The organism is Ruegeria sp. CJ3, from assembly GCF_056536725.1.
The window spans coordinates 110,993-167,933 of sequence record NZ_JBQFQE010000004.1; the positions used below are offsets into that span (position 1 = coordinate 110,993).

A 56,941-nucleotide genomic window follows, 5' to 3' on the forward strand; every position below is an offset into this window, starting at 1 on the left:
CCCAGCGCCTCGCGGATCAGGCTGGCAAAGCTGTCATCTGCAGGGTTCAGTTCCATGCCCCATCCCTGCCAAAGGCGATACGCTGCGACAAGCCCTATTCCAGATCGATCAGATATTGAGGCTCCAGCACCACCACCGTGGGCCGGTCCGGCAGAGTCCGCAACGAGACGACAATCTCAGACACCCCATCACGTTCGACCGGGAAGGTGTCGCGGATATCCATCAGAAACCGCTCCAGCGAAAAGCTTGAGAACCAGTGCATCGGAATAATGACCGAGCTTTTCAACCGCTTCAGCACCTCAATCATCTCGGGCAAAGGCATCGTCGTGCCGCCATCGACCGCAGCCATCACCACATCGAGCCGCCCCAGCGCGGCAAATTGCTCATCCGAGGGGATATGATGCAGATGGCCCAGATGGCCGATGCACAGGCCTTCGACCTCAAACACAAAGATCGAATTGCCGCGCTCCTCGACCCCGCCATAAACCGACCGGATGTCAGTCGAAACATTGCGCACCAGCAGCTCACCCAAATCGAGGTAGTGATCGATCCCCTGTCCGAACTCTCCCCACCCCGGCAGCACATGCGGAATGGCTGGATCAGGATAGGCCGTCCAATGGGTGTCATGCGCATGGTTCATGGTCACCACATCGGGGATCAGGTCAGCGCCGCCAATGAACCCGGTAAAATCTGTGACCGCATTCAATCCGCCCTGCGTTTGGATCAGAAACGAGGCATGGGCAACATAGCTGATCCGCACCGAAAACTCCGGCACCGGATCCTGCCAGGCCGCCTTGTGCAGATACTCAATCCCGGGTGCCGCATCCGCGATGGCAATGCAATGGCTCGGCCGCCGCTCCTGCGCCACGGCCCCGCCTGCAATCATCATCAGCCCAACAACACTCCACCGCATGACTCAATTCTAGCGCAGAATGCCGCCAAGTCATGCTCTTTGATGAGACGCACAAAACCGCCCCACCTTTGTGCGACAGATCCCCTGCTTCATCTGGCCAAAAATATCCCGGGGGAGTCGCGGCCTGCCGCGACGGGGGCAGAGCCCCCTATCCCGCGTCGGTCTTGCCCCGCCGGTCCGACCGCAAGGACGCATATAGAACATGCGTCCGCCACCGCCCGTTGATCTGCAAATACGACTGCGCCACGCCTTCGTATTTGAACCCCGAACTTTCCAACAACCCGCGCGACGGTTCGTTTTCCGGCAAACAAGCGGCCTCGATCCGGCTTAGATCCAGCCGGGTGAAGGCATAATGTACCACCGCTCCGATCGCCTCGCGCATGAAACCCTGTCGCGCAAAGCTCTGCCCGGTCCAGTATCCCAGCGTCCCCGCCTGCGCCGGGCCACGGCGCACGTTGTCCAGCGTGATCGCCCCCAGCAGCACATCATCGCTGCGCCGAAACAAGAACAGTGGGATCGCGGTCCCGCTGGCCACAGAACGCTGTGCCCAGTAGACACGGTTGGTAAACGACTTGCGGCTCAGATGGTCCTTGGCCCAGATCGGCTCCCATGGAACAAGATAGTCCTTGGACGCCCGCCGCAGCGCGGTCCAGTCGTTGAAATCGGAATGCACGGGCGGGCGCAGGCTCAGCCGCTCAGTTTCGAGTTTCAGCTTGCGTCGGCCCAGCAACATCACGCCGCACGCCTCGCCTGCAACTCCTCCAGCGATGGCGCGCCCGAGACGGGACCATAAAGCGCCAGCGCCGCAGGGGTCTGAACCGCCATAGTTTCGGCAAAAGCGCGTACATCCTCGGTGCTGACCGCATCAATCTTTGCCACCGTGTCTTCAAGCGAGGGCACACGTCCCCAAATCTGCACCAGCCGCGCCAGACGTTCGGCCCGGTTCGAGGGGCTTTCCAGCCCCATCAGCATCCCTGCCTTCATCTGGGCCCGGGCGCGGGCAACCTCTTCTGGGCTCATGTCCTCTGCAGCGCGCTTCATCTCGTCGATGGTGATCGTCGCCAGTTCACCCACCTGATCGGCAGACGTTCCAGCGTAGATCGTGGTCGTGCCGGTATCGGCATAAGCACCGGTCTGCGCGAATATCGTGTAGCACAGCCCGCGAGTCTCACGCACTTCCTGAAACAGGCGCGAGGACATGCCGCCGCCCAGCGCTGTCGAGTAAATCTGCGCCGTATAAATCGCATCATCGCGATAGCCGGGGCTTTCCAGCGCCAGTGCGAAATGCGCTTGTTCCAGCTCTTTCTCCTGCCGCGCCTCGCCACCGGTGAAGCGCGCGGTCTCGGGGATCAATCCCTTGCGCGGTTGCAGATGGCCAAACATCTCTTCGGCCATTTTCATCAGCGCATCATGATCCACCGCGCCTGCGGCCGACAGGATCATCTGCTCGGGCCCGTAATGCTCGGAGACAAAGCCCGACAGGTCTTCGCGCGAAAACGCGCTGACCCGCTCGGTTGGCCCCAGAATGGTCCGACCCAAGGGTTGGTCGTGATAGCTCTGCTCTTGCAGCCAATCGAAGATCACATCGTCGGGCGTGTCATAGGCCTGACCGATTTCCTGCAGGATCACGCCGCGCTCGACCTCAATCTCACGCGGGTCGAAGATTGGGTTCAGAACGATGTCCCCGATCACATCCATCGCCAGCGCCACGTCGTCCTTCAGAACGCGCGCGTAATAGGCCGTCACCTCGCGCGAGGTATAGGCGTTTATGTACCCACCCACATCCTCGATTGCCTCGGCGATTTGCAAAGCCGAACGGCGCTCGGTTCCCTTGAAGGCCATATGCTCAAGGAAATGCGCGATACCGTTCTGCTCGATCCGCTCGTTCCGCGCACCGGCGGTCACCCAGATACCGATGGCCGCCGATTGCAGCCCCGGCATATGTTCACTGACGATACGAAATCCGTTCTTCAGCTGGTCTTGTCTGACTGTCACTCAGCGATATGCCTTCTGATATGATCCTCAAGGGCACCCAGATCGTTGGCAATGCGGGTCACCCGTTCGGGACGTTCATACAGATCAGACATGCGGGATGGAAGAGGCGGATGTTCCCCGCTGGCCTTCTCGACCGCCGCCGGGAATTTCGCCGGGTGCGCGGTGGCCAGTGTGACCATCGGAACGTCTGAGCGATGTTCTTCCGCGACCTTGATCCCGATGGCCGTATGCGGACAGACCAGTTCGGCGCTATGGGCCAGCGTGTGCTTGATCGTCTCCAGCGTCTCATCCTCGGACACGCGGCCCGAGTCGAAGCTTTCGCGCAGGGCCTCCATCGCACCTTGACTGACGTTGAAGCCACCGTTTTTGAGCTCATCCATCAACTGCGCCACGGCACTGCCATCCTCTCCATAGGCATAATAGAGCGCGCGTTCAAAGTTCGAGCTGACCTGAATGTCCATCGACGGGCTGATCGAGGGGATGGTATCGCCCTTGAAATACCCCTCACCCGACAGGCAGCGGTGCAGAATGTCGTTCTGGTTGGTCGCCACCACCAGACGGTCAATCGGCAACCCCATGCGCTTAGCCAGATAGCCCGCGAAGATGTCCCCGAAATTGCCGGTGGGCACAGTAAAGCTGACCTTGCAATGCGGTGCGCCGAGGCTGACGGCAGCCGAGAAGTAATAAACGATCTGAGCCAGAACCCGCGCAAAGTTGATCGAGTTCACCCCGGCCAGTTTCACCCCGTCGCGGAAGTCGAAATCGTTGAACATATCCTTTAGCGCGGCCTGACAATCATCAAAATCGCCATCCACGGCCAGCGCATGCACGTTACTGTCCGCAGGCGTCGTCATCTGACGGCGCTGTACCTCGGACACGCGGCCATGCGGGAACAGGATGAACACATCCACTGCGTCCAGCCCGCGAAACGCCTCAATCGCGGCCGAGCCGGTATCTCCGCTGGTCGCGCCCACGATGGTCACACGGTCATTGCGGCGCTTCAGGGCCACCTGGAACAGCTGACCGATCAACTGCATGGCGAAGTCCTTGAAGGCCAGCGTTGGCCCGTGGAACAGCTCCAGCAGGAAATGGTTCTCGTTCAGTTGCTTCAAAGGCGCGCGGGCGTCGTGCCCAAAGCCTTCATAGGCACGCGCTATGATGTCTTTGAACTCATCTTCCGAGAACGAACCGCTGACATAAGGCCACATGACACGGAATGCGATTTCTTCATAGGGCAGACCGACCAAAGCGGCGATGTCGTCATGGCTCATCACCGGAATTTCAGCAGGCAGGTACAGGCCGCCATCACGGGCCAGTCCGGTCAGCATCGCTTCTTCAAATGTCAGTTCGGGCGCTTGCCCGCGGGTCGAGATGTACTTCATGTTGCTTCACTCTCAGACGGGGCGCGGCTGCGCCACAGGAAATATGCGGTCATCGCGGCCCAGACCAAGGCCAGACCAAACCATGTGATTGCGTATTGCAGATGATCGTTCGGGATACCCGCGGTATCCACCGGCAGAGGCGTCATGCCCGGATCGGTTTCAGATCGGGCGATCAGCAGAATGGGCTCGGCCCCCAAAGCTGCGGCCAGATTGGGCACATCGCGGGCGAACCAGATATTGGCATCAATATCGGGTTCGGGCGTGTAACTGTCGATCTCATCGGGCCAGTGCAGGTTGCCGGTCACCTCCATCGGCCCGGTCAGGCGAATAGCGTCTTTCGCGGTGACCGGAACAAAGCCCCGATCCACCAGAATGGTCCGACCCTCAGTGCTGAAAGACTGGATGATCCGATACCCCGCACCGACCTGCTTGACCGAGACCAGAACGTGGATTTCTCCCGGTTCCATCTCGCCCGAAACCGTGACTGGAAGGTATCTGTCAGTGCCAGCCGCGACCTGATCCGGCAGAGCCGCAGGATCGGCGGAAATCCGACTTTCGATATCGGACAGAACGCCCAGCTTCCATGCCAGTCGCTGAACCTGCCACATCCCCAGCGACAGCAGGATTGCCAGACCGGCAATACCAAATATCAGCGGAAACAGGATGCGGCGCATGACGGGACCATGTCTGGTTGCTTCGGGGGCGTTTCAACGGCGTCTTGTTAAGGGCGGCACGTACTGGAATGCAACCACGCAATTGTATGGGGCGCAATCTTGCGCCCCGGATAGAGAAAAAGCCGCCCCAAGGGGCGGCTTTTGCAATTGGATCATCTGAGGCCGATCAGAATAGCGGAGCCTGACCCCAAATGTAGACGGCGAAGAACAGGAACAGCCAGACAACGTCCACGAAGTGCCAGTACCAGGCGGCCGCTTCAAACCCGACGTGTTTCTCGGGCGTGAAATCCCCTTTCAGCGCCCGGATCAAGCAGACCGTCAGGAAGATTGTACCGATAATCACATGCGCGCCGTGGAAACCGGTCGCCATGAAGAAATTCGAATAGAACTGGTCGCCACCAAATTCCCAGCCTTCATGGGCCAGCAACTCATAGTATTCAAAAGCCTGCAGCGCGGTAAACGCAATGCCCAGGGCGATCCCGATGGCCAGTCCCTGCACCAGCGCTTTGCGGTCGTTGTTGTGCACCAGCGCGTGGTGGGCCCATGTGATCGCGCAGCCTGACAGCAGCAGGACCAGCGTGTTGATCAACGGCAGGTGGAACGGGTCAACCGCATGGATATCCGGCTGGATGTATTCGGTGCCAGCATAGTCGTACATCGGGTACATGCGATGTTTGAAGAACGACCAGAACCAGGCAAAGAAGAACATCACCTCGGACATCACGAACAGGATGAAGCCATAGCGCAACCCGATGCGAACCACCGGCGTGTGGTCGCCCTGACGGCTTTCGACCACCACCTCGGACCACCAGGCAAACATGGTGTAGAGAACACCCACCAGCCCCATCCAGAAGATCCAGGCGGTGATGCCGTGCATCCACAGGACGGCTCCGAACAGCATCACAAACCCACTGACGGCGCCAATCAGCGGCCAGATCGAGGGGTTCAGAATGTGGTAGTCATGGTCTTTAGCGTGTGCCATCAGCGTCCCTCACCTACAGGCGTTAGTTCTTGTTTGTCTCAGCCTGCACGTCAAGGGCGGCATAGCCCTCGGGCAGGTCGATTTCGTAGAATGTATACGACAGAGTGATCGTATGCACATACTTGGCTTCCAGATCCTCGACCATTTCGGGGTCGACGAAAAAGCTGACGGGCATCTCGACCCGCTCACCCGGTTGCAAAACCTGCTCTTCAAAGCAGAAACAGGCGATTTTCTCAAAATACCCACCGGCGGAATAGGGCGTCACATTGTAGGATGCCTGCCCCGCAATGGGTCGGTCGGTCGGGTTATAGGCCTCATAAAAGGCCAGCCCGGTTTCGCCGATGCGCACCTGCATCTCACGTTCGACCGGTTTGAATTCCCAGGCCATGCCTTTGGCCTTCGAGGCATCGAAGCGCACGGTCACAACGCGATCCAGCACATCTTCGGGCGCGGCTTCGGCCACGCCGGTGGTGCCGCCAAATCCGGTGACTCGGCAGAACCAGTCGTAAAACGGCACCGCCGCCCAGGCGAGGCTGCCCATCAGGACAACCACACCCACGGTCTGCGCAACCGTTTTCTGCGGGCCCGACAACGCCATCAGTTCTGCACCTCTTGCGTGGCCATGTTGAAATCGGTGCCTGACACCTTGACGATGGTCAGACCAAAAATGATCACAATGAACGCCGCCAGCGTCAGGCCCACGCCCAGATTGCGGCTGAACCGGCGCTGATGCAGCTCGTGGCTTTTACGCAGGCTCATGACCAGCCTCCCAACCCATAGGGCTTCAGCAACGCCTCAGCCAGAATCGCGCCGAAATGCAGGAAGAGATAGAGAAGCGACAGCTTAAAAAAGCCGCGCTCGACTTTGAAATTGTCTGCCTCGGCATCATCCTCGGTCCGGCGCGAGATCGCCCACGCCCCCCGCAAGAACAGCGCGTTCAGCACCAGTGCAACCACCAGATAAATCGGGCCGCCAATTCCGGAAAACGCCGTGCCCACCGCCAGAATAGCCAGCAGGGCCGTATAGATCAGAATATGCCAGCGTGTTGCCGGACGGCCATGGGTGACGGTCAGCATCGGCACGCCTGCGTCGTCATAATCTGACCGCATGAACAGCGCCAGCGCCCAGAAATGCGGCGGGGTCCACATGAAGGTCAGGGCGAACATCAGCCACGGCTCCAGCGTCATCGAACCCGTTGCCGCAACCCAACCGATCACGGGCGGGAAAGCTCCTGCGGCACCGCCGATCACAATGTTCTGCGGTGTCGAGCGTTTCAGCCACATCGTGTAAACAACGACATAGAAGAAAATGGTGAAGCCCAGAAACGCGCCTGCAAACCAGTTGGTCGCGAGCCCCAGCATGATCACCGACAGGCCGGACAGAGCCAGACCCAGCGCCAGCGCCTCGCCCTCTTCGACCTTGCCCGAGGGGATGGGGCGGCCCTTGGTGCGCTTCATCACCCGGTCGATATCCGCGTCCCACCACATATTCAAAGCGCCTGATGCGCCACCGCCAATGGCTATGAACAGGATGGCGCAGAAGCCCACAAACGGATGCACGGGAACCGGCGCGGCCAGCAGACCGACCAAAGCGGTAAACACCACCAGCGACATCACGCGCGGCTTCAGCAGGGCGAAATAATCGCCAAAGCTGGCCTCGTCCGCGCGGGGCTGCGCGGTGACGGTGCTGGCATTGAAGCTTGCGTCGCTCATGTCCGGTCCTTTTCGGGGCAAAAGCTGCGCGAAACCCGCGCAGCCCGCATGTGTTTAGCTAGGCCGCAAAGGGCTTAGTTCGAGGCCACCTGATACGCGACAGGCTGACCCGCATACTCTTCCAAGGCACCCTGCAGCCATTCCTCATACGCCGCTTCGCTGACCACTTTAACGGTGATCGGCATATAGGCGTGGTCCTTGCCGCACAGCTCCGAGCACTGGCCGAAATAGATGCCTTCCTTGTCCGCCTGGAACCACAGTTCCGCCAAGCGGCCCGGGACACCGTCCTGCTTCACACCGAAGGACGGGATGGTCCAGGAATGGATCACGTCCGAAGCGGTGACCTGCATAACGATAACCTTGCCCACGGGCACGACAACGGCGGTGTCGGTGGCCAATAGCCACTCGTCTTCGCCATAGCCCGCATCCGCCAGCTTGGCGCGCATCGCATCGTCCAGAACAAACGGGGTTACGTCTGCGTCTGCCGGGCGCGCGCCCTCGTCCAGAGTGGCCGGGTGGCCCAGAAGATAGCTGTCGAAGGCGAAATCGTGATCGACATATTCATAGGTCCAGTACCACTGGTTGCCCACAACCTTGATGACCACGTCCCCTTCGGGAATTTCCTGCTGCTTGAACAGCACCGGCAATGAGAATGCACCGATGAAGACCAGAATCAGGATCGGGCCAAGGGTCCACGCAATTTCAACCGGGGTGTAATGCGAGAACCGCGCAGGCGTCGGGTTGACGCGCTGGTTGTAGCGCACGATGCAATAGACCAGCAGGCCCGCGACGAATACGCAGATCGCTGTGATGATCACCAGAATCATGCTGTCCAGCGACTGGATTCCTTCGGCCAGACTGGTGGCGGCGGGCTGAAAGCCTATACCGCCATCGACCGGCTTACCAATAATCTCAAGCTCCTGAGCCATGGCGGGAAGGCTGGAGAGGGCTGTCACAAGCCCCGAAAGCATCAAAGCATTCTTCATATTCTGTCCTGATCGTTTGATCTTTGCGTCCCTGGCGAAAAGGTGTGAATCGGTCGCACCTCACCCGTTGTCTTTAGCCGCGTTAAAAACCATATTCCTGCGGGTAGATAAAGCAAAATGCTTGCGTCAAACAGACGCTATTTTTGATCTGGATCAAACCCGAAAGGTCGCTAGTGATGACTCAGGCCCCGTTTCGCCCCTTTGAAAGCACTCTTCCGCAGGATGAGGCGCTTGCGGTTCTGCAATCGGCCACTGCCGGGGCCGAGGACGGAGAGCTGTTTGTCGAGCGCCGAAAATCCGAGTCTCTGGTCTTTGATGATGGCCGTTTGCGCACAGCATCTTATGACGCGTCCGAGGGGTTTGGTCTACGCGCGGTGCAGGGAGAAGTGGCCGGGTACGCACATTCGACCGATGTGTCGATCCCGGCGTTGAAGCGTGCGGCTGAGACGGCGCGCCTTGCGGTGGGCGACGGCGGCGGCACTCTGTCCGCGGCCCCTCGTCCCACGAATATTCGCCTGTACAGCGACGAAGACCCCATCGAATCCGCCGATTTCCCGGTCAAGATCGAAACCCTGCGCGCCATCGACGCTTTTGCCCGCGATCTGGACCCACGGGTTGTGCAAGTCAGCGCCACCATCGCCGCCGCCGTGCAAGAGGTCGAGATTCTGCGCCCCGACGGCGTTTTGGTGCGCGACGTGCGTCCGATGACCCGCCTGAATGTCTCGGTCATCGTGGAACAGAACGGACGGCGCGAAAGCGGCTCAGCCGGAGGGGGCGGTCGCGTCGGGCTGGACGGGCTGATTGATCCGACCGATTGGCAGGAGAAAGCGCGCGAGGCGCTGCGTATCGCCCTGGTCAATCTGGACGCGGTGCCCGCCCCTGCAGGTGTGATGGAGGTCGCGCTCGGCCCCGGCTGGCCCGGCATCCTGCTGCATGAAGCCATCGGTCACGGGCTTGAAGGCGACTTCAACCGCAAAGGTAGTTCGGCCTTTGCTGGTCTGATGGGGCAGCAGATTGCGTCAAAGGGCGTGACCGTAGTGGATGACGGAACGATTGCGGATCGCCGCGGCTCGATCACTGTGGATGACGAAGGCACGCCCAGTTCGCGGACGGTGCTGATCGAAGACGGCATCCTGACAGGATATATGCAGGACCGTCAGAACGCGCGTCTGATGGGCGTTGCGCCCACCGGTAACGGGCGGCGTCAGAGTTATGCGCATAAACCGATGCCGCGCATGACCAATACAATTATGCTGGGCGGTGACGCGGACCCGGCGGCTCTAGTCGCTGATATCAAGGATGGAATCTGGGCCGTTGGCTTCGGCGGCGGTCAGGTCGACATCACCAACGGCAAGTTCGTCTTCTCCTGCACCGAGGCCTACCGCGTCAAAAACGGCAAGATCGGCGCGCCGGTCAAAGGGGCCACCCTGATCGGAGACGGGCCATCGGCGCTAAGGCGCATCCGTGGTCTGGGCAATGACATGGCGCTGGACCCAGGGATGGGCACCTGCGGCAAGGATGGCCAGTGGGTCCCGGTCGGCGTCGGGCAACCGACCGTTCTGATGGACGGGCTGACCGTGGGCGGCTCGGCGGCCTGAGGTAGAATCAGTAAAAGGCCGGGGCGCAAGGTTAACGCCGTGCGCCCCTTAAAGACGCGACCATCGCGATCCGCGCCAAGAAAATTCGTACGAATTTTCTCCACTATCTCAAAGACATAAGAAATCCCTCAAAGGCGAAACCCGAATGAATCGCATCTAATTTTCTTCGATTTACAAGCTGTTAACTCCAAACCCCGTAAACCAGTTCTGCAATCAGGCGGAGCATCGGATGACCGAAGAGCAGCTTTCTTCCAATCACCCCCCACTCCCACCCACCACGGAAGAGGACCGGTTTTCCTGGCTCCGTCTGTTGCGCTCGCGCAAGGTAGGCCCGGCGACGTTTCGCCGGCTGCTACGCGAACATGGCTCGGCGCAGAATGCGCTGGCCGCGCTGCCCGAAATGGCACGTACTGCCGGGATAGAAGGCTATGAAATCTGCCCCCCCGGCGTGATTGAGGCGGAACTCAAGGCCGCAAAAGCCGCCAATGCGCGCCTTTTGTGCCTTGGGGCCGCCGATTTTCCCAAAGCCCTGAATGACCTATCAGACGCACCGCCTCTGATATGGGCGATTGGCGATGTCTCGATCTTGCAGAAACCTGTGATCGCCATGGTCGGTGCGCGAAACTGCTCGTCCCTCGGGGCGCGAATGGCGCGCGGGCTGGCCACCGATCTGGGGAAACACGGACACATTATCGTCTCGGGGCTGGCCCGGGGCATTGATACATCAGCCCATCTTGCGGCACTCGACACCGGCACCATTGCTGTGATGGCGGGCGGCGTGGACGTGATTTACCCCGCCGAGAATACGGATCTTGCGCGGCAGATCGCCTCGAAAGGTCTGCGCCTGTCCGAGCAACCGATGGGCATCACACCCCAGGCCCGGCATTTTCCGCGACGCAATCGGATTATCTCGGGCCTTGCGCAGGCGGTTGTGGTGGTCGAAGCGGCAGCCAAATCCGGCAGCCTGATCACCGCGCGCGATGCGCTGGACCAGGGCCGAGAGGTTCTGGCCGTGCCCGGCCACCCCTTCGACGCACGTGCTGCCGGATGCAATCTGTTGATTCGCGACGGGGCCACGCTGGTGCGTTCGGCAGAGGACGTGATCGAGGCCCTGCCCACGCAGGAAGACCTGTTCCGCGACCACGCCGAACCACCGCGCCCCTCAGCCTCCGTCCCTACCGCGGCGCTGCAGGCTCAGATTTTGGCGCGGCTTGGCCCCTCGCCCATCGCCGAAGATCAGTTGCTGCGCGATATCGCGGCCTCGGCTGGAGATCTCGGCCCGGCATTGGTCGATCTGGAACTCGACGGCCGAATCCAGCGTCAACCAGGCGGGCTTTTGTCACTGGCTGGCTGATGGCCTCGTGGTGGCCGCGGCAACGTGCGGAATGCCGCACAGCATCGGATAGCGTGCTGGAAACACGCCACTTTTCCGGCTGCAAAAGGAACGCATTGACAATCCCGCCTTGCCCCACACATTTTGCACCACCATAGAAGGCGCCCATATCGTCGAGCGAGGTTTCCCCTTAAATGCCCGTAGTTGTTGTAGAATCTCCGGCCAAAGCAAAAACAATCAATAAGTATCTCGGCCCCGACTACACCGTTCTGGCCTCATACGGCCATGTGCGGGACCTGCCGCCCAAGGACGGATCGGTCGATACCGACGACGAATTCGCAATGAAATGGGAGGTCGGCAATGACAGCCGCAAGCATGTCAAAGCCATCGCCGATGCGCTGAAAGAAGACAACGCCCTGATCCTCGCCACTGACCCCGATCGCGAGGGTGAGGCGATCAGCTGGCACTTGCAGGAGGCACTGACCAAGCGGCGTTCGATCAAGAAGGACACACCGGTTAGTCGTGTAACCTTCAACGCCATTACAAAAGACGCCGTGACCGAGGCGATGCAGAACCCGCGTCAGGTCGACATGCCGCTGGTCGAGGCCTATCTGGCCCGCCGGGCGCTGGACTATCTTGTGGGGTTCAACCTGTCGCCGGTTTTGTGGCGCAAGCTTCCGGGTGCGAAATCCGCTGGCCGGGTGCAATCGGTCTGCCTGCGTCTGATCGTTGAGCGCGAGATGGAGATCGAGGCATTCAAACCGGTCGAATACTGGTCGGTCCGGGCGTTGTTCGAAACTCCACGCGGGCAAACCTATGAGGCCCGCCTTGTTACTTATGCTGGCAAGAAGCTGGACAAGCACGACCTCAAAGACGCTACGCAGGCGGAATTGGCGGTACAGGCGATCACCAGCCGCGCGCTGAGCGTGACGTCGGTCGAGGCCAAACCCGCGGCGCGCAACCCCTCTGCCCCGTTCATGACCTCGACCCTGCAGCAAGAGGCCAGCCGCAAGTTCGGCATGGGCGCGCGCCACGCGATGCAGGTGGCGCAGCGTCTGTATGAGGCCGGATACATTACTTATATGCGGACCGACGGCATCGACATGGCCCCCGAGGCCGTGGCCGCGACCCGCGATGCAATCACCGACCGCTATGGTGCCGAATACGTACCGGACAGCCCGCGTATCTATAAGAACAAGGCCAAGAACGCACAGGAAGCTCACGAATGTATCCGCCCGACGGATATGACGCGCGATGCCAAGGCGCTGAAGGTAACGGATGAAGATCAGCGCAAGCTGTATGATCTGATCTGGAAACGCACCATCGCGTGCCAGATGGCCGCCGCGCGGTTGGAGCGCACGACGGTCGAGATCGGCAGCGACGACGGTCAGGTCGGATTGCGTGCCACCGGACAGGTGGTGATGTTTGACGGGTTCATGCGCGTTTACGAAGAAGGTCGCGACGACGTCTCTGATGACGATGAAAAGCGCCTGCCGCAGATCACGCAGGGCGACCCGGCGCGGTTTGCCAAGACATCCCTCAAGGATCAATTCGCGAAGGCCGAAGAAAAGGCGGCGGTCCTGTCCGACAACGAAGCCGTTCTGGCCTTGCAGCACCACACCCAGCCCCCGCCGCGCTATACTGAGGCCACATTGGTCAAGCGGATGGAGGAGTTGGGGATCGGGCGCCCCTCGACTTATGCAAGCATCGTGACCACGATTCAGGACCGCGAGTATGTGCGCAAGGACAAGAACCGGCTGATCCCCGAGGAGAAGGGACGGATCGTCACGATCTTTCTGCTGAACTTTTTCCGTCAGTATGTGGGCTATGAGTTCACCGCCAATCTGGAAGAAGAGCTGGACGATGTCAGCGCGGGCGAGCGCGACTATAAGGACCTGCTGGGCAAGTTCTGGCGCGATTTCTCGGCTGCGATTGGCGAGACATCCCAACTGCGCATCTCGGAAGTGCTGGACAAGTTGGACGAAGCGCTGGCTCCGCAGCTTTACCCGCCGCGCGAGGATGGGTCTGATCCGCGTGTCTGTCCGAAATGCGGTGTCGGGCAACTGCACCTGAAAACCTCGCGCACGGGCGGGTTTGTCGGGTGCGGCAACTATCCCGAATGCACCTATACCCGCCCCATCGCAGGTGAAGGCGCCGAGGGCGACGAACGGTTGCTGGGTGAGGATGCCGGAGATGAGATCTGGCTGAAATCCGGCCGGTTCGGGCCTTATGTGCAGCGTGGCGAGCCCACGCCCGAGAACAAGAAGCCCCCCCGCGCCTCGCTGCCCCGTGGCTGGAGCAAGGATGACATGGATTTGGAGAAGGCGCTGACGCTCTTGTCCCTGCCCCGCCAGATCGGTGAACACCCCGAGGGCGGCATGATCACCTCGAATTTCGGGCGCTTTGGTCCTTATCTGATGCATCAGCTGGCCGACGAGGCCAAGCCGGTCTACGCCAACCTCAAAGACCCCAACGATGTGTTCGAAATCGGTATGAACCGTGCCGTGGAACTGCTGGCCGAAAAACGCGCCAACCCCGGTCGCGGGCGGCGGGCAGCCGCGAAACCGCTGAAAGAGCTGGGCGAACACCCTGATGGCGGGGCGATGCAGGTTCTGGACGGGCGGTATGGACCTTATGTGAAATGGGAGAAGGTCAACGCGACTCTGCCCAAGGACATCAAGCCCGAGGACGTGACGCTGGAAATGGCGGTCGAGCTGGCCAACGAGAAGGCGGCCAAGAAGGGCACAAAACGAAAAGCGGCCCCCAAAAAGAAGGCCGCCGCGAAGAAGACCACCAAGAAAGCGGCCAGTTAGGTAGAAATACCACTGACCCTCTGGTTTCATTGACTTCCCCGTGACGTGGCGGCACAAATCGGCCCAACACCATGTCATTGGGGGAGTTTTCCATGAAAAAAGTCTATGCCAATGCCACCGAAGCGCTGGATGGCGTGCTGTCGGATGGCATGTTGATCGCCGCAGGCGGGTTCGGCCTGTGCGGCATCCCTGAACTGCTGCTCGAGGCGATCCGGGAATCGGGTGTGCAGGACCTGACCTTTGCGTCGAACAACGCGGGTGTGGATGATTTCGGTATCGGCATCCTGCTGCAGACCAAACAGGTCAAGAAGATGATCAGCTCATATGTCGGCGAGAACGCGGAATTCATGCGCCAGTACCTGAGCGGCGAGCTTGAGCTGGAATTCACCCCGCAAGGCACGCTGGCCGAACGGATGCGGGCCGGTGGTGCGGGCATCCCGGGCTTCTATACCAAGACCGGAGTCGGCACCGTGATCGCCGAAGGCAAAGAGCACAAGGATTTCAACGGCGAGACCCATATCATGGAAGAAGGCATTTTCGCCGATCTCGCCATCGTCAAGGCGTGGAAGGCCGATGACACTGGCAACCTGATCTTCCGCAAGACCGCGCGCAACTTCAATGCTCCGGCGGCCACCTGCGGCAAGCTCTGCATCGCCGAGGTTGAAGAGATCGTGCCCCGCGGTTCACTGGACCCCGACAGCATCCATCTGCCCGGCATCTACGTGCATCGCCTGATTCAAGGCAGCCACGAAAAGCGCATCGAACAGCGCACCACCCGCAAGAAGGAGGACGCATAATGCCCTGGGATCGTAATCAGATGGCCGCGCGCGCGGCGCAAGAGCTGGAAGACGGCATGTATGTGAACCTCGGCATCGGCATCCCGACGCTGGTGGCGAACTATGTGGGCGACAAGGACATCACCCTGCAGTCCGAGAATGGAATGCTGGGTATGGGCCCCTTCCCTTTCGAGGGTGAAGAGGACCCTGACCTGATCAATGCCGGCAAGCAGACGATCACCGAACTGCCCCGCACCTCGTATTTCGACAGCGCGACGTCCTTTGCCATGATCCGGGGCGGCAAGATCGCCGCCGCTGTGCTGGGCGCGATGGAGGTCGACGAAGAGGGCGATCTGGCCAACTGGATGATCCCCGGCGTTCTGGTCAAGGGCATGGGCGGTGCGATGGATCTGGTTGCGGGTGTGGGCCGCGTGATCGTGGTGATGGATCACACCAACAAGCACGGCAAATCCAAGCTGCTGAAGAAATGCACCCTACCGCTGACCGGTAAGCAAGTGGTGAACCGCATTATCACCAATCTTGGCGTGCTGGACGTGGTCGAGGGTGGCCTGAAGATCGTCGAACTGGCCGAAGGCGTCACCGAGGACGAGATTCGCGCCGCGACCGAGGCTACTCTGGTCAACTGACCTGTGCCCTACGACTTTGAAAGGCCCGCGCAGGACGCGGGCCTTTTTCAGTTTACGGTCTGAAAGACGCAAGCGTCCGAGATGAACTCGGGCGGGTTGGTGCACAGCGCGCGCGCCACCTGAAAAGCGGCCAGCACCTTGGGCACATAGTCCCGGGTCTCGGCATATGGGGGCACGCCGCTGTGTTTGCGCACCGCCCCTTCGCCTGCATTATATCCGGCCAGCACAAGAATCGGGTCCTCACCGAACTCTTCCATCAACCAGTGCAGGTATTTCACGCCGCCCTCGATGTTCTGTTCGGGTTTGAAGCTATCCTTGACCCCGAAACGCGCTGCCGTGGCTGGCATCAGTTGCATCAGTCCCTGCGCCCCGGCTGAACTGACCGCCTCCGACCGTCCTGCCGATTCCACCGAGATCACCGCCAAAACCAGAGCGGGAGACACATTGGTTCCAACTGTCGCGCGCAGAATGTCGACGCCGCGCTGATCGGCGATATCCTGAATGGTCTGCAGGCGCGGCGCAGCGACGTTGGTCACCGACAGGGCCTGTATGGCCTCTCGCAACCGGCCCGCGCTGGCCTGCGCCAATTCGGGCGACACCCGGCTCCAGAATGCTTTGTAGGACCCGACCGGTTTTTCCGTACCCGCGATCTTTGGCGGGATCGACGGCGGAACCTTCGCGCGCGCAATGATGTCAGGCACGATCAGTTCGGCACCGGTACTGGGGGCCGAAGGCGACGCCGCATGCTGCTCGGGCGTGATCTGGATCGTCACCCGCGCGCGCGTTCCGGGTTTAGGAGCCTTGATACGCTTATAGACTCCACGCGGTTCGGGATCGCCCGCGGATACCGGAAGCGCCCCACCAGTAAGCCATGCCGCCATACCGGCGCATATAAGTGCGTTCCGGAGATACATTTGCCTGCCTCGATTTTTCTCTTTTTCAGTAGTTTGAACCCGATAACCGCTGCCAACACCAGAAAAACAAAGCGAAATGGGGCAATTTCGCCTCATTTGCCGCTATTTTGCATCGCTCGCGGCCTGGGTCGGGAAAAAAGATTGAATTTTTAACTAATGTTTTCAGCGTGTTGCGGAATTTATAACCAAAAAATTAAGCTTTGAGTGAAAAATTTTGGGTTTGGCCCAATTCCTGCCACGCACAAGGGGCAAACATATATCCATACCGAGACGATCGGGAGCGGACTGAGAGAGAAAGCTCTGAAAGACGCCGAGGTTTAGATTACTTTTGATCCTTTAGGAGGGACGTAACATGATCAAGTTCTTCAAGAACTTCCGCAAGACCGAAGACGGTGCCGTCACCGTAGACTGGGTCGTTCTGACCGCAGCCGTTGTTGCGCTGGCCGCAGTTGCATATAACCAAGTTCGCAACGGTGCCGACGATCTGGCGGGCAATGTTGAGGACGCGCTGAGCGATGTAACCATCAACACGCCGAACTTCGGTGACGGCGGTGACGGCGGCGACGGCGGCGACGGCGGCGACGGTGGCGACGGTGGCGACGGCGGTCAGGGCTAAGAAAGCCTCGCCTGACAAGTCGACATAAAATCGATTGTGGGGGTCATGTCTTTTCGAAAGGCATGACCCTTATTTTTTCACTCGCAAACTGGTGTATTCATGCTGAGCCAATTGGTAAGATTTGGAGAGCGCGAAGATGGTGCCATCACGGTTGATTGGGTCGTCTTGACCGCCGCCGTCGTGGCCCTGGGTACGATTGTATATGTTAATTTCCTTGGCCCCTTACAGCACGTCGACTCGGAATCGGGTCAGGCGCTCGCGGGCATAGAAATCGACGACCTGTCTTTCGACTGAATAGTCGTCAAGCAGCAATAGTGCTCTGGGCAAAAAAAAACCAAATCGCGCACAACCCGAATATTTATGCGAATTGTCCCCCTTTTCGACACAATTGGCCTGTACCCGAGGGACAATGGGACTCGTATATCTACGATAACCGAACAAACGTAACACGAAGAATAAGGTGACACGGATGCGTGCAGTTTTTGGACTTGTTCTGATCGTCGGGATCGCCCTTGCGGGCGGCGCAGTCTATCTGGCACGGGACTACATATCGCAAAATCAGGCTGAATTGGCGCTTGAACGGAAATTGCGGGCCGAAGCACTGGCAAAGGCGAAGGTTGAAGTGATTCCCACGGTTGGTGTTCTGGTGTCAAATCGCTCGCTCAAATATGGGCAGCGCCTTAAGCAGGATGATGTTCGCATTGTCGAATGGCCCGAGACCGCAGTACCCGAAGGCAGCTTCAAGGAAATGGCCGTTTTGTTCCCCGAAAATGCAAACGGCGACCGCTTTGTCCTGCGTGCGATGGAAAAAGACGAAGCCATCATGGGGATTAAGGTAACCAAACCTGGCGAAAAGGCAGGCCTGACATCGCGCTTGGAAAAAGGGATGCGCGCATTTGCGATCAGTGTTGACGTCGCAACAGGCGTGTCGGGTTTCCTGCGTCCGGGCGACAACGTTGATGTCTACTGGACCGGATCACTGAGAGGCGCGGTCGAAGGAGCAAGCGGTGAAATCACCCGCCTTATTCAGACACGGATCAAATTGATCGCAGTGGACCAGATCGCTGGGTCGGATGTCACGGGAACAACAATTGCCCGAACGGTGACCGTCTCGGCGACGCCCGAGCAAATTGCTGCTCTGGCACAGGCGCAGAACACCGGACGCCTTTCCCTTGCCCTGGTCGGCGTTCAGGATGAAACGGTTGCCAGTGCAATTGAAGTTGACCAGCGCAAGCTGTTGGGAATCAAGGAAGCAGCGCCCGCGCCTCGAAAAGCTAAAAAGAAGGTTTGCACGATCCGGACGCGCCGGGGTGGAAAAATCGTGGACACCCCCATCCCCTGCACAAACTGACGTCAATTCAGTCTGTTACATGCTGATGGCCGCGCCCCCTGCGCGGCCATTTTCGTTGCGATGTTGCGCATTGTCCACATAAAGAAAATTCCAGAAACCATTGATTATTGCAATAAATCCCGATTTCGCGCAGGGTTTCCCGATAGAGGGCATAAGACCCATAAAATCGAGTGGTGATCGGAGAGGCAGGTCACATGACAATACGTTCCTGGATCAGCGCAACCCTGCTGGGGTTGGCGCTTGTAGTGGGCCCGGTCGGCGACGCCGCCTGGGCTGAAAATCTTCGCGTGGTGAAGAAGGGTACAGCGGAATCGCTGGATGTCCCTGTTAACCGCGCCATTGTTGTCGAAAGCGAACAACCTTTCGCCGACATCAGCATTGCCAATGCCGGCATTGCGGACATCTCGACGCTGTCGGACCGGACAATCTATGTTCTCGGTCGAGAGCCGGGGATGACGACCATGACGCTGTTCGATGGCGCAGGCAACCTGATTGCCAACGTCCGCGTCCGCGTCGCGCCCGATGTCACCGAGTTCAAAGAGCGGTTGCGTCAAATTCTGCCGAACGAGCAGATTGAGGTTCGTACGGCGAATGACGGTATCGTCTTGTCGGGCACCGTATCAAGCGGTGCGCGCCTTGCCCGTGCCCTTGAACTGGCCGAACGGTATGCGCCCGAGCGGGTTTCAAACCTGATGAATGTGGGCGGCGTGCAACAGGTCATGCTGAAAGTGCGCTTTGCCGAAATGAACCGCTCCGTGGCCAAAAGCTTGTCGGCCTCGCTGGGCTTCGGCGGCTCTGACGTGACCGGCGGTATCAATGGTCTGAATACCCAAGGTGCACTCAACAACGCTTTGGGCAACAACATTCCCTTCGCACAATCCAACACAGGCGCAATCCTGTTCGGCTTCGGTGCAGGCTCGACACAGGTTCGGCTGCTGCTGGAAGCCTTGGAAACAAAGGGGTTGGCGCGTAGTCTGGCAGAACCGAACCTGTCAGCTCTTTCCGGTCAGGAAGCAACGTTTCTTGCCGGTGGCGAAGTTCCCATTCCGGTGCCTGCAGATGATGGCGTCGTTGCCATCGAATACCGGGCATTCGGTGTTGAAATTGACTTCATCCCCCGCGTTGTGGACGGAGATCTAATCAATCTTGAGATGGCAACTTCGGTCTCCAGCATTGATACCAGCTCTGATTTCACGATTAACGGCGATAATGTACCGAGTTTTATCACGAGGCAGACCAGCACAACCGTGGAACTGCGTGATGGAGAGAGCTTTGCGATCGCGGGCCTGATTCAGGATGACTTCAATGACCTAAGCAGCCAAATACCGTGGCTTGGCGACGTGCCGGTTCTCGGTGCCTTGTTCCGCAGCGCAGAATACCAGCGGGAACAAAGCGAGTTGGTCATCATCATCACGGCGCATCTGGTTTCGCCGACCCGTGGCGAAGCGCTGGCGCTGCCAACTGATCGTGTGAAGCCCCCCAGCGAGTTCGACTTGTTCGTGAACGGTCGGATATCGAGAACCGAGCGGGCGGGTAATGGCGCAGCCTCGGAAGTCGCCAAGCAGGACTTCGGCAACTCCTACGGCTATGTCCTGGATTGATTGGGAGGATAGAACCAATGCATAAGTGGATCATTACACTGGGTCTGTCGGTTGCTGTCGCAGCGTGCACCAGAGAAGCAGGCTATGAAGTTGATCAAGGGACTTTCGGCAACGCAACTCTGAACAACGCGCAGGTTATGAATGGCCAACTGACTTACGGTCAGATTCTTGCGCAGCGCTTTGCAGCCGAAGTTCCCACACAGATAAACTTTGCGTTCGATAGTGCTCAACTCGATGCTTCTGCGCAGCGTATCCTGCTGCAGCAGGCCACGTGGATAAAGCAGTTCCCGGAAGCCCGCTTTAGGGTGTATGGACATACGGACGCCGTGGGCTCTGAGTCTTACAACAAGAGCTTGGGCTTGCGTCGAGCGAACGCTGCGGTGGCCTTCTTGACACAACAGGGTATTTCACGTTCCCGGCTTGAGGCGGTCGTGTCTTTCGGCAAGTCCAGACCGCTGGTTGCGACCACGGATCGCGATCGGCGCAACCGGCGTACGGTCACCGAGGTTTCGGGTTTTGTTGATCGCCATCCGAATATCCTGGACGGTAAATACGCCCGAGTCGTCTATCGCCAGTATCTTTCCAGCGCGACACCGGGAAGCGGCCTGTCCGCGGAGACAGATCTCGGCAGCACTTCGGAATAATACAACCGAATTGGGCGGCATTGTCGCCCAATTCCCCACAATTGGTTCTTTTGCGCCCAATTCTTGCCCTACTTCCAAGCGACGTTGTGAACAATTGGGTGACCTGCGGCCAAAGTTGACCGCAACGGGCGACAGCAAACCAGAACTGACTTTTCACGCGTTCAAACGGTTTGCTCAGCCCTCTCGACGAGGATTGTGTTAATGACGAGCGCGACGCCGCATGATGAAAACTCCGCCATTCTGGCCTGCACCATCAGCCGGGATGTACAGAATTTCGACCTGCTGATCGAGGACATGGAGGCCGCGCTGGGTGAGCGTTGGGGCGATCTTGGTTTTGCCGAGGCCCTGGCATTCTTCAGCCAGCCCGAAGCCGAATCGCTGCAGTTCGTGGCGCTCGCTCTGGATGGTGATGACGAAGACAACCTGACGCTGATGGGTGAAATCATCACCCAAGCCAAGGAAAAGGGCATCAAAGTTGTTCTGATCGCCGAAGATGTCACGCCCGCCGCGCTGCATCAGTTGCTACGCAAGGGGGCCGATGAATTCGTCCCCTACCCGTTGCCGGAAAACGAGTTGCAGGAAGCCATCGAGCGGATGAACCGGCCCGACCCCGTTGCCGCACCTCAGGCTGCAGCGGTGCCGCTGTCCAACGGCGCGTCGAAAGAAGGCGCGCTGTTTGTGGTTCAGGGTCTTGCGGGCGGCGTCGGATCGACCACGATGGCCGTCAACCTGGCGTGGGAACTTGCCACCGTGTCGGCAAAAGAGGCACCCAAAGTGTGTCTAATCGACCTGGACCTGCAATACGGCACGGTATCGACCTATCTAGACCTCCCTCGCCACGAATCGGTATTCGAGATGCTCTCGGACACTGACTCCATGGACGAAGACTCTTTCGGTCAGGCGTTGCAAACCTTCGAGGACAAGCTGCAGGTGCTGACGGCGCCGTCGGATATGGTGCCGCTGGACATCATCACACCTGAGGACATCCAGCGCGTAATCGACACCGCGCGCAGCCATTTCGACTATGTCGTCGTCGACATGCCCAAGACGCTGGTACAGTGGTCCGAGACGGTTCTGCAGGCGGCGCATGTCTATTTTGCGCTGATCGAGCTGGACATGCGCTCGGCCCAGAACGCGCTGCGGCTGAAACGGGCCCTGCAGGCCGAGGAATTGCCGTTCAACAAGCTGCGTTTCGCGATGAACCGGGCGCCGAAGTTCACCGATCTCAATGGCAAGAGCCGGGTCAAGCGCATGGGCGAGAGCCTGGGCATTTCAATCGACCTGCTGTTGCCGGATGGCGGCAAGCCGGTCATGCAAAGCGGTGACCACGGGCTGCCACTGGCCAGTTCTGCGGCCAAGAATCCGTTGCGCCGCGAAATCGCCAAGCTGGCCCAGTCCCTTCATAGTCTGGGCAGCAGCGACGCCGAAGCCGCATAACCCGAGGGGGAACCACCGTGTTTTCAAGATACAAGAAACAGCCCTCGGCACAGCCGGTCGAGACCAAGGCGCCCGCCGCAGCCCCTGCTGCCGCCGCGCCCACCGCAACGGCGGTGGCCCGCAAGCCGGTACAGAAAAAAGCTGCCGAGGTTGTTGGCAACGACAAAGAGCGCAAGCGCAAAGAGCGTCTGGGCGAGATCAAGCTGGAACTGCACCGCGAACTACTGGAAAACCTGAACCTCGCCGCCCTTGAAAACGCGGCTGAGGCCGAGCTGCGGACCGAGATCAGCGCAATCGCCAGCGAAGTTCTGGAAGCGCGCAACATCGTGCTGAACCGCGAAGACCGCACCCAGCTGAACAAAGAGCTTTATGACGAGGTCACCGGCCTCGGCCCGCTTGAGACGCTGCTGCAGGACGATTCGGTCAACGATATTCTGGTGAACGGCCCGCAGCAGATCTTTGTGGAACGCGCGGGTAAGCTGGAACTCAGCGACATCACGTTCAAGGACGAAAAGCACCTGATGCGGATCATCGACAAGATCGTGTCCGCCGTGGGCCGTCGCGTTGATGAATCCAACCCTTATGTTGACGCCCGTCTGGCCGATGGTTCGCGTTTCAATGCCATGGTACCGCCGATTGCGGTGGATGGATCGCTGGTTTCCATTCGTAAATTTAAGAAAGACAAGCTGGGTATCGACGATCTGGTCAATTTCGGTGCGTTCACCGAAGAAATGGCCGCCTATCTGCAAGCCGCAGTCTCGACCCGTCTGAACATCATCGTCTCGGGCGGTACAGGTTCGGGTAAGACGACCACGCTGAACGCCCTATCCAGCTTTATCGACGATGCCGAACGCATCCTGACCATCGAGGATACGGCGGAACTTCAACTGCAGCAGACCCATGTGGGCCGGATGGAAAGTCGCCCGCCCAACGTCGAAGGCAAAGGCGAGGTCAGCCCGCGCGACTGCCTTAAAAACGCCCTGCGTATGCGCCCCGACCGCATCATCGTGGGCGAGACGCGTGGCGCCGAGGTAATCGACATGCTGCAAGCCATGAACACCGGCCATGACGGCTCGATGACCACGATCCACGCCAACTCGGCTCGGGATGGTATCTCGCGTCTCGAGAACATGATTGCGATGGCCGGGATCGAGATGCCAATCAAGGCGGTCCGCAGCCAGATCGCATCAGCGGTAAACCTGATCGTGCAGGCCAGCCGCTTGCAGGACGGCTCGCGCCGGATGACCTCGATCACCGAGATTACCGGGATGGAGGGCGACGTGATTTCGATGCAGGAAATCTTTCGTTTCCAACGCGTTGGCCTGACGCCCGACAACAAGATCATCGGTCATTTCACCGCCACCGGCGTGCGCAGTCACTACTCCGAGCGCTTCCGCCTGTGGGGCTTTGACCTGCCCGCTTCGATCTATGACCCGACCACGATGTAGGAGACCGGGGATATGCAACTGCCTGTTGAGGCGCTTATTTACATCGCCATCTTCGTTGGGGTCGTCGCCCTGGTCGAAGGGATTTATCTGGTTGCCTTCGGCAAGTCGATCAGCCTGAACAGCCGCGTCAATCGCCGCCTGGACATGATCGACAAGGGCGTCGGACGCGAGCAGGTTCTGGAACAGCTGCGCAAGGAAATGCAGCAGCACATGAAAACCCAGAGCATTCCGCTCTACTCTCTGCTGGCCGACAAGGCGCAGAAGGCGGCGATTGCCTTTTCACCGAGACAACTGATCATGATCATGGTGTTGCTTTCGGGCCTCGCATTCATGGGGCTGAGCGTCGGTACTGGCACGGAACTCACGTTGAGGATCGGGATTTCGATCGTGATCGGCGTGGGCGCGGTCTACGCTTGGGTCAACCACAAGGCCAAGAAACGAATGGGCCTAATCGAAGAGCAGTTGCCGGATGCGGTAGAGCTGATGGTTCGTTCGCTTCGGGTGGGCAACCCTTTCGTGTCGTCGGTCCAGATCGTGGCAAAAGAAGTTGAGGATCCGCTGGCGACCGAGTTCGGCATAATCTCGGACGAAGCTGCCTATGGGCGCGACATCGGAGAAGCGCTGAAGGATATGGCCGCGCGTCTCGATATGCAGGATCTGCGCTTTCTGGCCGTGGCTGTTTCGATCCAGCAGCAGTCTGGCGGTAACCTCGCAGAAATCCTTGCCGGCTTGGCTAAAGTTATCCGCGCACGCTTTCGCTTGTTCCGCAGGGTCAAAGCCATCACAGCCGAGGCACAATGGTCGGGCAAGTTCCTGTCCGGATTTCCGCTGGCCTGTCTGGTCTTTATTCTGGTCAAAGATCCAAACTACTACGACTCGGTTCTTGATCATCCTTTTTTCATTCCGGCCTGTTTCTTTGTTGGGATCATGCTGACGCTCAACCTGATCGTCATGCGTATTCTGACAAACATCAAAGTTTGAGAGGCGACCATGGAATTCCTTGCAAACATCAACGACCTCCTTACGCAGCAATTGGGTGAGTTCGGCCCTTTGATCGTGGTCGGAGTCTTGGGGTTGTTCATGATTCTGGTCACCATCCCCCTGATCCTGAACCAACCTGAGGATCCGCTCAAAAAACTGCAGAGATCGAACTCAGCCCCTAGAAGAGCCAAATCCGACAAAAAGGAACGCCTTCGGAACACAGGGCGCAACGAGCAGTTGGAGAAGTTCGCCAACTTCCTCGAGCCCAAAAACGAGGAAGAGTATTCTGCGGTCCAACTCAAACTGCGACAGGCGGGTTACCAGTCTAAAGACGCGGTGCGGTTCTACAATTTTGCACAATTCGCGCTGGGTATCGTTGGTATCATAATCGGCATCCTGTTGGTCACTGTGTTTGCAGGGGATGAAGAATTCGACTCAACGCAACTCCTGATCCGGGTGCTGTTGCCTGGCCTGATTGGCTATTTCATACCAAAATACTGGATCACCCGACGCGTTGCTGAACGGCAAGAGGCGATCACCAGCGGCTTTCCCGACACGCTCGACCTGATGCTTGTCTGTGTGGAAGCGGGGCAATCCATGGATCAGGCCATCGTGCGCGTCGCCAACGAAATGAAAGCGTCCTATCCCGATATCGCACTTGAGTTCGAAATCGTCGCCTATGAGATGAAGGCCGGCAAGGACAAAGACACTGTTCTGAGGGATTTTGCAACACGCTGCGGCGTGCAGGACATCAGCGCCTTTGTGACTGTGATGATCCAGTCCGCCACCTTCGGCACCTCAATCGCCGAGGCCCTGCGGGTCTATGCGGATGAAATGCGGGACAAACGCGTGATGCGCGCTGAAGAAGCCGCAAACAAACTGCCAACAAAAATGACGCTCGCGACGATGATGCTGACCGTTCCCCCCCTGCTGATCATTCTTGTTGGGCCGTCGGCAAAGGGTATTATGGAGTTTGGAAGTCAGGGAGTAAGCACCGGAGGCTAATGTCCAGATGATAGCGTCCGTTTATTTGACGTTGAGACACATCCGAGTTGTCCTTCAAGCCACCATGGTTCTCGCCATGGTGGCTTCGTGCACCGAAACTGCCCCCGGGGATGATCCCTTTGCCCCCGGCGTCGACCCCAAGGGCCCGACCGTGGACGAGATTGCGGTTGGCAATCGTCTCATGGCGGCGGGCGAATATGAACTGGCGATGGATTCGTTTACCCGCGCCGCCCTGCAGCAGGGCATGACGCCCGAGGTCCTGACATCGCTGGGCACCGCCAATCTGGGGCTGCGCCGGATCGGGCAGGCCGAACCTTTGTTGCGCCGCGCCGTTGAGGATGATCCCGACTGGCCGGTTGCATGGAACAATCTGGGCGTCTTCCTGATTGAGACCGGCGAATATGCTGAGGCCTCTCAGGTGTTTCGCAAGGCCTATGCGTTGGACAATGGCGAAAGTGACGCAATCCGCGACAATCTGCGGTTAGCACTCGCAAAAATGGAAAATCCTGTTAATAATACCCCACAAGAACAAGAATTTGAGCTGGAACAGCGCGGTAACGGACAATTTGTTCTGCGCAAAACCCGGCAGTAGAGGCAAGAGCAGTAAAAGGACGCAAAAATGCGCCAATCCGTCTTGATTCCGACGATGCTTGTGTGCGGGCTGGTTTTGACCGCTTGCGCAAAAGAGACCGAAGAGGAAAAGGTCGAGCGCACCTTTCAGGAAGTCAACGTCATTGACGAGACCAACCTGAACGACGTGATGCTGAACGCGGCCGACCCGAACGAGGCCGTCACCTATTTCCGCGGCGCTGCCGCCAAGAATCCCGACCGGATCGACCTGCAGCGCGGATTGGCCATTACCCTGACCCGCGCCAAGCGCAGCACCGAAGCCGCCGCCGCGTGGAAACGGGTTCTGGGCATGAAGGGTGCAAACAACGCCGACCGGGTGGAATATGCCGACGCTCAGGTGCGCAGCGGTAACTGGGATGGCGCGAGGGCGACGCTGGACAAGATCCCACCCACCTATGAAACATTCAAACGCTATCGGCTGGAGGCGGTGGTCGCCGATTCCCGGAAGGACTGGAAGCGCTCCGACCATTTCTATGAAACCGCCGTTGGCCTGACCACGCGCCCGGCGGGTGTGATGAACAACTGGGGCTACTCCAAACTGACACGCGGAGACTATGCCGAGGCCGAACGGCTGTTCACCGAAGCCATCCGTCAGGACAACTCGCTGTTCACCGCCAAGAACAACCTGGTTTTGGCCCGCAGCGCACAAGGCAACTACGCCCTGCCGGTTGTGCCCATGACCCAGATCGAACGTGCCACGCTGTTGAATACAATGGCCATTTCCGCCGTCAAACAAGGCGATGTCACCCTGGCCAAGAACCTCTACCGCGAGGCGATCGCGACCCATCCGCAGCATTTTGACGAGGCGGTCCGCTCGCTCCGCGCGCTCGAGGAAGCCTGATCCATGGCCATTCCCGCGGTGGCAGCAGCATGGTTTTTACCCTTTGTGCTGCCGCTGTGTTTCTATGTCGCCTTCACCGATATGCGTGAAATGCTGATCAAGAACCATGCGGTTGTGGCGCTGGCGGTGGTGTTTGCCGTGGTCGGTTTTTTTGTCTTGCCGCCCTGGTCCGGTGACTGGGTCGACGGGTCTGTCGGCCCTCTGGCACTTTCTCTGCCCGTTTATGTCTGGCAACTGCTTCACATCGTTGTGGTTCTGCTGATCGGTATTCTGCTGAACGCGGCTGGCGTGATGGGAGCCGGGGACGCCAAGTTTTGCGCCGCCGCCGCCGCCTTTGTCTGGGTGGGCGATCTGGGGCTGGTCATGGTGATCCTGACCGCAACAACCTTGGGGGCGGTCGCTGCGCATCGGCTGGCCAAGCACACCCCTTTGCGCCAGATCGCGCCACATTGGGAAAGCTGGGACCGAGGCAAGCAGTTTCCGATGGGGCTGACGCTTGCCGGCAGCCTTGCCATCTATCTGATCCTGGGCACAATTCACGGATCGTAAACAATCATCAGCGCGCCTTGCCCGCGCCTTGGTACTGCCACAAAGCCGCGTCAAATTTTTCCCAAACGGCCCTTTGCGGGGCCTTTGACGTGGTAATTGACAGACGAGTCCCGCTCATGAACATGCAGACGACCTCGGTTATGGCCCCCCCTGCCCCCAAAGGGTTGGCCGAAATGCAGCTTCCGCTGGTGATGATGCGGGACATCCTGCTGAAAACGATCTTTCGCAAAAACGTCGACACGGTGACCGAGGTGGCCGCCGCAGTCTGTCTGCCCGGCTCGGTCACGCAGGAACTGATCGACATCGCGCGCGAACAGAAACTGCTTGAGGCGACGGGTACCCTGAATGCCAACTCGGGCAACGAAATGGGCTATCAGCTGACCGATGCGGGCAAGGCGCGCGCTTTGGATGCGCTCAGCCAGTCGGAATATTTCGGCGCGATGCCGGTTCCGCTGGATGTCTATCGCGAACAGGTCAAGCGCCAGTCGATCCGCAACATTCAGGTCACGCGCGATCAGTTGACCGGGGCCATGGGCCATCTGGTTCTGCCCGACAGCCTGCTGGACCATCTGGGCCCGGCGGTCAGCGCAGGCCGTTCGATCCTGATGTATGGCCCTCCGGGCAACGGTAAATCCTCGATCTCGAACGGCATCCGGGATGCGTTGGGCGACAGTGTCTATGTTCCGCGCGCCGTTGAATATTCCGGTCAGGTGATCACGGTTTACGACCCGATCGTGCATACCGCGATCGAACAGGAAGAAGACGACCCCAACAGCCTGCGTCGCCGCAAACGGTTCGACACGCGCTACGTTCAATGCGAACGCCCGACCGTTGTGACGGGTGGTGAACTATCGCTGAGTATGCTGGATCTGGTCTACAACCCCACCGCGCGGACCTATCAGGCCCCGCTGCAGCTGAAATCCACCGGCGGCATCTTCATCGTGGACGACCTTGGGCGTCAGGCCGAGCCTCCTCAGGCGCTGATCAACCGCTGGATTGTTCCGCTGGAGGAAAGCAAGGACATCCTCGGCCTCCAATCGGGCGAGAAGTTCGAGGTTCCCTTCGACACGCTGGTCATCTTCTCGACCAACTTCCATCCAAACGAAATCTTCGACCAAGCGGCCCTGCGCCGGATCTTCTTCAAGATCAAGATCGACGGCCCGAACCAGGAAAACTTCCTGAAGATCTTCGCCATGGTGGCCCGCAAGCGCGGTATCCCGCTGGACGAGTCCGCTTTGGTCCATCTGCTGAAGGTCAAATATCCGACCATCAACAATATCTACGCGAATTATCAGCCGATCTTCCTGATCGACCAGATGATCTCGATCTGCGAGTTCGAAGGCATTCCCTATCAGATGAGCCCCGACCTGATTGATCGTGCCTGGGCGAATATGTTCGTCAAGGAAGAAAAGATCATCCACTGACCCCCTACCCTTCTGATCCCCGGCGGGTAATCTGCACCCATGACGCAGATTCCCGCCCGGATTAGCGATTGGTTTGCCGCCAAAGGCTGGTCGATCCATCCCCATCAGCAGCAGATGTTCGACCGGGCACAGGACCCGGCGACCCTGCTGATCGCACCAACGGGCGGGGGCAAGACGATGGCCGGGTTTCTGCCATCCCTGTTCGAACTGGCCGACGGAACGCACGACGGGCTGCACACGATCTATGTCTCGCCGCTCAAGGCGTTGGCCGCTGATATCCGCCGCAACCTGCGCACCCCCGTGGATGAGATCGGCCTGCCCATCCGCATCGAGGACCGCACCGGAGACACCTCGGCCACGCAAAAGAAGCGCCAGCGCGCCGACCCGCCGCATATCCTGCTGACCACACCCGAAAGCCTTGCCCTACTGACATCATACGAGGACGCGCCCCGGATGTTTCGCGGGGTGCAGCGTATTATCGTCGATGAGATTCACGCACTGGCCGAAAGCAAGCGCGGAGATCAACTGATGTTGGCGCTGGCGCGGCTACAAACGCTCTGCCCACGTCTGCGCCGCGTTGGTCTGTCGGCCACTGTCGAAGATCCCGAGGGCATCGCGCGCTTTCTGACCGGTCACCCCGATCCTTGCTACATCATTCAGGCCGATCCCGGTCCTGACCCTGATATCGCCATGCTGCAAACCGACGAGATGCCCCCATGGTCAGGCGGCGGCGCAGCCTATGCCATCCCGGCGGTGCTGCAGCAGATCAGGCAGCATAAAACCACGCTGATCTTCCACAACACCCGCGCACAGGCCGAGATTTTCTTTCACAATCTGTGGCTTGCGAACGAAGAGGGTCTGCCCATCGGCATCCATCATGGCAGCCTGGACCGGCAACAGCGCGAACGGGTCGAGGCCGCGATGGTGCGCGGCGATTTGCGGGCAATTGTGTGCACAGGCAGCCTCGATCTGGGGATCGACTGGGGTGATGTGAATCTGGTGATCCAGATCGGTGCACCGAAGAATGTCAAACGGCTGGTCCAGCGGATCGGGCGGGCGAATCATCGTTACAACGCGCCGTCCAAGGCGCTTTTGGTGCCCGCAAACCGGTTTGAGGTGGTGGAATGCGTGGCCGCGCTGCAGGCGGTGCAAGAGCATGATCTGGACGGCGATCCGCGCGGGACCGGGCCTCGGGACGTACTGTGCCAGCATATCCTGATCGCGGCGGCGGCAGGGCCGTTCGAGGCCGATGCGCTTTATGCCGAGATGACCGCCGCGGGGCCTTATGCTGCTCTCAGCCGCGCCGCGTTCGATGCCTGCCTAGATTTCTCTGCCACCGGTGGCTATGCCTTTCGCGCCTACGACCGCTGGCAGCGCCTGCAACAACGGCCCGACGGGCGCTGGCAATTGCGTGATCCCCGGGCGGCGCAGCGTATTCGTATGAATCTGGGCACAATTCAGGACACCGACACACTGAAGGTCCGCCTGAAACGCAATCGTGGCGGCAAGCCTCTGGGCGAGGTCGAAGAGGGCTTTGCCGCGTCTCTGACCCCAGGCGATACCTTTCTGATCGGCGGCCAGATCGTGCGCTATGAAGGTCTGCGCGAGATGGTGGTCGAGGTCAGTCGCCGCGCTGACCGCAAACCCAAGATCGCCACCTTCTCGGGCACGAAATTCGCCACCTCGACACAGCTGAGCGACCGCATCCTGCGTATGTTTGCGCAATCTGACTGGCCACAGCTGCCCGCGCATACGGCCGACTGGCTGGCCCTGCAGCGTGAGGTTTCACGTCTGCCAGAGCGCGACCGGTTGCTGATCGAAAGCTTCCCCGATCAGGGCCGTGAACATCTGTGCGTTTACGGATTCGCCGGGCGCAACGCCCAGCAGACGCTGGGGCTGTTGCTGACCAAACGGATGGAGGAAACAGGGCTGGCCCCGCTGGGCTTTGTCGCCACCGACTATGCCACGTTGATCTGGGGGCTCGATGCGGTGACCGATCCACGCCCACTGTTCCGTCTGGATGCGCTGCGTGACGGGTTAGAGACATGGCTGGCGGGCAATGCGGTGATGAAACGGACCTTTCGCGCCTCGGCCACGATCGCGGGCCTGATCGAGCGCAATACGGGCGGGCAACGCAAAAGCGGGCGGCAGGCCACGTTTTCGTCGGATATCCTCTATGACACGCTGTTGAAATACGACCCCGACCACCTGCTGATGCAGATCACGCGTGAGGAAGCCATGCGCGGGCTGGTCGATTTCGGGCGGATCGAGGCGATGATCGCCCGGATCGGGGGTCGCGTTGATCTGCTGCGACTGGAAAGGGTCTCGCCCCTTGCGGCGCCGCTGTTTCTTGAGGTCGGCAAGGTCCCTGTCAAAGGTGAGGCCGAAGAGCGCCTGCTGGCCGAGGAAAGCGCCCGCCTGATGCGGGCCGCGGGGCTGGATCAGGGCTGAAACGCCTTGCGCACCGCCGCAAAACAGGCAAAGAACGGATCATGAACGCTTTTGAGTTTACCTTTGCCGGGCAATCCCTGTCGGCCCTTGGGTCCGGTGCATTGTGGTGGCGGGATCAAAACCTGCTCTGTGTATCAGACCTGCATCTGGGCAAGTCCGAGCGTGTAGCCCGCCGTGGCGGCCCGACCCTGCCCCCTTATGACAGCTGCGAAACCCTGAACCGGCTGGCAGCCGATCTTGCCCATACCGGCGCGGCAACGGTGATCTGTCTGGGCGACAGCTTTGATGATCTCGATGCCTTGGGCGCGCTGGCGAATGCGGACAAGCTGCAGGTGACCGCCCTGCAGGCCGGGCGGCGCTGGATCTGGATCGAGGGGAACCATGACCCCGGGCCAGTCGAGTTGGGCGGTACGCATCTGGCCGAATGGCTTTGCAACGGTCTGACCTTTCGCCACATCGCTCGCACGGATGCCCGGAGCGAGATCTCGGGACACTATCATCCCAAGGTCCGTCTGAACGCCCGCGGACGCACGGTTACGCGTCCGGCCTTTCTGTTGGATCAAACCCGACTGATCCTGCCCGCCTATGGCACCTATACCGGCGGGCTGCGCAGTACCGATGATGCGCTGGCGGCGCTGATGGCCCCGGGCGCCCGGGCTATCCTGACGGGCGCTTCCCCAAAGCTTGTGCCGATGCCGCGCTAGGACTCAGATCAGCCCATCCGCCTTGAGCATCGGTTTATACTTGCGGCTGACCGGTACCAGATCGTCATTTCGCAGGCGCAGATAGGTCCTTCCGTCTGCCTGCCCGACCCCGGCAATCGCCGCATCCGCGACCCAGTGCGAGCGGTGGGTGCAATGCCCCGGGACCGGGTCCATCTCGGCGATGGCGTCGCTCAGGCGTAGCCGGAGGGTGAAGGTCCCCTCGGAGGTGACGACATCGACCAGATGATCGCGCCCCGACAGCCGATAGATCTGGCCCTGAAACGTTGCAGGCAACCGGGCGTTCAGCCGGGGTTTTTGCGGTGCCGTTTCCGGCGCCGACTGGTCACGCCGATGCACCAGAACCAGTCCCGCGGCAAACAGAACCCCATAGGGTGCGACGGCCAGAAGCCCCGGCGCCATCTGCCCCCCCAGTGTGAACAGCACCCATGTCAGCAGCCAAAGAGACGGGGCAAACAATATCAGGATCAACAGCGCGAAAACAAAATCGCGGATCAACAAACCGGAATGCTGCAGTCTTTCACGCACCAGTTTGCGGGCCGTCCAGGTCGCAGCCAGCGCCAGCAACATCACGCCCGTCCAGAACAACAGACGTTGGGGGAAAGACAGGCTCATATCCCGGAACGGCGCGAAGGAATAGGCCAGCAGCGGGGTAAAAACCAGGCCAGCCACCACCCTTTGCGGGCTGCACTGAGCCAGAAGGGGTGTCAGTTTCGACATCATACCGGGTAACGCGCCCTCCCAAGGCATAACCAAATACAAAACGAGAGGCGCATTCTAGCCCTCTAACTGTCTGGAACAGAAGGCTTATCATCAGGTGACGTTGGGTCAAACCCATTAACGTGCGAATTAATGTAACTGTGAACAGATTTAATAAAGGCCGAAGAAACCCTGCGTTCTCCGGCCCTTGTTGCGTTTTGATTACGCTGATCTCAGGCGGTCAGACCTTCAGGCTCTGGCAGGCCGTTTGCACGGCAGCAGGCGGTTACCGTGTTGGCCAGCAGGCAGGCGATGGTCATGGGGCCGACACCGCCCGGGACCGGAGTGATCGCACCAGCGCGTTCGGATGCTGAGGCGTAGTCAACATCGCCGACCAACTTGTTCTTGCCGTCGCGCTCAATCCGGTTGATGCCCACGTCAATGACGGTTGCACCTTCCTTGATCCAGTCGCCCGGCACCATCTCGGGGCGGCCCACGGCGGCCACAACGATATCGGCGCGGCGGACAACCTCGGGCAGGTCCTTGGTGCGCGAATGCGCGATGGTCACGGTGCAGCTGTCGCCCAGCAGCAGTTGCGCCATCGGTTTACCCACGATGTTCGACCGGCCAATCACAACCGCGTCCATACCCGACAGCGAGCCGTGATGGTCACGCAGCATCATCAAACAGCCCAGCGGCGTGCAGGGTACCATCGACTTCTGGCCCGTCCCCAGCAGACCCACGTTCGAGATGTGGAACCCGTCCACGTCCTTGGCGGGATCGATCGAGTTGATCACCAGATCTTCGTTCAGATGCTTGGGCAGCGGCAATTGCACCAGAATGCCATGCACAGCCGGATCGTTGTTCAGCTTGTCGATCAGCGCCAGCAGGTCTTCTTCGGACGTGTCCACATCCAGCTTGTGCTCGTAAGAGTTCATGCCAACCTCAACGGTCTGCTTGCCTTTCGAGCGGACATAGACCTGGCTGGCCGGGTCTTCACCCACCAGAACCACCGCCAGACCGGGGGTGATTCCATTTTCTTCCTTCAACTTCGCAACCTGATCGGCCACCTGCGCGCGGACCTTGGCCGCAAAGGCCTTACCGTCGATGATTTGGGCTGCCATCTTTCGATCCCTTCTTTCAAAACCAATCGGGCGCAAACTGCGCCCGAGCCATTCAGTCGGTTCCAATCACGCGTTCTTCACGCGCAATTGACCAGTCAATCAATATGCGCCACAGTCTCTCGGCCAGAACGGCATCCAGGCCCAGCTCATCGGCGCTGGCGCAGACCTTGCCCACCACCTCTTCGACGCGGTCCGGGATGCGCGCGGGCAACCCCTCGGTCGGTTTCAGCTCGGATGCGCGGTCGATATACCCCGCCCGCGTCACCAACATCTCGATCAGTTGGCGATCCAGCTTGTCGATCTGAACCCGCAACTCCTGCATAGAGTGACAGTCTTGCGGCGGCGTCAGAGTGGGCATCGTGATCTCCTCATGGCCCGGAGTGTTCTCCGGACCACGAGATGTCTTATTCGGCGGCTTAGAACAAGCCCTCGATCTCACCTGCGTCGTTAAGGCAGATGGTTTCCGCCGCAGGTTTGCGCGGCAGACCGGGCATGGTCATGATCTCACCGCAGACAACCACGATGAAGCCGGCACCCGCAGACAGGCGAACCTCGCGCACCGGGACCGAGTGGCCGGTCGGCGCGCCGCGCAGGGTCGGGTCGGTCGAGAACGAATACTGGGTTTTCGCCATGCAAACCGGCAGGTTGCCGTATCCCGCGTCTTCCCATTCCTTCAGCTGGTTGCGGATCTTGTTATCGGCCAGAACCTCGTCAGCACGATAGATGCGCTTGGCAACGGTTTCGATCTTCTCGAACAGCGACATTTCGTCGGGATAGATCGGCGAGAAGTTCGCGGAACCACCGTCAACGATTTCAACAACCTTCTCGGCCAGCTGCGCCGAGCCTTCCGAGCCCAGCTCCCAGTGACGCGACAGAACGGCCTCAACGCCGTGTTCACCGCAATAATCTTTGACCGCCTGAACTTCGGCATCGGTATCGGTGACGAAGTGGTTGATCGCCACAACAACCGGCACACCGAAGGATTTGACGTTCTCGATGTGGCGGCCCAGGTTGGCACAGCCCGACTGAACCGCTTCGACGTTTTCCGCGCCCAGATCGGCCTTGGCCACGCCGCCATTCATCTTCATCGCGCGCACTGTGGCAACCAGCACCACTGCCGACGGAGCGATGCCCGCCTTGCGGCACTTGATGTTCATGAACTTCTCGGCACCCAGATCGGCACCAAAGCCTGCTTCGGTCACGACATAGTCAGCAACTTTCAGTGCGGTCTTGGTGGCAATGACCGAGTTACAGCCATGCGCGATGTTCGCAAACGGGCCGCCGTGGACAAAGGCCGGGTTGTTTTCCAGCGTCTGCACCAGGTTCGGCTGCATGGCGTCTTTCAGCAGAACGGTCATTGCGCCTTCGGCCTTGATGTCACGGCAGTAGACCGGGGTCTTGTCACGGCGGTAGGCCACGATGATGTCGCCCAAACGCTTCTCAAGGTCTTTCAGGTCGTTGGCTAGGCACAGGATCGCCATGACTTCGGACGCAACGGTGATGTCAAAGCCTGCTTCACGCGGGAAGCCGTTCGACACACCGCCCAGTGACGCAGTGATCTGACGCAGCGCGCGATCGTTCATGTCGACCACACGACGCCAAGCAACGCGGCGGATGTCGATGTCGCACTCGTTGCCCCAATAGATGTGGTTGTCGATCATCGCCGACAGCAGCGAGTGGGCCGAGGTGATCGCATGGAAGTCGCCGGTGAAGTGCAGGTTCATTTCCTCCATCGGAACAACCTGCGCGTAACCGCCACCTGCAGCGCCGCCCTTCATGCCGAAGTTCGGGCCAAGCGAGGCTTCGCGGATACAGATCATCGCGTTCTTGCCGATGCGGTTCAGGCCGTCACCCAGACCTACAGTCGTGGTGGTCTTACCTTCGCCCGCAGGGGTCGGGTTGATCGCCGTAACAAGGATCAGCTTGCCGTCTTCGCGGCTTTGAACCGAGTTGATGAAGTCCTGGCTTACCTTCGCCTTGTCGTGGCCGTAAGGCAGCAGATCCGCAGATTCGATGCCGATCTTTGCACCGATCTCTTGGATCGGTTTTTTGTTCGCTTCGCGGGCGATTTCGATGTCGGATTTGTAGCTCATTGGGCAAGATCCCTGATTGAATGCCGTGCAAACCGGCCCAAACAGCCCGGTGCTGCGCATCCATACCGTTGTGTACCGAGCAAATGGCTAAGGATTCCGACATAATTGCGTCGCGAAACGGCGTAGGGTCATTTACCCGCCCGGGTGACACAGTCGTGATTGTTTCCCATAGGAAAACACATGCCTCTAAGGTGCCCAGACGCGCTGATCGGGAACAAACAGCTTCATCTGATCGCCCACCTTCAACACTCCGGGTCTTTCGACCCACGCGGTGACACCACGCCGCCCCTGCGCGGCGGGCTTGAAGGCCGCGCCATGGCCGGGAAGATCAGCCTCCACCTCGCGTCCTGGGATCACACAGGGGCGGTTTTCCATATCGACCGTGATCGTTACCCCATCAGGCCCTTGCAGGCGCGAGGATGGCGGGACGTGCGTGAAGTCCGGGATCCCACGTAGCAGGATACTGACACCCAGATAAGACGGATCCAGCGCATCTAGACCCATCTCGCTTGCGGTGGTGTGCATTTCTTCCTCAGACAACACCGAAAGCTGACGCACGTTTCGGATTTCAGTGCCCTTAGGATAGAGGTTGCGCATTCTCACGCACGAGGGCCTCTCGGTACCCTCATGCCGTTCACCGGCTACTCCGGCGAAGTCCAGCGACAGCGCCTCGACAGCCTCGGCACGGATGGATTTCCCCGCCGGGACATGGCCCAGCCAGACAACCTCGCCCACAAATTGGGTTTCACGCATAACCGGCATCGTTCGCCTCCGTCGCAATGCTCTGGCGGCCAATAGAAAACAGCCTTGCGGGAAAGAAAAGAAAAACCCGGGGTAAGCGCCCCGGGTTTTAACCGTTTATGCCGAAGGTTCCGGCTCCATCCCGCCCTCGGGCGGGGATTTCTTGGCCTTGGTTTTCGGGATCGCGGTCACGCTGGGTGCGTTGCCCTCGTCCGGCTTGTCGCCCTCATCATCGCTTTCGCTGGGCGGCTCGCCATTCATGACGCGCTTGATCTCGTCGCCGGTCAGGGTTTCATATTCCAGCAGACCTTGGGCCAGACGCTCCCATTCCTCGTGCTTTTCGGTCAGAATCTCGTGCGCGCGCTCATATCCCTGCTGGATCAGGCGCTTCACCTCTTCCTCGATCAGCTCTTTCGTGTGGGCGGAGACCGAGAAGCCAGCGGTGTTGCCCGAGTAACCTTCATGCGCTTCAGCATAGTCGATATTGCCGACCTTGTCCGACATCCCCCAGCGCATCACCATGGCGCGCGCCAATTGGCTGGCCTGCATGATATCACCGGCAGGGCCGTTCGAGACATGGTCTTCACCGTATTTGATGACCTCGGCAGCCTTACCTGCCATGGTCATGGCCAGCTTCTGCTCGCACTCATCGCGGTGATAGTTCAGACGGTCCATCTCGGGCAGCGAGACCACCATCCCCAGCGCACCACCGCGCGGAATGATCGTCGCCTTGTAGACCGGATCACATTCCGGCAGCGCCAGACCAACGACGGCATGGCCAGCCTCGTGATAGGCGGTCTTTTCCTTCTGATCCTGCGTCAGCACCATCGAGCGACGCTCGGCCCCCATCATCACCTTGTCCTTGGCGTTCTCAAAATCTTCCATGGTGACAAAGCGGCGACCGACACGGGCGGCCATCAAAGCAGCTTCGTTCACGAGGTTCGCCAGATCAGCACCCGAGAAGCCCGGTGTGCCCCGCGCAATGATACGCAGATCAACGTCAGGCCCCAGAGGGGTCTTGCGCGCATGCACGCCCAGAATCTTCTCACGACCTTTGATGTCAGGGTTGCCGACAGTCACGTTGCGGTCGAACCGGCCTGGACGTAGCAGCGCAGGGTCCAGCACGTCCTTACGGTTGGTGGCGGCCAGAATGATCACACCTTCATTGGCCTCGAACCCGTCCATCTCAACCAGCAACTGGTTAAGGGTCTGTTCGCGCTCGTCGTTACCGCCGCCATAACCGGCACCACGATGGCGACCCACGGCGTCAATTTCGTCGATAAACACGATACAAGGCGCGTTCTTCTTAGCCTGCTCGAACATATCGCGCACACGGGACGCGCCGACACCCACAAACATCTCAACGAAATCCGACCCAGAGATGGTGAAGAACGGCACACCCGCCTCACCCGCAATGGCGCGGGCCAGCAGCGTTTTACCGGTACCCGGAGGGCCAACCAACAGCGCGCCTTTGGGAATCTTGCCACCAAGGCGCGAGAATTTCTGCGGGTTGCGCAGGAACTCCACGATCTCTTCCAGCTCTTCCTTGGCCTCGTCGATACCGGCCACGTCGTCAAAGGTCACGCGGCCATGCTTTTCGGTCAGCATCTTGGCCTTGGACTTGCCAAAGCCCATCGCACCGCCTTTGCCGCCGCCCTGCATCCGGTTCATGAAATAGACCCAGACACCAATCAGCAGCAGGAAGGGCAGCAGGGTGATCAGGAACGACTGGAAGCCCGATTGCTGCTGTTTGACAGCCTCGACCGGGATGTTCTCGTCGATCAGCAGTTTTGTCACCTCGGCATCGCCGGGTTTGATCGTCGTGTAGGTTGCACCGCTCTGCGTGGTATAGCGAATCTGTTCACCATCCAGCGTCACTTTGCTGACCTCGCCGCCTTGAACGGCGGTCACGAAGTCGGAATAGGTTTTTTCATTGCCCTGAAGCGTTCCTCCTGGTCCGCTGAACAGGTTGAACAGTGCAAGGATCAGCAGAAAAAGAACGACCCAGAAGGCGATGTTGCGAGCGTTGCCCAAGGAAAATCTCCCAGAAGGTTTCGGCGGATGGGATCCACCGGGGTTGTTCCTTAAAATAGAGAGGATTGTGGCAGGTTCAATGCGATAAAATAGCGGTGTAGAAGTCTGGCCGGTCAAAAGCGGCCTCAACCCGCCATCCATTGGCAAAACCGGCCAGCGGAGCGGCCCTTACCCGTCCTTCGACCCACACGGCGGGTGTCGCCATCACGACCGCGCGGGGTTTTGCCACCGCGCGCCAGCCGTCCAGTTGCAAGATCCCCTCCTCACCAAGCGCGCGAATTTCGGCGCCGGGCGTGTCCGGCCCGGTCACAACCCAACGCCGGTCCCACACGTCGCCGAGGCTGGTCGTCTGCGGCGCAAGGGCGTTTAGCTCTCTGCAAATCCATGTTTTTTTGCCATCCACGACCAAGTGGCAACCGGCCAGAGTGGTCGTCTGGCCTTTCAGCAATGCCTGCACCGCCTGATCAACAGCGGTTTGTCGGGGGGGATATTCTCGCCCCGCCAGCCATGCGACCGCGGCGACGACAAGGCGGCGGCGGATTTCTTCGGGCAAGCCTGACACGCCATCGCGGTCGAAACACAGATCGCCCTGATGCACCTGCACATGGCGACGGGCGGATTCCTGCGCGTATCGGGCTAAAGCCTCACGAGCTTGTGCAAGATTATCAGCGACGCGCGACAGGCCCACGGCCGTGATCCCAACCTGATCCAACCCGGCCATCGCCTCCCGAACTCTGATCCGATCAAAACGGGGGTCGTGATTCGAAGGATCATCGATCCAGCCAATCCCTTGCCCCGTCAGATGTTCGCGCAGACGCGCCCGCGTGATCGACAACATCGGGCGCAACAGCAGAATACCATCTTCCGTGCGCTCAGCCGCCATGCCCGACAGGCCGGAAACCCCTGCGGACCGCGCCAACCGCATCAGCACCGTTTCCGCCTGATCATCTGCAGTGTGGCCCAGCGCAATCGCCTCAAGCCCCAGATCGTCTGCCCATTCCGTCAGCAGTCGATACCGCGCCCGCCTTGCCTGATCCTGCAGGTTACCGGACCCGTCCCAGCCCTGCCATGTCAGGGTTTGATGCGGAATTCCCCAGCTTTGCGCCAGCGCCGCGACCGATTGAGCCTCGGCTGCGGACCCGGGCCGCAACCCGTGATCTACGGTGGCCACAAACAACTCGATCCGGGTCTGCTGCGCAATCCCGCACAAAAGATGCAGCAGAGCCGTCGAATCGCTGCCCCCGGACACGGCGACACCCAACCGGCGCGGCAGCGGGTCGGGCAGACGCGCCCGAAACTCAGACCAAAGTGTATCTGCGTCAGAGGTCAAGAACAGCCCAGCGCGGCCATTTCCTGTGTGGCCGAGCTTGCCGGAGCGGAACTTGGGAAGCGCACGCCAACTTCGCCCAGCGTGATGCAGGCCTGGTCAGTCTGTCCCAAACGCCCAAGTGCTGCGCCCAGTTCGAACAGCGCTTCGGGGGCCAAGGGGCCTTCGGAATCGCCCGTAAAGCTGGCCAGAAAGGCTCGCGCCGCCTCGCGCGTGTCACCGGAGCCTTCAAGCGCCTGACCGCGCCGCAGGTTTGCCTGCGCCGCCAGCGGGCTGCCGGGATAAGCCTGGTCGAATTGCGAAAACAGATTGGCCGCAGTCTGGAAATCCCCATCCGCAAGCGCTTGCGAGGCGGCATCGAAATCCGCCTGCTCACCCACGGCCAATTCTCCCTGACCACCTGTGTCGGGCTGCTGAGGCGTCGGGGCGACCGCGACCTCGGTCGATGTCTCACCACCCAGAGTCGAGGTTTCGCCCAGCGTGCTCAGATCACCGCCTTCCAGTTCGACCAACCGGAATTCAAGATCGCCGATACGGTTGGTGCCGTCGGTGACAATGTTCTGAACCCGCTGATTCAACTGCTCGGTCTGACGGGTCAGGCGCTGCAATTCGGCTTCGATGGCATCGACGCGTTCCAGCACCGAACTGCCGGACAGGTTCGGCGCGGGCGAGCCTGTGGTCGAAAACTCGCGCTTGAGACGCTGGATTTCCACATGCAGCACCGTCAGCTCTTGCCGGATATCCGCCAAGGTCTGCTGATCCTGTGCCTGCGCCACACCGGCGACGGCCACAACCGCCGCCAGAACCAAACCTGCAAATCGCATTATCTTACCCCAACGTTGAGCCGGTCAGCACCGTCACCGCGCGGCGGTTTTTGGAATAGCATTCCTCGGTGCTGCAAATTTCGATCGGACGTTCCTTGCCAAAGCTGACGGTGGTCAGCCGATTGCCCGCCACCCCGCGCGAGATCAGGTATTCCCGCGCCGCATTGGCCCGGCGCGCACCCAGAGCGAGGTTGTATTCCCGCGTGCCCTGCTCGTCCGCGTGACCTTCGATGTTCGCTACGAAATCCGGGTTGGCCAGCAGCCAGTCGGCTTGCCCCTGCAGAACCGTCTGGGCCTGCGGGCTAAGTGTGGATTGATCCACCGCAAACAGAACCCGATCCCCAACAGTTTGCTGGAAGTAAGCAGGCGAGCGCGGATCACTGGGCGAGCCCGGCACCAGCGAACCGCTGCCGCCCGCACCGCCGCCCAAGGCCGAAGGATCATTGTTGGAACAGGCGGCAATCAGGGTCAGTGCCCCGGCAGCCGCGATTTTGCTCAGAAGGTTCATCTCAAGTGCCTCGTGTTTCGTTTTGTTTATTGACGCGTTTCTATCACATTGCATGTTTGTTGTGAACGTTATCCACAGCACGTGGAATTCAATTCTGCAGCGGCCCCCAGGACGGATCGCTGCCGCCATCCGGTGTGCGCACCGGGCGCAAGTTGCGGCCCGAAATATCCACCGAATACAGTGTTGACCGTCCACTGGCCCCCTGTGTTTCCCGCGTGAACATGATGACGCGCCCGTTGGGCGACCATGTGGGCCCTTCGTCCAGGAACGAGGCCGTCAGCAAGCGTTCTTCGCTGCCATCGGTACGCATGACACCGATATGGAACCGGCCCTTGTTCTGTTTGGTGAACGCCACCAGATCACCGCGCGGCGACCAGACGGGGGTGCCATAGCGGCCCTGACCGAAGCTGATCCGTGTCGCCTCACCTCCGTTTGCAGGCATGATGTAAAGCTGCGGCGTCCCTGAACGGTCGCTTTCAAACACGATCTGGCTGCCATCCGGTGAATAGCTGGGCGCGGTTTCAATCGCGGGCGTATTGGTCAGCCGCGCGCTTTGACCCGAGGCCAGATCCATCTTCCACAGATCCGTATTCCCGCCCTGCGTCAGCGAATAGACAATCGAACGCCCATCCGGGGAAAACCGCGGAGAGAAGCTCATCGTGCCTTCCTGTGTCGGCAGTTCCTGCCGCTTCACACGACCCACATCCAGCAGGTAAATCCGGGGCTGGCCAGTTTCATAGCTGGTATACAGCAGCCGGTCGCCGGTGGGCGAAAACCGGGGCGCCAGCACAATGGCCGAGCTGTCGGTGAGGTACTGCACATTTGCACCGTCATAATCCATGATCGCCAGCCGCTTGGCCCGCTGATCCTTGGGCCCGCTTTCCGAGACAAAGGCCACCCGGCTGTCGAAATAGCCACCCTCGCCCGTGATCCGGCTATAAACCTGATCGGCCACCTTATGCGCCATGCGCCGCCAGCCATCCGTGGTGCCCGCGAACTGCAACCCATTGCCCAGTTCTGCGCCCGAGAACACATCCCACACCCGGAACCGCACCGTCAGCCTCTTGCCCGAGGCATTCACCGCGCCCGTCACAAGCGCCTGAGCGTTTATCGCCTTCCAATCGGCAAACTGTACCGGAGCGTCAAAGCTGCTGACCCGACTGATGAAAGCGTCTGGCGAAATCTCGCGGAACAGGCCCGTTCCCGTCAGGTCCGACACCACCACGCGCGAGATATCTTGTGCATACTGCGCCGCCGCGGCGTTGTCGGGCACAAAGCTGGGCACCGCGAAGGGCAAGGGCTCGATGACCCCTTCTGTCAGCTCCAGTTTCAGCTGCGCGTAAACCGGCGTGGACAGGAGTGTCAGGCCAACTAGGAGGCTGGTCAGAAGTTTCATCATTTGATCCGCATCCTCTCGGGATTGAATGTAATCTCAATATCCTGCCATTGGCTGTATTTGTCAGCAGGCAGGTCGTATCCTTTGGCCCCGCAGCGCAAAATTGCGCGCCGCGCGGCCTCATAAGCCTGTTTCGCAGACGCCGCCGAGCCACCGGAACTGTCCAGCATCCGCAGGCTACCGCCAACAACCTTACCATCCGGTGTCAGCGAGAAACCAACGACTACAACCGTCTGCAGCGCATCGGTCGACAGCGAGCCGACATTCCAGCAGCGCGACACGGCCACGCGCATCGCGTCCTTCTCGCCGCTGGTCAGCGGCGGGCCGGAAGGTTCAGTGCCATTGCCCAGCGCCTCAGCCAGTGCATCGTTGATCGCCTGTTCGTCCTGAGCGGGCTCAGTCGGCGCCGGTTCGGTCGGCGCAGGCTCGGGCGTCTCGGCAACCTCAGGCTCGGGCTGCGGTGCCGGGCGGTTCGGACGAACACGCGGGCGCGGAGAGGTACGCGGAGCCGGATCATCGGCCTCTTCCGCCTCGGTCACGATCTCGGGTGCGGCCTCTTCGGGGGCGGTCTGATCCTGCTGTTCCTGCTGAACCTCAGCCCCCTCATCCAACGAGACCGGAGGGGTCTCGACATCATCCGGCTTGGCCTCTGGCGGGGGCGGCGCGATGGGTTCGGGCGCGATCTTGTCCGCCGGTTGCGGCTCGGCCTCTGGCCCGGGTGGGACGGGCAGAACCGCTACTTCGGGCTCGGGTTGATCCAGCGTTGGAGGTTCCTCGACCAGTTCCGGTTCAGGCGCGATTTCGACAGTTTCCGGCTGGATTTCGGGCTCGGGTTCGGGTTCAGGCTGAGGCACCACCTCAGGTTCGGGCAGCTCTTCCACTACAGGATCCGGCGCGGTGATCTGATCCGAGGTCTCGGGCTGCTGCAAGTCTTCCGGTTCGGTCGGCACCTCAGGCGCAGTGCGCTGCGCGCTCAGCGCAGCGAACTGCTCGGATGAGATCACCGAGACATCCTGCACCGCCATCGGCAACGGCTCGGACCGGAACGTGCCGCCGAACAAAGCCCAGCCAATCAGGCTGACATGCGCAATTGCAGAAATCTTGGTGCCGGTATCCACCGCGCGACCTCACCTTTACCCATCGTCCAGCGTCGGCCCGCCGGTATCGGTCACAAGGCCCACGTTGGAAAACCCACCCGCATTCAGCGCACCCATCACTTGCATCACCTGCGCGTAAGGAATGGCACCGTCCGCGCGCAGGAATACCCGATCACTGGTGCGCTCGGACGCGATGGCACGCAGGCGGCCAATCAACTCTTCGCGCTGCACATCCGTGGTCTGGATCTGCACCCGACCATCGGCAGTAAGGGTCACAGTCAGCGGCTCTTCGTTATCGCCGGGCAAAGCACTGGCGGCAGTCTTGGGCAGGTCTACCGGCACACCAACGGTCAGCAACGGGGCCGCTACCATGAAGATGATCAGCAGCACCAGCATCACATCCACAAAGGGGGTCACGTTGATCTCGGCCATCGGCTGCGCGCGGCCACGCCGCCGTCCGCGCCTGCGTCCGTTCCCGCCCGAGCTTTGCTGAACCGCCGCACCCATCGCTTAGCTGTCCAACTGACGCGACAAGATGGTGGCAAACTCATCGGCAAAGGCCTCATACCCGCCAACGATCCGGTCGCTATCCGCGCTGAGCTTGTTGTAGAAAATCACCGCCGGAATCGCGGCCAGCAGGCCCAGCCCCGTGGCCAGCAGCGCCTCGGCGATACCGGGGGCCACAACGGCGAGGTTTGTGTTCTGCTGCTCGGCAATCTCGATAAAGGCATTCATGATGCCCCAAACCGTCCCGAACAGCCCGATAAACGGGGCCGTCGAACCCACGGTCGCCAGAATGGGCAGGCCCTTTTGCAGCCCTTCGGCCTCTTTCGCAATCGCCACATCCATCGACCGGTCAATCCGCGCGGTCGCCCCTGCGATCAGCCCACCGTCGGTGCGGTGCGAGCGTCGCCACTCGATCATGCCCGAGGCAAATATCTTCTCCGAGCTGCCGTCAGGCTGCGTTCCAATCTGCTCGAAAAGCTCATCCAGCGGATTGCCAGACCAGAAGTTTTCGTCAAACACCTGCGCCTCGCGGCGCGCGGCCCGGTAATTGATCAGCTTCTGGATGATGATGCCCCAAGACCAGATTGATGCACCGATCAGCATCAGCATCACCAGTTTGACGATAAAGGTCGCGCGGGCATACAGCCCCCACATGGAGAAATCGATCTCCTGCGCCAGCGCCAGAGTTTCAGCTTCCATGAACCTGCTCTTTGTTTTGCCTGATAGCCATTTGGCCTTGTTTTGCCAAACGCTAACGCAGATGGATGCGAAAAGCCAACAGAACCACCCCGTGGGGCGAAATTGTTACATCAATGCGCGAATCTCTGCCGGAAGACGCACTGGCTTGCCTTCGGCGTTCATGCAAACGGCGGTCACGTTGGCTCGAAAAATCTCGGCCTCACCACGTTTGACCAGCTGAGACATCGTCAGCCGTGCCCCCGACATTGAAACCATCTCGGTCTCGACAACCAGTTCGTCTTCGAACCGTGCAGCCGCCAGATAATCCGCCTCAATCCGCCGCACGACCCAGACGATGCCCGCATCCCGCATCGCGTTCTGATCATTGCCCAGCTTACGCACCCAGTCCGACCGGGCGCGTTCAATGAACTTCAGGTAGTTGGCGTGATAGACCACCCCGCCCATATCCGTGTCTTCGTAGTACACGCGAACCGGATACAGATGTTTCATTGCGGCAGCTCCAATCTGGCAAACAGGCGCAACGCATGCGAGCGGTCTTGCGCGGCACCGGGCAAGACAGGATCGTAGGCAGCTCGGATCAAGGCGGCAATATCAGGTCGCAGGATCGTCGCCTCGCCGGCAATGGCCAACGGCGATTGGCTGCGAAAAGCAGCATCCGACCACAATAGAATCGTTTGCACCACCTGGCTCAGCGCCAGTGTCTCTGCCGGAACCTTGGACAATTCCTTGTCCATCCGCAGGAATACAAAAGCGGCGCGGATCGCGCCGTCTTCTTCGAAGCGGAAAATGCGATACTGATTTGCGTCAGCTGCAACCAGCCGCTCGACCAGAGGGGCCAGATCAGGGATCAAGCGATCCAGATCGGGCACCTCCAGCAATTCCTGCCAGTCGCGGAAGAAGAAGACCATGCAATTGGCGCCCAGTTCAGGATCGGTCTCAGCCATCTTGTGGCCGGCCAGCGCAACCACCGCCTCAAACGCACCTTTGACAGTGGACAAGGTCTCATCCTCAACCCCAAACACAATCGGCACGATGGGCCGCCCCCAGCGCGCAAACAGAAACTCTCCGCTCTCGCGGGTAAACAACGCCTCGATCTGATCCGGAGTCACGCCCGCCCCTTCATCTTTTCAAAAATACTCCCGCCGGAGGCATAAAATCTAAAGCGCACGGTATCAACCAAACAGATCGCTCTGCCCCTTGGGGGCCGCCATGCCCAAATGGGTCCACGCCTTCTGCGCCAGCATCCGCCCGCGCGGCGTACGCTGGATCAGGCCCTGCTGCAACAGATAGGGCTCAATCACCTCTTCCAACGAATCCCGGCTTTCGGACAAGGCCGCCGACAGAGTCTCGATCCCCACCGGGCCACCCGCATAATTCTCGGCAATCAGCTTCAGATACCGTCGGTCGGCCCCATCCAGCCCCAGATTATCGACACCCAGCCGGGTCAGCGCCCCATCGGCCAATTCACGGGTGATCCGCCCGTCGCCCTCGACAATGGCAAAATCCACCACCCGCCGCAGCAATCGCCCCGCGATCCGAGGCGTCCCGCGCGAGCGTCGCGCAATCTCGCGCGCGCCCTCGTCATCTGCAGGCGCGCCCAGCTTGCGGGCATTGCGGGTGACGATCTCGTGCAACTCATCGACCGTGTAAAACTGCAACCGTGTCGGAATGCCGAACCGGTCGCGCAGCGGTGTGGTCAGCAAACCCATCCGCGTGGTGGCCCCGACCAACGTAAAGGGCTGCAATTCGATCCGCACTGTCCGCGCTGCAGGGCCTTCGCCGATTACCAGATCCAGCTCAAAATCCTCCATCGCCGGATAAAGCACCTCTTCCACCGCCGGGTTCAGACGGTGAATTTCATCGATGAACAGCACATCACGCGATTCCAGATTAGTTAGGATCGCCGCCAAATCCCCTGCCTTCGCCAAGACAGGCCCCGAGGTCATACGGAAATTCACTCCCAACTCGCGCGCCATGATCTGCGCCAGCGTGGTCTTCCCCAACCCCGGAGGGCCATGGAACAGCGTATGATCCATCGCCTCGCCCCTTTGGCGCGCGGATTGGATAAAGATACGCAAGTTCGCGCGCGCTTCGGTTTGACCGATGAACTCATCCAGCCCCTGCGGGCGTAGAGCGCGGTCATTGTCCTCGGGCATGGGCTCGGGGCGCAGGGTGGGGTCGGCGTCTACCATCGGGTCACCCTTTCGGAGCCAGCAGTTTCAACGCGGCGCGGATCAGCTCAGCCTCACCTGCATCCGGCAGGCTGGCCGCCGCCTCAGCCACGGCCGAGGCTGCATCCGACGGGCCATATCCCAGATTGCCCAGCGCCGACAATGCCCCGGCCGAAGCCGCCGCCGCACCCGAGGCCGGTTTTGGCGCGCGCCGCGGCGCAGGCGCGGGCGCATCCTCGACCACCTCCAGCGCAGGTCCGTCCATCGCTTCGGTCACGGTGCCGCCCATGGCCATCACGCCGGGGGCCTTGTCCTTGAGGTCCAGCACAATGCGTTGCGCCGTCTTCGGACCGACCCCTTTGGCAGCCTTCACCGCCCCCCAATCGCCCAAGGCAATTGCGCGGCTCACGCCATCCGGCCCCAGCGCGCTGAGAATGGCCAGCGACACCTTGGCGCCAACCCCCTGCACGGAACACAGCAGGCGATGCCATTCCTTCTCGACCAGCGACAGGAACCCATAGAGCTGCATCAGATCCTCACGGACGACCATGTCGGTATAGATCGAGACCGCCTCACCCACTCCCGGCAGCGCGGCCATGGTCCGGTCCGAGCAATAGACAAGGTACCCAACCCCGCGCACGTCGATCAGAACGTGATCCGCCGCGCGGTAATCCAGCCGTCCGGTGAGTTTGCCAATCATGCGCGCACCTCTTTCACCCGCGCCTGCGGAGCGGCCCCATAATAGGAATGACAAATCGCAATCGCCAGCGCATCCGCCGCGTCCGCGCCTTTGGGCGAACAGCCGGGCAATTGCAGCTTGACCATATGCAAGACCTGCTCTTTCTCGGCATGACCGACGCCGACAACGGTTTTCTTGACCCGGTTGGGGGCGTATTCGCCCACCGGCAGACCGGCCTGCGCCAGCGTCAGCAGCGCCACACCGCGCGCCTGCCCCAGCTTCAGGGTTCCCGCCCCGTCCTTGTTGACAAACGTCTGTTCAATGGCGGCCTGATCGGGCTGGTGTTCGGCGATCACCTCGACAATCTGATTGTGCAGCGACAACAACCGCTCACCCAGATCGTCGCCATCGGATTTGCAAAGGCCATTGGCCACATGGCTCAGGCGGCTGCCGGTTGATTCGATGACGCCCCATCCCAAGGTCCTGAGACCCGGATCAATGCCCAGAATTCGCATGTTTTGCTTCGGCCTGCTCGGGTTTATGTGATCTTTTTTCACCGATTAGCACGAAGCGTGAACATTTTCCAAGGAAATCGGCACAGGAGCCAAAAACGACATTCATGTCGCACCCGCAGCATCCCGGCCTGTTTGCGACAGCAACCGGTCCATTTTCGACGTCTTTCTGAGCCGAATTTAACCAATGATTTAAGGGGTTTTTAACAATTCAAAGCCTTGCGAAAAACGCATAGGACCCATGCAATTTCTGCGCTTGCAAGACGCAATACCCATCTCTAGATGCCCGTCAGATCGCAAGATCAAATTCTAACACAAACCAGAAGGAACAGGATATGGCTTCGCTGGACACCACCCAAATCACCACCGGCTCGTTCGGCCTTGTTGGCCGTATCGGTGCCGCATTCGCCTCGGTCGTCAATGCCGTTGTCGAATGGAACGACGCCCGCGCCACACGTGACGTGCTGAACGGACTGACAGACCGCGAACTGGACGACATCGGCCTGTGCCGCGGCGATATCGACGTCGTCGCCGAAACGCGCCGCTAAGGCTTCCGAACACCACTCACTCGCCCCCTCGCGTCCCTGAGGGGCAAAGAAAAACACCGTGTGCCGATGGGCACACGGTGTTTTTGTCAGGAGGGGACGCAGACGGTTAGAACAGCACCTTGTTCAACTGCGTTGCAAAAAACGCTGTCACCGGATCGGCTTGCATGATCCAGGCGCCGGCTTGTTCGACGGGGGTCCCCTGATTCAGGCTATCAACGCGCGTCTCATAGGCCGAGGGGCCCAGATGCGACAGCAGGAAAGCCTTAAAGCCGAAAAAGCCCAACAGACACAGCAGCAAAACCTTTGCCGGGATAGCCGACCGCACACGCTGAGGTTTCATCACCACCAGCCCATCCGAGCGCATCGTGGCCCGATAGCCCCGGTTGAGTTTCTGATGTTTTTTGTTCAGACGCGTGACGCGCTGATCGAATTCCAGTTGTTTTCCAGTCATGGCAGCCTCCGAAAACCGCCCCCCGATTGCATCCAGTAACGGTAGGTAGAGATTGCGACAAAAGCGTGGCGAAAATCCACAAAACTCCTGTAAATGGCCTAATTTCCGCCCTGATTGCTTAAGATTAGCGTCGTCCATTCGCCAATCTCGTCTCTGCGCGCCAGATTGAACCCGTTTTGTAGATAAACCGAGATCACATCATCGGCCTGCTCGTCGAGGATTCCCGACAGGATCGCCTGCCCTCCGTTGCGCAGATTCGCTGCAATCTCGGGGGCCAGAGCCACCAGCGGTCCTTTCAGGATATTGGCAAAGATCAGATCATAAGGCGCATGGGCCTGCAGGTCGGGATGATCGAAACCAGCAGCCTCAACACAGCGCACCGCGCCGGACATGCCATTGGCCTTCAGATTGGCCTCGGCCACATCGACGGCGACCTGATCAATATCACTGGCAATGATGTCACCGGTCCAGACCCGCGCGGCAGCCATGGCCAGAACGGCGGTGCCGCAACCGATATCGGCCACTTTGCGCGCCTCGAACCCCTGATCCAGCAGGGCGTCCAGCGCCTTCAAACAACCCAGCGTCGTGCCGTGATGGCCCGTGCCAAAGGCCATCGCGGCCTCGATCAACAGGGGGATACGGCCCTCGGGCAGCTTGTCGGCGTCGTGGCTGCCGTAGACAAAGAACCGACCGGCCTCGACGGGGGCCAGTTCGCGCCGCACATGGGCGACCCAGTCCGTTTCGGGTAATTCCGAGACCACGAAGGGCTTGGCCTCGAACGCGGCCGCAAGAACGGCCAGCGCCGTATCATCGGGGGCCTCGGTGAAATAGCCGCCCACTTCCCACAGGCCCGAGCCGTCCTCGACTTCGAACACACCGACGCCGGTGGGTTCAGGGGTCAGACGCTCCATCGCTTCGCCCAGACCTTCGGCGGCTTTCTTGCCGGTCAGGGTGGTGAGCGCGGTGAATGTGGGCATGGGGGCCTCCTGTCTGCAACTTGCCCCTGCGCCTAGGGCGGTGGGGCGGCAAGGTCAAGCGCGCTTATTCAGCGGGGGCCGGGGCGTATTTCGACAGGATCGTTTCGTTGCCCGGCGCCGGGTGGCGCGGGATCAACAGCGACAGGGCCAGCGAAATCAGCGCCATCGCAGCCGCCAGACCGAACACCGCACCCGGAGACACCACCCACAACAGCCCCAGCAGCGCGGGCAGGAACACGGCGGCGATATGGTTGATGGTAAAGGCCACCGCGGCGGTGGGTGCGATATCCGCCGGATCGGCGATTTTCTGGAAATAGGTCTTCAGCGCCAGCGCCAGCGCGAACAGAACATGGTCAATCACATAGAGGATCGCCGCCAGCAGCACGCCCCAGCCGAACCAGTAGATACCCCCATAAGCCGCAAACACTATGGCGAGCCCGGTATATTCGAAGATCAGCGTGCGGCGCTCTCCAAACAGCGACACCGCCTTACCCAGCATCGGCGCGGCCATCATGTTGATCATCAGGTTTATCAGGTAGAGGCTGGTGAGTTCATGCACCTCGAACCCGAATTTCTCGACCATCATGAAACCTGCGAAGACGATAAATATCTGCCGCCGCGCACCGGCCATGAATTGCAGCGCGTAGTACAGCCAATAGCGACGGCGCAGGATCAGCTTTTTGGTCTGCGGCGTGGGCGCGTCGAATTGCGGATAGGCCAGAAGGCAGAACAGCGCCAGCAGCGCGGTCAGCCCGCCTGCGGCCATGAAAACAGTGTTATAGGACAGATCAAACCGGTCCCATGTCAGGACAATCAGACCATAGACTACCATGGTCGAGGCCGATCCCGCTGCCACCATCCACCCCAGCATCTGGGGCGCGCGGTCCTTAGGCAACCATTGCAGTTGCAGCGATTGGTTAACCGTTTCGTAGTAATGAAATCCGATCGAGCTGATCAACGTCACGAACAACAGACCGCCCAGACTGGGGAACCAGGCCGTCACCGCGGTCGCCACACCCAGCATCATCAGCGATATCATCGCCAGAACCTGCTCGCGGACAAACAGGATCACGGCAATCACACCGATGGCCAGAAATCCCGGAATCTCGCGCACCGTATGCAGCAAGCCAATATCGGCACCATCGAAATTCGCGGCCTCGATGACGAAATTGTTCAGCAGCGCGCTCCACGCGTTGAAGGCGATGGGCATGGTCAGGGCCATCACAAACAACAGCGTCATCGGGCGACGCCAGAGTGGAAGGCCTTTCGCCTCGGACAGGGGCATGGGGTGCAACATTCGTTCCCTCTACGCCCATTTCGCCGGATTGACGAGGGGCAAGCAGCGCCCGCACAGCGCCTGTGCGCAGGTCAGTAGAAGCTTTGAGGGTCGATATCGACGGTCAGACGGATATCGCCTTTCAGGCGCAGAGGCGCGATCCAGCGGGCGATGGCGTCCTGAATCGGCGCGCCCTTGGGGGCCTTGACCAGCAGCCGCACCCGATGGCGGCCCCGAATACGCGCAATCGGCGCGGGTGCAGGCCCGAACACTTGCGCATCCACCGCGCGTAGCGGGGCATCGTTGCGCGCCATTGCATTGCCGATATCAAAGACCGGACCGACCTCGGGGCCAGACAAGACGATCCCCGCCATCCGCCCGTAAGGCGGCACACCTGCGGCTTGACGTCCGGCGGCTTCGGTTTTCCAGAACCCTTCTTCATCACCTGACAGAATCGCGCGGATCACCGGATGTTCGGGCTGAAAGGTCTGCAAAAGCGCCTGCCCCGGCTTGTCCGCCCGACCTGCCCGCCCCGCAACCTGACGCATCAGTTGAAAAGTACGCTCCGCCGCGCGCAGGTCCGCCCCGTGCAGGCTGAGGTCGGCATCGATCACACCCACCAGCGTCAGCTTTGGAAAGTTATGCCCCTTGGCCACCAATTGCGTGCCGATGACAATGTCTGCGTCGCCCTCGGCAATCTCTTCGATCTTCGCCTTCAACGCCCGGGCCGAGCCGAAAAGATCGGAACTCAGCATTGCGATCTTCGCCTCGGGAAAGGTCGCTTCGGCCTCTTCCGCCAACCGTTCGATCCCCGGCCCGACGGGGGCCAGCTTGCCCTCGACCTTGCACGAGGGGCAGACCTCGGGCATCGGCTTTGTCTCGCCGCACTGGTGGCACATAAGGCGTTTGAGGAACCGGTGCTCGACCATCCGTGCGTCGCAGTGATCACAAGCGATCTGTTCGCCGCAAGCCCGGCACAGCGTCACCGGTGCATAGCCCCGGCGGTTGATGAAAAGCAGCGATTGCTCCCCGCGCTCGATCCGCTGCCGCACCGCCTGACGCAGCGACGGAGAAATCCACGTCCCCGGCTGCATCTGTTCGGCCCGCATATCAATGGGCTTCATCTCGGGCAGCACCGCCGCCCCGAACCGCGAGGTCAGGTCCAGCCGCTCATACTTCCCCGCCTCGGCATTGGCCCAGCTTTCCAGCGAGGGCGTTGCGCTGGCCAACACCACCCGCGCGCCGCAGATGGCGGCCCGCAGCACAGCCATGTCGCGAGCGCTGTAATGCACGCCATCCTCTTGCTTATACGAAGTGTCGTGCTCCTCATCGACCACCACAAGCCCCAGATCACGGAACGGCAGGAACAACGCCGACCGAGCCCCCACGACCAGTTGCGCATCCCCCTGCCCGACCATCCGCCAGACCCGGCGGCGCTCGGTCATGGTCGCGCCCGAATGCCATTCGGCAGGGCGCGCGCCAAACCGCGCCTCGACCCGTGTCAGGAACTCAGCCGTCAGAGCGATCTCGGGCAGCAAAACCAACGCCTGCCGCCCCATGCGCAGGGCTTCGGCGACAGCTTCCAGATAGACCTCGGTCTTGCCCGAACCCGTCACGCCCTTCAGCAGCGTTGTTCCATAGTCGCCTGTACGCTGCCCCGCCTGTAACCGCGCAACCGCAGCCGCCTGATCCTCGGTCAGCGCTTTACCTGGCAGATCGGGATCCAGACGCGGATAGGGCAGATCGCGCGGGCTGTCCTCTTCCCGCACGGCGTCCTGTTTCACCAGCCCCTTGATCACCGAGGACGTCACCCCGGCCTGCTCGGCCAGTTCTCTCAGCGTAAAGGCCAGTCCGCCATAGTCGCGCAGCACCTCCAGCACGCGTGTCCGCGCGTCGGTCATTCGGTCCGGCTGAGCGTTGCCCAACCGATAGACCTTGCGCATCGACGGCGGGTCGCCCAACCCCGGCGCTCGCGTCGCCAGCCGCAGCATCGCGGGCATCGGCGTCAGCGTGTAATCGGCGACTTTGCCAAGGAACAGCCGCATCTCTTCCCGCATCGGTGCGACTTCAAGCACCCGGATCACCGATCGCGCCTTGGCCAGATCAAAGCCACCCTGCCCCGGGCCCCACACCACGCCCAGTACCTTGCGTGGCCCCAAAGGAACCTCGACAAACGCACCCAGAAAACACCCGCCTTCGGGCGCTTTGTAATCCAGCGTCCGGTCCAGCGGCTGCGTGGTCAGAACGGCCACCAACTCACCCTGATCGAAATACTCCTGCGCGCTCACCGCATCTCCTAACTGGGGGTTTCAGCATCGGTGTTATTGGGGTAAAGCCATCCGCGACCAAGGCCAACCCATCAAAGGACTGCCCGCATGAAATTCTTCGTAGACACAGCCGAGATCGACGCCATCGCCGAACTGAACGATCTGGGCATGGTGGACGGTGTCACCACCAACCCCTCGCTGATCCTGAAATCGGGCCGCGACATTCTGGAAGTCACCAAAGAGATCTGCGATCTGGTCGACGGCCCCGTATCCGCCGAAGTCGTCGCCACCGAAGCAGACGACATGATCGCCGAGGGTCGCAAGCTGGCCAAAATCGCACCGAACATCGCTGTCAAGGTGCCGCTGACATGGGCCGGCCTGAAAACCTGCAAGACCCTCAGCGACGAAGGCCAGATGGTCAACGTAACCCTGTGCTTCTCGACCAACCAAGCGATTCTGGCCGCCAAGGCAGGCGCGACCTTCATCTCGCCCTTCATTGGCCGTTTGGACGATATCAATCTCGACGGCATGGATCTGATCGCCGATATCCGTCAGGTCTATGACAATTACGGGTTCGAGACCGAAATCCTCGCCGCCTCGATCCGCACCGTGAACCACGTGACCGACAGCGCCCGCATTGGTGCCGACGTGATCACAGCACCGCCCGCCGTGATCAAGAAACTGGCAGACCACCCGCTGACCGATAAAGGCCTGGAAACCTTCCTGGCCGACTGGGCCAAGACCGGTCAGAAAATCCTCTGATCCAATACGCTGCCGCGCGGTGCCGCCAGGCACCGCGCCCGGCCCAACGGGCAAAGCTGATCTTTGATCAGTGCATGACCGGCGGGAGCCCCCGCCACATCACTCGCGAAATTCGCCTTTCACGTGCATTTTTCCCAAGGCAAATCCGGCAAGGCGTGGTATAAGCCCGCAAAACAAAAAACGACCGGACGGGACATGAGCAGCGACCCCAAGCTAAAAGACAACCTGCGCGCCGCGATTCTGGCCGAGCCTGACGCCGTGCTGGACGACAAGGACCTGATGCAGGCCCTTGTGGCCGCCAACGAACAGGCCCGCGGCGACAACGTGATCGACTTGCGCGGCATCGCCATGCAGCGGCTGGAACAACGGCTGGACCGGCTGGAAGACACCCACCGCTCGGTCATCGCAGCGGCCTACGAAAACCTCGCAGGCACCAATCAGGTCCACCGCGCGATTCTGCGCCTGCTGGAACCCACCGTGTTCGAAGACTTCCTGCGCGCCCTCGGCAATGACGTAGCCGAGATTCTGCGCGTCGATCACATCACGCTGGTGCTGGAAACTACGGTGGTTCAGGACGACCCCGCGGTCAGCCAGTTGGGTGGCGTTCTAACCGTTGTCGAACCCGGTTTCATCGACAACTACCTCAGCACCAACCGCGGTGGTGCGACGCGTGAGGTCACCCTGCGCGAAATCAACCGCACCGACCCTCAGGTCTATGGCACGCAAGCTGATGACCTGCGGTCCGAGGCGTGCCTCAAGCTGGACCTCGGTGCAGGTCGCTTGCCCGGCATGATCGTTATGGGGGCCCGCGATCCGCGACATTTCACCCCGCAGCTGGGCACCGACCTTCTGGCCTTCTTCGCGGGCGTCTTCGAACGGTCGATGCGCCACTGGCTGTCGTGAGCCTGATCTCTCCGGCCTGTCGTGACGCGTTGCAGCACTGGCTGGACAGTCTGAGGGCGCTCGCGGGGCGGTCTGAGAACACCCTAAACGCTTATCGCAGCGACGTGACCGAGTTCCTGTCGTTCATGACCCTGCACCACAGCGAGCGGCAAGGGCTTGCCGCACTTGAGCGCATCACCATCTCCGACATGCGCGCCTGGATGGCGGATCAGCGCAATTCGGACGTGGGCGCGCGGTCGCTGGCCCGCAAACTCTCGGCGGTCAAAACCTTCTACCGCTGGCTCGCTGAACGTGAAGGGTTTGAACCTACTGCTGTCCTGTCCACGCGCGCACCTAAATTCACCAAGAAACTTCCCCGCCCACTGGCCGAAGACGCCGCCCGCGCCATGATCGAAACGGTCGAGATGCAATCGGCCTCGGATTGGATCGCCGCCCGGGATGTGGCCGTCGTGACTCTGCTCTATGGATGCGGCCTGCGCATCTCCGAGGCGCTATCGCTCACCGGCAAGGACGCATCGCTGCCCGCCTCTCTGCGTATCGTGGGTAAGGGCGGGAAAGAACGGGTCGTGCCTGTGCTGCCTGCCGCCCGCCTGGCGGTGGATCGCTATGTGAAACTTTGCCCCTACCCACAGACGCCCAACGCCGCGCTGTTTCGGGGCGCGCGCGGCGGTGCGTTGAATCCCGGCATCATTCAGGGCGTTGTCGCCAAAGCCCGTATGCAGCTTGGCCTGCCTGCAACCGCAACACCGCACGCCATGCGCCACAGCTTTGCCACCCATCTGCTGTCCGCCGGAGGCGATCTGCGTGCCATTCAGGAACTGTTGGGCCACGCCTCATTGTCCACTACACAGGCCTACACCGCCGTCGACACCGCCCGGTTGATGGAGGTCTATAACCGCGCCCATCCAAAGGCCTGAGGCA

General features: G+C 60.3%; 57 protein-coding genes (1 of these 57 only partly in view). 23 read left to right on the forward strand and 34 right to left on the reverse strand.

The features are described from left to right. The 11 genes from ACR0J1_RS08875 to coxB form a co-directional block, all read right to left on the reverse strand. Positions 1–56 carry the 5' end (the start) of an FAD-binding oxidoreductase gene (locus ACR0J1_RS08875; protein WP_480732618.1) on the reverse strand. Its footprint begins 1,360 nt before the window's first position, so 56 of the gene's 1,416 nt are visible here — the first part of the coding sequence; its start codon is at positions 54–56; its stop codon lies off the left edge, out of view. 38 nt (positions 57–94) lie between these two features. Next, positions 95–913 carry an MBL fold metallo-hydrolase gene (locus tag ACR0J1_RS08880; RefSeq protein ID WP_480732617.1) on the reverse strand — a complete coding sequence of 273 codons (819 nt, stop codon included), beginning with the start codon at positions 911–913 and terminating at the stop codon, positions 95–97. A gap of 148 nt (positions 914–1,061) precedes the next feature. Further along, a complete protein-coding gene (locus ACR0J1_RS08885; RefSeq protein WP_480732737.1) occupies positions 1,062–1,646 on the reverse strand; it encodes a GNAT family N-acetyltransferase in 585 nt (194 codons plus the stop codon). Beyond that, the gene (locus ACR0J1_RS08890) at positions 1,646–2,908 is read right to left on the reverse strand and encodes a M16 family metallopeptidase (RefSeq protein WP_480732615.1); all 1,263 of its coding nucleotides are present in this window, start codon (positions 2,906–2,908) and stop codon (positions 1,646–1,648) included. Before ACR0J1_RS08890 ends, ACR0J1_RS08885 begins: the two co-directional genes overlap by 1 nt. Beyond that, positions 2,905–4,290, reverse strand: coding sequence for a threonine synthase (gene thrC / locus ACR0J1_RS08895; protein WP_480732613.1), 1,386 nt, complete (start codon positions 4,288–4,290; stop codon positions 2,905–2,907). Before thrC ends, ACR0J1_RS08890 begins: the two co-directional genes overlap by 4 nt. Next, positions 4,287–4,964: an SURF1 family protein gene (locus ACR0J1_RS08900; RefSeq protein ID WP_480732612.1), complete on the reverse strand. Its 678-nt coding sequence runs from the start codon at positions 4,962–4,964 to the stop codon at positions 4,287–4,289. The genes thrC and ACR0J1_RS08900 overlap by 4 nt, the downstream gene beginning before the upstream one ends. 166 nt (positions 4,965–5,130) lie before the next feature. Then, positions 5,131–5,946, reverse strand: coding sequence for a cytochrome c oxidase subunit 3 (locus ACR0J1_RS08905; RefSeq protein WP_480732610.1), 816 nt, complete (start codon positions 5,944–5,946; stop codon positions 5,131–5,133). Positions 5,947–5,968: 22 nt separating this feature from the next. Beyond that, entirely contained in the window at positions 5,969–6,544 is a 576-nt protein-coding gene (locus tag ACR0J1_RS08910; RefSeq protein ID WP_480528444.1) for a cytochrome c oxidase assembly protein, read from the reverse strand. After that, a complete protein-coding gene (locus ACR0J1_RS08915) occupies positions 6,544–6,705 on the reverse strand; it encodes a hypothetical protein (protein ID WP_162896804.1) in 162 nt (53 codons plus the stop codon). Before ACR0J1_RS08915 ends, ACR0J1_RS08910 begins: the two co-directional genes overlap by 1 nt. Then, complete coding sequence (gene cyoE / locus ACR0J1_RS08920; RefSeq protein WP_480732609.1) at positions 6,702–7,658, reverse strand: heme o synthase; 957 nt, start codon at positions 7,656–7,658, stop codon at positions 6,702–6,704. The genes ACR0J1_RS08915 and cyoE overlap by 4 nt, the downstream gene beginning before the upstream one ends. Positions 7,659–7,732: 74 nt before the next feature. Next, a complete protein-coding gene (gene coxB / locus ACR0J1_RS08925) occupies positions 7,733–8,644 on the reverse strand; it encodes a cytochrome c oxidase subunit II (protein WP_480732607.1) in 912 nt (303 codons plus the stop codon). Positions 8,645–8,820: 176 nt separating this feature from the next. Between coxB and tldD the strand changes: the two genes are divergently transcribed. The 5 genes from tldD to ACR0J1_RS08950 all read left to right on the forward strand — a co-directional run bounded on the left by tldD (position 8,821) and on the right by ACR0J1_RS08950 (position 15,811). Beyond that, positions 8,821–10,242, forward strand: a complete 1,422-nt coding sequence (gene tldD, locus ACR0J1_RS08930) for a metalloprotease TldD (protein WP_480732606.1) — start codon at positions 8,821–8,823, stop codon at positions 10,240–10,242. 229 nt (positions 10,243–10,471) lie between these two features. After that, positions 10,472–11,596, forward strand: a complete 1,125-nt coding sequence (gene dprA / locus ACR0J1_RS08935) for a DNA-processing protein DprA (RefSeq protein WP_480732604.1) — start codon at positions 10,472–10,474, stop codon at positions 11,594–11,596. 173 nt (positions 11,597–11,769) lie between these two features. Continuing rightward, positions 11,770–14,388 (forward strand): type I DNA topoisomerase, encoded by a 2,619-nt coding sequence (topA, locus tag ACR0J1_RS08940; RefSeq protein ID WP_480732603.1) that lies wholly within the window; start codon positions 11,770–11,772, stop codon positions 14,386–14,388. Positions 14,389–14,480: 92 nt separating this feature from the next. Continuing rightward, positions 14,481–15,185 (forward strand): CoA transferase subunit A, encoded by a 705-nt coding sequence (locus tag ACR0J1_RS08945; RefSeq protein ID WP_480528438.1) that lies wholly within the window; start codon positions 14,481–14,483, stop codon positions 15,183–15,185. Then, complete coding sequence (locus tag ACR0J1_RS08950; RefSeq protein ID WP_480528437.1) at positions 15,185–15,811, forward strand: CoA transferase subunit B; 627 nt, start codon at positions 15,185–15,187, stop codon at positions 15,809–15,811. The genes ACR0J1_RS08945 and ACR0J1_RS08950 overlap by 1 nt, the downstream gene beginning before the upstream one ends. Before the next feature lie 47 nt (positions 15,812–15,858). Here ACR0J1_RS08950 and ACR0J1_RS08955 read toward each other — a convergent pair whose 3' ends face one another. Then, positions 15,859–16,692 carry a lytic transglycosylase domain-containing protein gene (locus ACR0J1_RS08955; protein ID WP_480732600.1) on the reverse strand — a complete coding sequence of 278 codons (834 nt, stop codon included), beginning with the start codon at positions 16,690–16,692 and terminating at the stop codon, positions 15,859–15,861. Between the two features lie 385 nt (positions 16,693–17,077). Between ACR0J1_RS08955 and ACR0J1_RS08960 the strand changes: the two genes are divergently transcribed. The 14 genes from ACR0J1_RS08960 (at position 17,078) to pdeM (ending at position 32,407) form a co-directional block, all read left to right on the forward strand. After that, entirely contained in the window at positions 17,078–17,341 is a 264-nt protein-coding gene (locus tag ACR0J1_RS08960; RefSeq protein ID WP_480732599.1) for a hypothetical protein, read from the forward strand. Between the two features lie 469 nt (positions 17,342–17,810). Beyond that, entirely contained in the window at positions 17,811–18,692 is an 882-nt protein-coding gene (gene cpaB, locus ACR0J1_RS08965) for a Flp pilus assembly protein CpaB (RefSeq protein ID WP_480732596.1), read from the forward strand. A gap of 194 nt (positions 18,693–18,886) precedes the next feature. Next, on the forward strand, positions 18,887–20,293 hold the full coding sequence (locus ACR0J1_RS08970; RefSeq protein ID WP_480732594.1) for a type II and III secretion system protein family protein: 1,407 nt from the start codon (positions 18,887–18,889) through the stop codon (positions 20,291–20,293). Positions 20,294–20,310: 17 nt separating this feature from the next. Continuing rightward, positions 20,311–20,937, forward strand: coding sequence for an OmpA family protein (locus tag ACR0J1_RS08975; RefSeq protein ID WP_480732593.1), 627 nt, complete (start codon positions 20,311–20,313; stop codon positions 20,935–20,937). Between the two features lie 201 nt (positions 20,938–21,138). Next, positions 21,139–22,374: a CpaE/TadZ family protein gene (locus ACR0J1_RS08980; protein ID WP_480732592.1), complete on the forward strand. Its 1,236-nt coding sequence runs from the start codon at positions 21,139–21,141 to the stop codon at positions 22,372–22,374. Positions 22,375–22,391: 17 nt separating this feature from the next. After that, positions 22,392–23,822, forward strand: a complete 1,431-nt coding sequence (locus ACR0J1_RS08985) for a TadA family conjugal transfer-associated ATPase (protein ID WP_480732590.1) — start codon at positions 22,392–22,394, stop codon at positions 23,820–23,822. A 12-nt stretch (positions 23,823–23,834) separates the two neighbouring features. Continuing rightward, on the forward strand, positions 23,835–24,803 hold the full coding sequence (locus tag ACR0J1_RS08990; RefSeq protein ID WP_480732588.1) for a type II secretion system F family protein: 969 nt from the start codon (positions 23,835–23,837) through the stop codon (positions 24,801–24,803). A 9-nt stretch (positions 24,804–24,812) separates the two neighbouring features. Next, positions 24,813–25,808 (forward strand): type II secretion system F family protein, encoded by a 996-nt coding sequence (locus ACR0J1_RS08995; RefSeq protein WP_480732586.1) that lies wholly within the window; start codon positions 24,813–24,815, stop codon positions 25,806–25,808. A gap of 76 nt (positions 25,809–25,884) precedes the next feature. Next, complete coding sequence (locus ACR0J1_RS09000; protein ID WP_480732584.1) at positions 25,885–26,400, forward strand: tetratricopeptide repeat protein; 516 nt, start codon at positions 25,885–25,887, stop codon at positions 26,398–26,400. Between the two features lie 27 nt (positions 26,401–26,427). Continuing rightward, entirely contained in the window at positions 26,428–27,279 is an 852-nt protein-coding gene (locus ACR0J1_RS09005; protein ID WP_480732582.1) for a tetratricopeptide repeat protein, read from the forward strand. A 3-nt stretch (positions 27,280–27,282) separates the two neighbouring features. Beyond that, the gene (locus ACR0J1_RS09010) at positions 27,283–27,828 is read left to right on the forward strand and encodes a prepilin peptidase (protein WP_480732580.1); all 546 of its coding nucleotides are present in this window, start codon (positions 27,283–27,285) and stop codon (positions 27,826–27,828) included. Positions 27,829–27,944: 116 nt separating this feature from the next. Continuing rightward, the gene (locus tag ACR0J1_RS09015) at positions 27,945–29,252 is read left to right on the forward strand and encodes an ATPase (protein WP_480732578.1); all 1,308 of its coding nucleotides are present in this window, start codon (positions 27,945–27,947) and stop codon (positions 29,250–29,252) included. 39 nt (positions 29,253–29,291) lie between these two features. Continuing rightward, positions 29,292–31,703 (forward strand): ligase-associated DNA damage response DEXH box helicase, encoded by a 2,412-nt coding sequence (locus tag ACR0J1_RS09020; protein WP_480732576.1) that lies wholly within the window; start codon positions 29,292–29,294, stop codon positions 31,701–31,703. A gap of 41 nt (positions 31,704–31,744) precedes the next feature. Then, the gene (pdeM, locus tag ACR0J1_RS09025) at positions 31,745–32,407 is read left to right on the forward strand and encodes a ligase-associated DNA damage response endonuclease PdeM (RefSeq protein WP_480732574.1); all 663 of its coding nucleotides are present in this window, start codon (positions 31,745–31,747) and stop codon (positions 32,405–32,407) included. A gap of 3 nt (positions 32,408–32,410) precedes the next feature. On the opposite strand, the gene ACR0J1_RS09030 is transcribed toward pdeM, so the two are convergent. The 18 genes from ACR0J1_RS09030 to ruvC all read right to left on the reverse strand — a co-directional run bounded on the left by ACR0J1_RS09030 (position 32,411) and on the right by ruvC (position 48,839). After that, positions 32,411–33,097: a LytTR family DNA-binding domain-containing protein gene (locus ACR0J1_RS09030; protein ID WP_480732572.1), complete on the reverse strand. Its 687-nt coding sequence runs from the start codon at positions 33,095–33,097 to the stop codon at positions 32,411–32,413. A 260-nt stretch (positions 33,098–33,357) separates the two neighbouring features. Beyond that, a complete protein-coding gene (gene folD, locus ACR0J1_RS09035) occupies positions 33,358–34,248 on the reverse strand; it encodes a bifunctional methylenetetrahydrofolate dehydrogenase/methenyltetrahydrofolate cyclohydrolase FolD (RefSeq protein ID WP_480732571.1) in 891 nt (296 codons plus the stop codon). Between the two features lie 52 nt (positions 34,249–34,300). Next, positions 34,301–34,606 carry a chorismate mutase gene (locus ACR0J1_RS09040; RefSeq protein ID WP_480732569.1) on the reverse strand — a complete coding sequence of 102 codons (306 nt, stop codon included), beginning with the start codon at positions 34,604–34,606 and terminating at the stop codon, positions 34,301–34,303. Positions 34,607–34,664: 58 nt separating this feature from the next. After that, a complete protein-coding gene (locus ACR0J1_RS09045; protein ID WP_480732568.1) occupies positions 34,665–36,341 on the reverse strand; it encodes a formate--tetrahydrofolate ligase in 1,677 nt (558 codons plus the stop codon). Between the two features lie 186 nt (positions 36,342–36,527). Continuing rightward, positions 36,528–37,103: an MOSC domain-containing protein gene (locus tag ACR0J1_RS09050; protein WP_480732566.1), complete on the reverse strand. Its 576-nt coding sequence runs from the start codon at positions 37,101–37,103 to the stop codon at positions 36,528–36,530. A gap of 96 nt (positions 37,104–37,199) precedes the next feature. Beyond that, positions 37,200–39,116, reverse strand: a complete 1,917-nt coding sequence (gene ftsH, locus ACR0J1_RS09055) for an ATP-dependent zinc metalloprotease FtsH (protein ID WP_480732564.1) — start codon at positions 39,114–39,116, stop codon at positions 37,200–37,202. A 76-nt stretch (positions 39,117–39,192) separates the two neighbouring features. After that, entirely contained in the window at positions 39,193–40,446 is a 1,254-nt protein-coding gene (gene tilS, locus ACR0J1_RS09060) for a tRNA lysidine(34) synthetase TilS (RefSeq protein WP_480732562.1), read from the reverse strand. Next, positions 40,443–41,267, reverse strand: a complete 825-nt coding sequence (gene ybgF / locus ACR0J1_RS09065; RefSeq protein ID WP_480732560.1) for a tol-pal system protein YbgF — start codon at positions 41,265–41,267, stop codon at positions 40,443–40,445. Before ybgF ends, tilS begins: the two co-directional genes overlap by 4 nt. A gap of 4 nt (positions 41,268–41,271) precedes the next feature. Continuing rightward, on the reverse strand, positions 41,272–41,775 hold the full coding sequence (gene pal / locus ACR0J1_RS09070; RefSeq protein ID WP_480732558.1) for a peptidoglycan-associated lipoprotein Pal: 504 nt from the start codon (positions 41,773–41,775) through the stop codon (positions 41,272–41,274). A gap of 88 nt (positions 41,776–41,863) precedes the next feature. After that, the gene (gene tolB, locus ACR0J1_RS09075; RefSeq protein WP_480732556.1) at positions 41,864–43,174 is read right to left on the reverse strand and encodes a Tol-Pal system beta propeller repeat protein TolB; all 1,311 of its coding nucleotides are present in this window, start codon (positions 43,172–43,174) and stop codon (positions 41,864–41,866) included. Then, the gene (locus ACR0J1_RS09080; RefSeq protein ID WP_480732554.1) at positions 43,171–44,289 is read right to left on the reverse strand and encodes an energy transducer TonB; all 1,119 of its coding nucleotides are present in this window, start codon (positions 44,287–44,289) and stop codon (positions 43,171–43,173) included. Before ACR0J1_RS09080 ends, tolB begins: the two co-directional genes overlap by 4 nt. Positions 44,290–44,304: 15 nt before the next feature. Continuing rightward, positions 44,305–44,775, reverse strand: coding sequence for a protein TolR (gene tolR / locus ACR0J1_RS09085; RefSeq protein ID WP_480732551.1), 471 nt, complete (start codon positions 44,773–44,775; stop codon positions 44,305–44,307). Between the two features lie 3 nt (positions 44,776–44,778). Next, on the reverse strand, positions 44,779–45,474 hold the full coding sequence (gene tolQ / locus ACR0J1_RS09090) for a protein TolQ (RefSeq protein ID WP_480732549.1): 696 nt from the start codon (positions 45,472–45,474) through the stop codon (positions 44,779–44,781). A 105-nt stretch (positions 45,475–45,579) separates the two neighbouring features. Beyond that, entirely contained in the window at positions 45,580–45,963 is a 384-nt protein-coding gene (gene ybgC / locus ACR0J1_RS09095) for a tol-pal system-associated acyl-CoA thioesterase (RefSeq protein ID WP_480732547.1), read from the reverse strand. After that, a complete protein-coding gene (locus ACR0J1_RS09100; protein WP_480732545.1) occupies positions 45,960–46,583 on the reverse strand; it encodes a hypothetical protein in 624 nt (207 codons plus the stop codon). The genes ybgC and ACR0J1_RS09100 overlap by 4 nt, the downstream gene beginning before the upstream one ends. Before the next feature lie 63 nt (positions 46,584–46,646). Further along, positions 46,647–47,666, reverse strand: coding sequence for a Holliday junction branch migration DNA helicase RuvB (gene ruvB, locus ACR0J1_RS09105; protein WP_480732544.1), 1,020 nt, complete (start codon positions 47,664–47,666; stop codon positions 46,647–46,649). Between the two features lie 4 nt (positions 47,667–47,670). After that, positions 47,671–48,345, reverse strand: coding sequence for a Holliday junction branch migration protein RuvA (gene ruvA / locus ACR0J1_RS09110; protein WP_480732542.1), 675 nt, complete (start codon positions 48,343–48,345; stop codon positions 47,671–47,673). After that, the gene (ruvC, locus tag ACR0J1_RS09115) at positions 48,342–48,839 is read right to left on the reverse strand and encodes a crossover junction endodeoxyribonuclease RuvC (protein ID WP_480732540.1); all 498 of its coding nucleotides are present in this window, start codon (positions 48,837–48,839) and stop codon (positions 48,342–48,344) included. Before ruvC ends, ruvA begins: the two co-directional genes overlap by 4 nt. Positions 48,840–49,171: 332 nt before the next feature. Between ruvC and ACR0J1_RS09120 the strand changes: the two genes are divergently transcribed. Continuing rightward, the gene (locus ACR0J1_RS09120; RefSeq protein ID WP_480732538.1) at positions 49,172–49,384 is read left to right on the forward strand and encodes a DUF1127 domain-containing protein; all 213 of its coding nucleotides are present in this window, start codon (positions 49,172–49,174) and stop codon (positions 49,382–49,384) included. Positions 49,385–49,490: 106 nt separating this feature from the next. Here ACR0J1_RS09120 and ACR0J1_RS09125 read toward each other — a convergent pair whose 3' ends face one another. The 4 genes from ACR0J1_RS09125 to ACR0J1_RS09140 all read right to left on the reverse strand — a co-directional run bounded on the left by ACR0J1_RS09125 (position 49,491) and on the right by ACR0J1_RS09140 (position 54,376). Continuing rightward, positions 49,491–49,835, reverse strand: coding sequence for a hypothetical protein (locus ACR0J1_RS09125; protein WP_480732536.1), 345 nt, complete (start codon positions 49,833–49,835; stop codon positions 49,491–49,493). Positions 49,836–49,933: 98 nt separating this feature from the next. Then, the gene (locus ACR0J1_RS09130; RefSeq protein WP_480752346.1) at positions 49,934–50,812 is read right to left on the reverse strand and encodes a 50S ribosomal protein L11 methyltransferase; all 879 of its coding nucleotides are present in this window, start codon (positions 50,810–50,812) and stop codon (positions 49,934–49,936) included. Between the two features lie 64 nt (positions 50,813–50,876). Beyond that, entirely contained in the window at positions 50,877–52,109 is a 1,233-nt protein-coding gene (locus tag ACR0J1_RS09135; RefSeq protein WP_480732533.1) for an MFS transporter, read from the reverse strand. A 71-nt stretch (positions 52,110–52,180) separates the two neighbouring features. Then, positions 52,181–54,376: a primosomal protein N' gene (locus ACR0J1_RS09140; RefSeq protein WP_480732531.1), complete on the reverse strand. Its 2,196-nt coding sequence runs from the start codon at positions 54,374–54,376 to the stop codon at positions 52,181–52,183. An 87-nt stretch (positions 54,377–54,463) separates the two neighbouring features. Here ACR0J1_RS09140 and fsa point away from each other — a divergent pair, with 87 nt between their 5' ends. The 3 genes from fsa to ACR0J1_RS09155 all read left to right on the forward strand — a co-directional run bounded on the left by fsa (position 54,464) and on the right by ACR0J1_RS09155 (position 56,937). Further along, positions 54,464–55,117 (forward strand): fructose-6-phosphate aldolase, encoded by a 654-nt coding sequence (fsa, locus tag ACR0J1_RS09145; RefSeq protein WP_152457215.1) that lies wholly within the window; start codon positions 54,464–54,466, stop codon positions 55,115–55,117. A 195-nt stretch (positions 55,118–55,312) separates the two neighbouring features. Continuing rightward, positions 55,313–56,020 (forward strand): DUF484 family protein, encoded by a 708-nt coding sequence (locus tag ACR0J1_RS09150; RefSeq protein ID WP_480732530.1) that lies wholly within the window; start codon positions 55,313–55,315, stop codon positions 56,018–56,020. Beyond that, complete coding sequence (locus ACR0J1_RS09155; protein ID WP_480732529.1) at positions 56,017–56,937, forward strand: tyrosine recombinase XerC; 921 nt, start codon at positions 56,017–56,019, stop codon at positions 56,935–56,937. Before ACR0J1_RS09150 ends, ACR0J1_RS09155 begins: the two co-directional genes overlap by 4 nt. The last annotated feature ends 4 nt before the right edge of the window (positions 56,938–56,941 follow it).

What these genes read in the sequence shown, in the direction of transcription:
- ACR0J1_RS08880 (WP_480732617.1), bottom strand. Translation starts at nt 913, where the DNA reads ATGCGGTGGAGTGTTGTTGGGCTGATGATGATTGCAGGCGGGGCCGTG.
- ACR0J1_RS08885 (WP_480732737.1), bottom strand. Translation starts at nt 1,646, where the DNA reads ATGTTGCTGGGCCGACGCAAGCTGAAACTCGAAACTGAGCGGCTGAGC.
- thrC (WP_480732613.1), bottom strand. Translation starts at nt 4,290, where the DNA reads ATGAAGTACATCTCGACCCGCGGGCAAGCGCCCGAACTGACATTTGAA.
- ACR0J1_RS08900 (WP_480732612.1), bottom strand. Translation starts at nt 4,964, where the DNA reads ATGCGCCGCATCCTGTTTCCGCTGATATTTGGTATTGCCGGTCTGGCA.
- ACR0J1_RS08905 (WP_480732610.1), bottom strand. Translation starts at nt 5,946, where the DNA reads ATGGCACACGCTAAAGACCATGACTACCACATTCTGAACCCCTCGATC.
- ACR0J1_RS08910 (WP_480528444.1), bottom strand. Translation starts at nt 6,544, where the DNA reads ATGGCGTTGTCGGGCCCGCAGAAAACGGTTGCGCAGACCGTGGGTGTG.
- ACR0J1_RS08915 (WP_162896804.1), bottom strand. Translation starts at nt 6,705, where the DNA reads ATGAGCCTGCGTAAAAGCCACGAGCTGCATCAGCGCCGGTTCAGCCGC.
- cyoE (WP_480732609.1), bottom strand. Translation starts at nt 7,658, where the DNA reads ATGAGCGACGCAAGCTTCAATGCCAGCACCGTCACCGCGCAGCCCCGC.
- coxB (WP_480732607.1), bottom strand. Translation starts at nt 8,644, where the DNA reads ATGAAGAATGCTTTGATGCTTTCGGGGCTTGTGACAGCCCTCTCCAGC.
- tldD (WP_480732606.1), top strand. Translation starts at nt 8,821, where the DNA reads ATGACTCAGGCCCCGTTTCGCCCCTTTGAAAGCACTCTTCCGCAGGAT.
- dprA (WP_480732604.1), top strand. Translation starts at nt 10,472, where the DNA reads ATGACCGAAGAGCAGCTTTCTTCCAATCACCCCCCACTCCCACCCACC.
- topA (WP_480732603.1), top strand. Translation starts at nt 11,770, where the DNA reads ATGCCCGTAGTTGTTGTAGAATCTCCGGCCAAAGCAAAAACAATCAAT.
- ACR0J1_RS08945 (WP_480528438.1), top strand. Translation starts at nt 14,481, where the DNA reads ATGAAAAAAGTCTATGCCAATGCCACCGAAGCGCTGGATGGCGTGCTG.
- ACR0J1_RS08950 (WP_480528437.1), top strand. Translation starts at nt 15,185, where the DNA reads ATGCCCTGGGATCGTAATCAGATGGCCGCGCGCGCGGCGCAAGAGCTG.
- ACR0J1_RS08955 (WP_480732600.1), bottom strand. Translation starts at nt 16,692, where the DNA reads ATGGCGGCATGGCTTACTGGTGGGGCGCTTCCGGTATCCGCGGGCGAT.
- ACR0J1_RS08960 (WP_480732599.1), top strand. Translation starts at nt 17,078, where the DNA reads ATGATCAAGTTCTTCAAGAACTTCCGCAAGACCGAAGACGGTGCCGTC.
- cpaB (WP_480732596.1), top strand. Translation starts at nt 17,811, where the DNA reads ATGCGTGCAGTTTTTGGACTTGTTCTGATCGTCGGGATCGCCCTTGCG.
- ACR0J1_RS08970 (WP_480732594.1), top strand. Translation starts at nt 18,887, where the DNA reads ATGACAATACGTTCCTGGATCAGCGCAACCCTGCTGGGGTTGGCGCTT.
- ACR0J1_RS08975 (WP_480732593.1), top strand. Translation starts at nt 20,311, where the DNA reads ATGCATAAGTGGATCATTACACTGGGTCTGTCGGTTGCTGTCGCAGCG.
- ACR0J1_RS08980 (WP_480732592.1), top strand. Translation starts at nt 21,139, where the DNA reads ATGACGAGCGCGACGCCGCATGATGAAAACTCCGCCATTCTGGCCTGC.
- ACR0J1_RS08990 (WP_480732588.1), top strand. Translation starts at nt 23,835, where the DNA reads ATGCAACTGCCTGTTGAGGCGCTTATTTACATCGCCATCTTCGTTGGG.
- ACR0J1_RS08995 (WP_480732586.1), top strand. Translation starts at nt 24,813, where the DNA reads ATGGAATTCCTTGCAAACATCAACGACCTCCTTACGCAGCAATTGGGT.
- ACR0J1_RS09000 (WP_480732584.1), top strand. Translation starts at nt 25,885, where the DNA reads ATGGTGGCTTCGTGCACCGAAACTGCCCCCGGGGATGATCCCTTTGCC.
- ACR0J1_RS09005 (WP_480732582.1), top strand. Translation starts at nt 26,428, where the DNA reads ATGCGCCAATCCGTCTTGATTCCGACGATGCTTGTGTGCGGGCTGGTT.
- ACR0J1_RS09010 (WP_480732580.1), top strand. Translation starts at nt 27,283, where the DNA reads ATGGCCATTCCCGCGGTGGCAGCAGCATGGTTTTTACCCTTTGTGCTG.
- ACR0J1_RS09015 (WP_480732578.1), top strand. Translation starts at nt 27,945, where the DNA reads ATGAACATGCAGACGACCTCGGTTATGGCCCCCCCTGCCCCCAAAGGG.
- ACR0J1_RS09020 (WP_480732576.1), top strand. Translation starts at nt 29,292, where the DNA reads ATGACGCAGATTCCCGCCCGGATTAGCGATTGGTTTGCCGCCAAAGGC.
- pdeM (WP_480732574.1), top strand. Translation starts at nt 31,745, where the DNA reads ATGAACGCTTTTGAGTTTACCTTTGCCGGGCAATCCCTGTCGGCCCTT.
- folD (WP_480732571.1), bottom strand. Translation starts at nt 34,248, where the DNA reads ATGGCAGCCCAAATCATCGACGGTAAGGCCTTTGCGGCCAAGGTCCGC.
- ACR0J1_RS09040 (WP_480732569.1), bottom strand. Translation starts at nt 34,606, where the DNA reads ATGCCCACTCTGACGCCGCCGCAAGACTGTCACTCTATGCAGGAGTTG.
- ACR0J1_RS09045 (WP_480732568.1), bottom strand. Translation starts at nt 36,341, where the DNA reads ATGAGCTACAAATCCGACATCGAAATCGCCCGCGAAGCGAACAAAAAA.
- ACR0J1_RS09050 (WP_480732566.1), bottom strand. Translation starts at nt 37,103, where the DNA reads ATGCCGGTTATGCGTGAAACCCAATTTGTGGGCGAGGTTGTCTGGCTG.
- ybgF (WP_480732560.1), bottom strand. Translation starts at nt 41,267, where the DNA reads ATGCGATTTGCAGGTTTGGTTCTGGCGGCGGTTGTGGCCGTCGCCGGT.
- pal (WP_480732558.1), bottom strand. Translation starts at nt 41,775, where the DNA reads ATGAACCTTCTGAGCAAAATCGCGGCTGCCGGGGCACTGACCCTGATT.
- tolB (WP_480732556.1), bottom strand. Translation starts at nt 43,174, where the DNA reads ATGATGAAACTTCTGACCAGCCTCCTAGTTGGCCTGACACTCCTGTCC.
- tolR (WP_480732551.1), bottom strand. Translation starts at nt 44,775, where the DNA reads ATGGGTGCGGCGGTTCAGCAAAGCTCGGGCGGGAACGGACGCAGGCGC.
- tolQ (WP_480732549.1), bottom strand. Translation starts at nt 45,474, where the DNA reads ATGGAAGCTGAAACTCTGGCGCTGGCGCAGGAGATCGATTTCTCCATG.
- ybgC (WP_480732547.1), bottom strand. Translation starts at nt 45,963, where the DNA reads ATGAAACATCTGTATCCGGTTCGCGTGTACTACGAAGACACGGATATG.
- ruvB (WP_480732544.1), bottom strand. Translation starts at nt 47,666, where the DNA reads ATGGTAGACGCCGACCCCACCCTGCGCCCCGAGCCCATGCCCGAGGAC.
- ruvA (WP_480732542.1), bottom strand. Translation starts at nt 48,345, where the DNA reads ATGATTGGCAAACTCACCGGACGGCTGGATTACCGCGCGGCGGATCAC.
- ruvC (WP_480732540.1), bottom strand. Translation starts at nt 48,839, where the DNA reads ATGCGAATTCTGGGCATTGATCCGGGTCTCAGGACCTTGGGATGGGGC.
- ACR0J1_RS09120 (WP_480732538.1), top strand. Translation starts at nt 49,172, where the DNA reads ATGGCTTCGCTGGACACCACCCAAATCACCACCGGCTCGTTCGGCCTT.
- ACR0J1_RS09125 (WP_480732536.1), bottom strand. Translation starts at nt 49,835, where the DNA reads ATGACTGGAAAACAACTGGAATTCGATCAGCGCGTCACGCGTCTGAAC.
- ACR0J1_RS09130 (WP_480752346.1), bottom strand. Translation starts at nt 50,812, where the DNA reads ATGCCCACATTCACCGCGCTCACCACCCTGACCGGCAAGAAAGCCGCC.
- ACR0J1_RS09135 (WP_480732533.1), bottom strand. Translation starts at nt 52,109, where the DNA reads ATGTTGCACCCCATGCCCCTGTCCGAGGCGAAAGGCCTTCCACTCTGG.
- fsa (WP_152457215.1), top strand. Translation starts at nt 54,464, where the DNA reads ATGAAATTCTTCGTAGACACAGCCGAGATCGACGCCATCGCCGAACTG.
- ACR0J1_RS09150 (WP_480732530.1), top strand. Translation starts at nt 55,313, where the DNA reads ATGAGCAGCGACCCCAAGCTAAAAGACAACCTGCGCGCCGCGATTCTG.